The organism is Flavobacterium sp. PL02 (genome assembly GCF_035013205.1).
Classification (GTDB): Bacteria; Bacteroidota; Bacteroidia; order Flavobacteriales; family Flavobacteriaceae; genus Flavobacterium.
The window spans coordinates 115,343-173,013 of record NZ_JAYGJP010000009.1 but is presented as its reverse complement, the minus strand read 5'-3'; the positions used below and the strand labels follow the sequence as shown (position 1 = coordinate 173,013).

At 33.3% G+C, this 57,671-nt stretch carries 41 protein-coding genes (1 of these 41 cut by a window edge); 30 read left to right on the top strand and 11 right to left on the bottom strand.

Annotated elements, in window-relative coordinates; translation table 11 throughout:
• From SHI72_RS20170 to SHI72_RS20145, 6 genes are all read left to right on the top strand, one after another.
• Positions 1 to 1,133, top strand: partial view of a DUF4270 domain-containing protein gene (locus tag SHI72_RS20170; RefSeq protein ID WP_086894965.1) — the 3' portion only. Its footprint begins 463 nt before the window's first position; the window shows 1,133 of its 1,596 coding nt (coding positions 464-1,596); its start codon lies off the left edge, out of view; the stop codon is at positions 1,131 to 1,133.
• Positions 1,134 to 1,144: 11 nt separating this feature from the next.
• Positions 1,145 to 2,992: a glutamine--fructose-6-phosphate transaminase (isomerizing) gene (gene glmS, locus SHI72_RS20165; protein ID WP_039113239.1), complete on the top strand. Its 1,848-nt coding sequence runs from the start codon at positions 1,145 to 1,147 to the stop codon at positions 2,990 to 2,992.
• Positions 2,993 to 3,290: 298 nt separating this feature from the next.
• Positions 3,291 to 6,098 carry a TonB-dependent receptor domain-containing protein gene (locus SHI72_RS20160; RefSeq protein WP_323491187.1) on the top strand — a complete coding sequence of 936 codons (2,808 nt, stop codon included), beginning with the start codon at positions 3,291 to 3,293 and terminating at the stop codon, positions 6,096 to 6,098.
• A gap of 83 nt (positions 6,099 to 6,181) precedes the next feature.
• Positions 6,182 to 7,678 carry a G-D-S-L family lipolytic protein gene (locus tag SHI72_RS20155; protein ID WP_323491186.1) on the top strand — a complete coding sequence of 499 codons (1,497 nt, stop codon included), beginning with the start codon at positions 6,182 to 6,184 and terminating at the stop codon, positions 7,676 to 7,678.
• 234 nt (positions 7,679 to 7,912) lie between these two features.
• A complete protein-coding gene (gene atpD / locus SHI72_RS20150) occupies positions 7,913 to 9,424 on the top strand; it encodes a F0F1 ATP synthase subunit beta (RefSeq protein ID WP_039113236.1) in 1,512 nt (503 codons plus the stop codon).
• Positions 9,425 to 9,494: 70 nt separating this feature from the next.
• The gene (locus tag SHI72_RS20145) at positions 9,495 to 9,776 is read left to right on the top strand and encodes a F0F1 ATP synthase subunit epsilon (RefSeq protein WP_039113235.1); all 282 of its coding nucleotides are present in this window, start codon (positions 9,495 to 9,497) and stop codon (positions 9,774 to 9,776) included.
• A 74-nt stretch (positions 9,777 to 9,850) separates the two neighbouring features.
• On the opposite strand, the gene SHI72_RS20140 is transcribed toward SHI72_RS20145, so the two are convergent.
• Positions 9,851 to 10,654, bottom strand: a complete 804-nt coding sequence (locus SHI72_RS20140) for a DUF3667 domain-containing protein (RefSeq protein ID WP_323491185.1) — start codon at positions 10,652 to 10,654, stop codon at positions 9,851 to 9,853.
• A gap of 262 nt (positions 10,655 to 10,916) precedes the next feature.
• Here SHI72_RS20140 and SHI72_RS20135 point away from each other — a divergent pair, with 262 nt between their 5' ends.
• The 6 genes from SHI72_RS20135 to SHI72_RS20110 all read left to right on the top strand — a co-directional run bounded on the left by SHI72_RS20135 (position 10,917) and on the right by SHI72_RS20110 (position 16,634).
• Complete coding sequence (locus SHI72_RS20135; RefSeq protein ID WP_323491184.1) at positions 10,917 to 11,555, top strand: NAD(P)-dependent oxidoreductase; 639 nt, start codon at positions 10,917 to 10,919, stop codon at positions 11,553 to 11,555.
• Positions 11,556 to 11,633: 78 nt separating this feature from the next.
• The gene (locus tag SHI72_RS20130; protein WP_323491183.1) at positions 11,634 to 12,812 is read left to right on the top strand and encodes a pyridoxal phosphate-dependent aminotransferase family protein; all 1,179 of its coding nucleotides are present in this window, start codon (positions 11,634 to 11,636) and stop codon (positions 12,810 to 12,812) included.
• Positions 12,813 to 12,854: 42 nt separating this feature from the next.
• A complete protein-coding gene (locus tag SHI72_RS20125) occupies positions 12,855 to 13,265 on the top strand; it encodes a GxxExxY protein (protein ID WP_323491182.1) in 411 nt (136 codons plus the stop codon).
• 25 nt (positions 13,266 to 13,290) lie between these two features.
• Positions 13,291 to 13,908, top strand: a complete 618-nt coding sequence (bioD, locus tag SHI72_RS20120) for a dethiobiotin synthase (protein ID WP_323491181.1) — start codon at positions 13,291 to 13,293, stop codon at positions 13,906 to 13,908.
• A gap of 180 nt (positions 13,909 to 14,088) precedes the next feature.
• Entirely contained in the window at positions 14,089 to 15,360 is a 1,272-nt protein-coding gene (gene bioA / locus SHI72_RS20115) for an adenosylmethionine--8-amino-7-oxononanoate transaminase (RefSeq protein ID WP_323491180.1), read from the top strand.
• 104 nt (positions 15,361 to 15,464) lie between these two features.
• The gene (locus SHI72_RS20110; RefSeq protein WP_323491179.1) at positions 15,465 to 16,634 is read left to right on the top strand and encodes a beta-ketoacyl synthase N-terminal-like domain-containing protein; all 1,170 of its coding nucleotides are present in this window, start codon (positions 15,465 to 15,467) and stop codon (positions 16,632 to 16,634) included.
• 109 nt (positions 16,635 to 16,743) lie between these two features.
• Here the strand turns inward: SHI72_RS20110 and SHI72_RS20105 are convergent, their stop codons facing one another.
• Positions 16,744 to 17,220: a regulatory protein RecX gene (locus tag SHI72_RS20105; protein ID WP_323491178.1), complete on the bottom strand. Its 477-nt coding sequence runs from the start codon at positions 17,218 to 17,220 to the stop codon at positions 16,744 to 16,746.
• Positions 17,221 to 17,674: 454 nt separating this feature from the next.
• Between SHI72_RS20105 and SHI72_RS20100 the strand changes: the two genes are divergently transcribed.
• The 3 genes from SHI72_RS20100 (at position 17,675) to SHI72_RS20090 (ending at position 31,348) form a co-directional block, all read left to right on the top strand.
• A complete protein-coding gene (locus SHI72_RS20100; RefSeq protein ID WP_323491177.1) occupies positions 17,675 to 22,354 on the top strand; it encodes a T9SS sorting signal type C domain-containing protein in 4,680 nt (1,559 codons plus the stop codon).
• Between the two features lie 587 nt (positions 22,355 to 22,941).
• Entirely contained in the window at positions 22,942 to 27,288 is a 4,347-nt protein-coding gene (locus tag SHI72_RS20095) for a LamG-like jellyroll fold domain-containing protein (protein ID WP_323491176.1), read from the top strand.
• 205 nt (positions 27,289 to 27,493) lie between these two features.
• Positions 27,494 to 31,348: a T9SS sorting signal type C domain-containing protein gene (locus tag SHI72_RS20090; RefSeq protein WP_323491175.1), complete on the top strand. Its 3,855-nt coding sequence runs from the start codon at positions 27,494 to 27,496 to the stop codon at positions 31,346 to 31,348.
• A 60-nt stretch (positions 31,349 to 31,408) separates the two neighbouring features.
• Here SHI72_RS20090 and bioB read toward each other — a convergent pair whose 3' ends face one another.
• The 3 genes from bioB to SHI72_RS20075 form a co-directional block, all read right to left on the bottom strand.
• Positions 31,409 to 32,494: a biotin synthase BioB gene (gene bioB / locus SHI72_RS20085; RefSeq protein WP_039113228.1), complete on the bottom strand. Its 1,086-nt coding sequence runs from the start codon at positions 32,492 to 32,494 to the stop codon at positions 31,409 to 31,411.
• Between the two features lie 211 nt (positions 32,495 to 32,705).
• Positions 32,706 to 33,143 carry a hypothetical protein gene (locus SHI72_RS20080; RefSeq protein WP_039113227.1) on the bottom strand — a complete coding sequence of 146 codons (438 nt, stop codon included), beginning with the start codon at positions 33,141 to 33,143 and terminating at the stop codon, positions 32,706 to 32,708.
• 116 nt (positions 33,144 to 33,259) lie between these two features.
• A complete protein-coding gene (locus SHI72_RS20075) occupies positions 33,260 to 34,189 on the bottom strand; it encodes a bifunctional riboflavin kinase/FAD synthetase (protein WP_323491174.1) in 930 nt (309 codons plus the stop codon).
• A gap of 193 nt (positions 34,190 to 34,382) precedes the next feature.
• Between SHI72_RS20075 and SHI72_RS20070 the strand changes: the two genes are divergently transcribed.
• A complete protein-coding gene (locus SHI72_RS20070; protein WP_323491173.1) occupies positions 34,383 to 37,058 on the top strand; it encodes a reprolysin-like metallopeptidase in 2,676 nt (891 codons plus the stop codon).
• Positions 37,059 to 37,072: 14 nt separating this feature from the next.
• On the opposite strand, the gene SHI72_RS20065 is transcribed toward SHI72_RS20070, so the two are convergent.
• Positions 37,073 to 37,756, bottom strand: a complete 684-nt coding sequence (locus SHI72_RS20065) for a ComF family protein (RefSeq protein ID WP_039117939.1) — start codon at positions 37,754 to 37,756, stop codon at positions 37,073 to 37,075.
• A gap of 98 nt (positions 37,757 to 37,854) precedes the next feature.
• Between SHI72_RS20065 and SHI72_RS20060 the strand changes: the two genes are divergently transcribed.
• From SHI72_RS20060 to SHI72_RS20040, 5 genes are all read left to right on the top strand, one after another.
• A complete protein-coding gene (locus tag SHI72_RS20060; RefSeq protein ID WP_323491172.1) occupies positions 37,855 to 39,396 on the top strand; it encodes a glycine--tRNA ligase in 1,542 nt (513 codons plus the stop codon).
• A 360-nt stretch (positions 39,397 to 39,756) separates the two neighbouring features.
• Entirely contained in the window at positions 39,757 to 40,572 is an 816-nt protein-coding gene (locus tag SHI72_RS20055) for a LytTR family DNA-binding domain-containing protein (protein ID WP_323491171.1), read from the top strand.
• Positions 40,573 to 40,747: 175 nt separating this feature from the next.
• Positions 40,748 to 41,062, top strand: coding sequence for a 3-oxoacyl-ACP reductase (locus SHI72_RS20050; protein WP_323491170.1), 315 nt, complete (start codon positions 40,748 to 40,750; stop codon positions 41,060 to 41,062).
• 97 nt (positions 41,063 to 41,159) lie between these two features.
• A complete protein-coding gene (locus SHI72_RS20045) occupies positions 41,160 to 43,217 on the top strand; it encodes a tetratricopeptide repeat-containing sensor histidine kinase (RefSeq protein WP_039117940.1) in 2,058 nt (685 codons plus the stop codon).
• Positions 43,207 to 43,899, top strand: coding sequence for a response regulator (locus SHI72_RS20040; RefSeq protein WP_323491169.1), 693 nt, complete (start codon positions 43,207 to 43,209; stop codon positions 43,897 to 43,899). Before SHI72_RS20045 ends, SHI72_RS20040 begins: the two co-directional genes overlap by 11 nt.
• A 64-nt stretch (positions 43,900 to 43,963) precedes the next feature.
• Here SHI72_RS20040 and thiL read toward each other — a convergent pair whose 3' ends face one another.
• A complete protein-coding gene (thiL, locus tag SHI72_RS20035) occupies positions 43,964 to 45,010 on the bottom strand; it encodes a thiamine-phosphate kinase (protein ID WP_039113218.1) in 1,047 nt (348 codons plus the stop codon).
• Positions 45,011 to 45,317: 307 nt separating this feature from the next.
• Here thiL and SHI72_RS20030 point away from each other — a divergent pair, with 307 nt between their 5' ends.
• Both SHI72_RS20030 and SHI72_RS20025 read left to right on the top strand, forming a co-directional pair.
• Positions 45,318 to 45,797: a DinB family protein gene (locus SHI72_RS20030; RefSeq protein ID WP_039113217.1), complete on the top strand. Its 480-nt coding sequence runs from the start codon at positions 45,318 to 45,320 to the stop codon at positions 45,795 to 45,797.
• A gap of 83 nt (positions 45,798 to 45,880) precedes the next feature.
• Entirely contained in the window at positions 45,881 to 46,381 is a 501-nt protein-coding gene (locus SHI72_RS20025; protein WP_039113216.1) for a DinB family protein, read from the top strand.
• Positions 46,382 to 46,442: 61 nt separating this feature from the next.
• On the opposite strand, the gene SHI72_RS20020 is transcribed toward SHI72_RS20025, so the two are convergent.
• Entirely contained in the window at positions 46,443 to 47,402 is a 960-nt protein-coding gene (locus SHI72_RS20020; protein WP_086894952.1) for a helix-turn-helix transcriptional regulator, read from the bottom strand.
• Between the two features lie 368 nt (positions 47,403 to 47,770).
• Here SHI72_RS20020 and SHI72_RS20015 point away from each other — a divergent pair, with 368 nt between their 5' ends.
• Complete coding sequence (locus SHI72_RS20015) at positions 47,771 to 48,925, top strand: hypothetical protein (RefSeq protein ID WP_086894951.1); 1,155 nt, start codon at positions 47,771 to 47,773, stop codon at positions 48,923 to 48,925.
• 183 nt (positions 48,926 to 49,108) lie between these two features.
• Here SHI72_RS20015 and SHI72_RS20010 read toward each other — a convergent pair whose 3' ends face one another.
• The 3 genes from SHI72_RS20010 to SHI72_RS20000 all read right to left on the bottom strand — a co-directional run bounded on the left by SHI72_RS20010 (position 49,109) and on the right by SHI72_RS20000 (position 52,561).
• Positions 49,109 to 49,723: an outer membrane beta-barrel protein gene (locus SHI72_RS20010; protein WP_086894950.1), complete on the bottom strand. Its 615-nt coding sequence runs from the start codon at positions 49,721 to 49,723 to the stop codon at positions 49,109 to 49,111.
• A 253-nt stretch (positions 49,724 to 49,976) separates the two neighbouring features.
• Positions 49,977 to 51,773, bottom strand: a complete 1,797-nt coding sequence (lepA, locus tag SHI72_RS20005) for a translation elongation factor 4 (RefSeq protein ID WP_039117945.1) — start codon at positions 51,771 to 51,773, stop codon at positions 49,977 to 49,979.
• Positions 51,774 to 52,021: 248 nt separating this feature from the next.
• The gene (locus tag SHI72_RS20000; protein ID WP_086894949.1) at positions 52,022 to 52,561 is read right to left on the bottom strand and encodes a CvpA family protein; all 540 of its coding nucleotides are present in this window, start codon (positions 52,559 to 52,561) and stop codon (positions 52,022 to 52,024) included.
• Positions 52,562 to 52,848: 287 nt separating this feature from the next.
• Between SHI72_RS20000 and SHI72_RS19995 the strand changes: the two genes are divergently transcribed.
• From SHI72_RS19995 to SHI72_RS19970, 6 genes are all read left to right on the top strand, one after another.
• Positions 52,849 to 53,205, top strand: coding sequence for a hypothetical protein (locus SHI72_RS19995; RefSeq protein ID WP_039113210.1), 357 nt, complete (start codon positions 52,849 to 52,851; stop codon positions 53,203 to 53,205).
• 168 nt (positions 53,206 to 53,373) lie between these two features.
• Positions 53,374 to 53,823, top strand: a complete 450-nt coding sequence (locus SHI72_RS19990) for a hypothetical protein (protein ID WP_323491168.1) — start codon at positions 53,374 to 53,376, stop codon at positions 53,821 to 53,823.
• A gap of 182 nt (positions 53,824 to 54,005) precedes the next feature.
• Entirely contained in the window at positions 54,006 to 55,025 is a 1,020-nt protein-coding gene (gene pheS, locus SHI72_RS19985; RefSeq protein ID WP_039113263.1) for a phenylalanine--tRNA ligase subunit alpha, read from the top strand.
• Positions 55,026 to 55,104: 79 nt separating this feature from the next.
• Positions 55,105 to 55,512, top strand: coding sequence for a hypothetical protein (locus tag SHI72_RS19980; protein WP_039113207.1), 408 nt, complete (start codon positions 55,105 to 55,107; stop codon positions 55,510 to 55,512).
• A gap of 224 nt (positions 55,513 to 55,736) precedes the next feature.
• Complete coding sequence (locus SHI72_RS19975) at positions 55,737 to 56,510, top strand: isocitrate lyase/phosphoenolpyruvate mutase family protein (protein ID WP_323491167.1); 774 nt, start codon at positions 55,737 to 55,739, stop codon at positions 56,508 to 56,510.
• 10 nt (positions 56,511 to 56,520) lie between these two features.
• Positions 56,521 to 57,561: a trifunctional transcriptional activator/DNA repair protein Ada/methylated-DNA--[protein]-cysteine S-methyltransferase gene (locus SHI72_RS19970; RefSeq protein ID WP_323491166.1), complete on the top strand. Its 1,041-nt coding sequence runs from the start codon at positions 56,521 to 56,523 to the stop codon at positions 57,559 to 57,561.
• Positions 57,562 to 57,671: the final 110 nt, after the last annotated feature.

The following is a 57,671-nucleotide window of genomic DNA, read 5'->3' as shown; positions in this document are numbered from 1 at the left end:
CAAGTAATAATTTTCAGAATAAGCAGCTTTTTTATACGAATCAAAATTCTGATTTTTATAATGCTAAAGTTGCTAGTCGTTTGAATAATGCTTCAAATCCATTGAATAATGATGCATTTGTTTTTAGTTCAAGTGAAATTAGAGAAAGTACTAGTGATGCCACTGGAAAAGTGACTGTTACAAGGAGTGCTCCAGCAATGAGATTAAAATTAGATAAAACTTATTTTGAAGATAGAATTTTAAAAGCTTCAGCATCTAATTTAGCTACAAATGATGTTTTTAAAAATTATTTCAGAGGATTATATTTTAATATTGATAAATCTGGTAGTGATCCTGGAAATATGGCAATGATGGATTTTAAGAAAGGTAAAGTAACAATTTATTATAAAGCAAAGACTGTTATAACAACAGATCCAGAGGAAACAATGGAGTCAAAAACGCTTGTTCTTAATTTAACTGGTAATACTGTAAATCTTTTAAATCAAAGTAATGTAAATCCTGCTTACAATACTGCAATAACTACTCCTAAAGTTACAGGTGATGATAAGCTGTATTTAAAAGGAGGAGAAGGATCAATGGCAGTGTTAGAGCTTTTTGCGCCAGGAGAGTTAGATGAAATTAGAAGTAAAGGGTGGTTGATTAATGAAGCAAATTTAGTTTTTAATATTGATTCGGATGCTATGAAGAATAGCTCAGAACCAAACAGAATTTATTTGTACGATTTTAATAATAATCGACCTATTGTTGATTATTATAATGATGGAACTCCAAGTGCTTCTACTGATGTAAAAAAAGCAAAACAGATTTTTAGTGGTATTATAAATGTTGATCCAACAAGTAAAAGAGGTACCAGTTATAAAATCAGAATTACTAATCATGTTAGAAATTTGATAAAATATAAGGATTCAACTAATGTAAAGATGGGGATAGTAGTTACAGAGGATATAAATACAATCACTTCTAATAAATTAAGAGATTCAGATAAAAAATTAACTGCTAGGCCTGAAATTCCTTTTACTGCAGCTCCGAGAGCATCTGTTTTGAATCCGTTAGGGACAATTCTTTATGGAGGAACTCCTGCGGCAGCTGATAAGAGATTGAAACTTCAGATTTACTACACGAAACCAAATTAATTTAAATAGATATGTGTGGAATTGTTGGATATATAGGATATAGAGAGGCGTATCCTATTGTAATTAAAGGACTAAAACGACTCGAATACAGAGGATATGATAGTGCTGGCGTTATGTTATATGACGGAGAAGCAGTTAAACTTTGTAAAACAAAAGGTAAAGTTTCGGATCTTGAAGCTAAGGCTAAAGATAATTTTACGACAAACGGAACTATAGGAATAGGACATACGCGTTGGGCAACACATGGTGTTCCTAACGATGTGAATTCGCATCCTCATTTGTCAAACTCAGGAGACTTGGCGATAATACATAATGGTATTATTGAAAACTATGCTCCGCTTAAAGAAGAGTTGAAAAAAAGAGGATACATTTTTCATTCTGATACTGATACTGAAGTATTGGTGAATTTGATTGAAGATGTTCAAAAACAAGAAAATCTTAAACTAGGTAAAGCAGTTCAGGTTGCATTAAATCAAGTTGTAGGTGCTTATGCTATTGCAGTATTTGATAGAAAAAATCCAAATGAAATTGTTGCTGCCAGATTAGGTAGTCCGTTAGCAATTGGTGTTGGAGAAGGTGAATATTTTATTGCATCTGACGCTTCTCCTTTTATCGAATATACTACAAATGCAGTTTATCTGGAAGATGGTGAAATGGCCAATATCAGATTGCATAAGCCTATTAAAATCAGAAAAATTAAAGATGATTCTTTGGTTGATCCTTATATTCAAGAACTTCAAATGAATTTGGAGCAAATTGAAAAAGGAGGTTATGACCATTTCATGCTTAAAGAAATATACGAACAACCAAGCGTTATAAAAGACACGTATAGAGGAAGACTTCATGCAAATGAAGGAATTGTTCAGCTAGCAGGTGTTGAAGATAATTTGGAAAAATTTCTTAATGCTGACAGAATTATTATTGTTGCTTGTGGTACTTCATGGCATGCAGGTTTAGTTGCAGAATATATCTTTGAGGAATTTGCCCGAATTCCAGTAGAGGTTGAATATGCTTCGGAATTTAGATACCGTAATCCTATCATCAATAAAACAGATGTTGTTATTGCAATCTCTCAATCGGGAGAAACTGCAGATACAATGGCTGCTATTAAATTAGCAAAAGAACATGGAGCATTTGTATTTGGTGTTTGTAATGTTGTTGGTTCATCTATTTCTAGAGAAACTCACGCAGGAGCTTATACTCATGCAGGTCCAGAGATTGGAGTTGCGTCTACAAAAGCATTTACAACTCAAATTACTGTGTTAACAATGATTGCTTTGCGTTTAGCAAAAGCAAAAGGAACATTATCTAATCCTGATTTCCATAGATATTTACAAGAATTAGAGCTTATACCAGACAAGGTAAAAGAAGTTTTAGAAACTAATGATGTTGCTAAAGAAATTGCAGCTGTTTTTAAAGATTCTCCAAATTGTTTGTACTTAGGAAGAGGTTATAACTTTCCTGTGGCGCTAGAAGGAGCTTTAAAGCTAAAAGAAATCTCGTATATCCATGCTGAGGGTTATCCTGCGGCAGAAATGAAGCACGGACCAATTGCTTTAATAGATGAGCAAATGCCAGTAATTGTAATTGCGCCTAAGCAAGGACATTACGATAAAATTGTAAGTAATATTCAAGAGATAAAATCCAGAAGTGGAAAAATCATCGCTGTAGTTACTAAGGGAGATACACAAGTACGTGAATTAGCGGATTATGTGATTGAAATTCCTGAAACATCAGATGCTTTATCGCCATTAATTACTACAATTCCGTTGCAACTTTTATCTTATCACATAGCAGTTATGAGGGGTTGTAATGTTGATCAACCAAGAAACTTGGCTAAGTCAGTTACTGTAGAGTAAAACAAAAAATAAAACATAAGTGTTTGAAAAAGCGAGATTTATATCTCGCTTTTTTTTATATCAAAAAATTAAGAATTCATTTTTGTAGAATATTCAATTTTTTGTTAAAAATAATATGTATGCATAGTATATTTCAATGAGTTAGGGCTTTATAGTTGTCAAAAGTTTAAAAAACAGCAATGTGAAAAATGTATTTTTGTTGCTAAAAAAATAAAGAAAATTAATTCTTTTTAACAAATTTTTAGTAATATCAAAAATATTTGTACTTTGGCAATATAAACCAACTAAATCTAACCAAATGAGAATGTATTTACTTATTCTATCATTGTTCTTCTGCGGCGTTTCTTTTGCGCAGAGTACAATTTCAGGTTCCGTTACCGATAATAAAAATCAATCGATTCCAGGGGCTAATATTAACGTTGTTGGAGAGTCCAGTAGTACCTCTACTGATTTTGACGGATCATTTACTTTAAAGTCCTCAAAAAATTTTCCTTTTACAATTAAGGTTACGGCAGTAGGCTATGAAACGAAAACGGTTAATGTTACTTCGGCTTCGCAAAAAGTTATTGTGTCGTTAGCAGAAGAAAGAACAATGTTAAACGAGATTGTAGTTTCGGCTTCGAGAACTCCAGAAAGAATTATTGAGTCGCCTGTTACAATTGAGAGAATGGGGCTTCAGGAAATAAGAAATACAACGGCTCCGTCTTTTTACGAAGGATTGGAGAATATGAAAGAGGTTATTTTTAATACTAGTAGTATTTCGTTTAAATCGGTAAATACGAGAGGTTTTGCAACTGTTGCTAATACTCGTTTTATGCAATTGGTTGATGGTATGGATAATTCATCTCCTGCGTTGAACTTTGTATTAGGAAACTTAATTGGTCTAAATGATTTAGATGTTGCAAGTGTAGAGCTTTTGCCTGGAGCATCGTCTGCACTTTATGGAGCTAATGCTTTTAATGGTATTTTGTTTATGAATAGTAAAAGCCCTTTTACAAATCAAGGGATTAGTACTTATTTTAAATATGGTCAAACATCTCAGGATGTTGCAGGAACAAATGATTATGTTGATTTTGGGTTTAGAGCGGCTACTGCATTTACTAAACATTTTGCATTAAAAGCAAACTTTAATTATATAAGCGCTACTGAGTGGATTGCTGATGATCAAAGAAGTATGACTGGAGGTTCTATTGGTCATGCAAATAATCAAAATTATGATGGATTAAATATTTATGGAGATGAGGTAACTACCTTTCTTTCTAATGTAGGGCAGGTAAGTAGAACGGGATATCATGAAAAAGATTTAAATGATAATAAATCTAAAAGTATAAAGGCAGATTTTGCTATGCATCTTAAACCATGGGAAAGTGAAACTGAGATTATACTTCAGTATAAGGTAGGTGTAGGAAGTACTATTTATCAAGGAGCAAATAGATATTCTTTGAAAAATTTCTTTATGGATCAAACCAAATTAGAAATTAAAGGAAAGAATTTCTTTGCGAGAGTTTATATGACTACAGAAGATGCTGGAGATTCGTATGATATGCGTTTTGCTGGTTGGAATGTAAATAGAGCAGCTAAATCAGATACAAACTGGTTTACAGATTATGCTAAATCATTTCAATTATCATCGGCAGTATTAGGACTTAATGCAAATGATGCTGCAAATTATGCTAGAAATTTTGCAGATTATAACGTTTCGCCAGGTTTAGGTCTATCACCAAATATTGATCCTAATAATCCAAGTGCTCCAAGATCTGCAAGATTTGAACCAGGTTCTCCTCAGTTTAAAAGTGCATTTGCTAATGTGGTAAGTAATCCAGATTTAACACAAGGAGCTAAATTTATTGATCACTCTAAATTATATCATTCAGATGTGAATTATAATTTTAAAGACCTTATCAAATTTGCTGAAATTCAAGTTGGGGGCTCTTGGAGAGAGTATTTAATGAATTCTGAAGGAACAATTTTTACAGATTATGACGGACCTTTAAATTATAAAGAATACGGTGCTTATACGCAATTGGCAAAAAAATGGATGGATGATAGATTGAAATTTACTGGATCTGTTCGTTATGACAAAAGTCAGAATTTTAAAGGGAATATATCTCCAAGGGTAGCATTTGTATATTCAGCAGGAGCAACAAGAGTTCATAATTTTAGAGTTTCTTATCAAACAGGTTTTAGAAATCCAACAACTCAAGATCAATATATTGGTCTGGATTTAGGGCCATTTGCATTAATTGGTTCTGCTGCAGAAAATCTTGATCGTTTTACAGAAATTAGAGATGTGAGTCCTGCTGGTCAAGCTGCAGGTAATCCTGCTCAGATAGAAATGAGTGGGCAAAATGCTTATCATAATGCATATACTGTAGCTTCTGTACAAGCATTTGCAGCTTCGGGAAATCCTAAAGATTTACAAGTAGCTAATATTGGTTTGGTAAAACCAGAAGAAGTGCAAGCTTTTGAGGTTGGGTATCGCTCAGTAGTAAGAGATTTTTCAATTGATCTTAATGCATATTATAATATCTATGATAATTTCATGAATACAGCTCGAGTAATTAGTCCGTATTATGGAACGGTGGGAACGGATATGACTAATCCAGCGGTATTACAAAGTTACCAAGCGTTGGCATTTGGAGATAGAAGAGTTTATCAGGTTTATACAAATACAAGTGCGCAAATTACCTCTTTTGGTGTTGGTGTTGGTTTATCTAAAAAAGTATATAAAGACTTTGAGGTTGGTGTTAACTACAACTATTCACAATTTAATTTTGATCAGTCGAAAGATCCTGGATTTGTTGCAGGTTTTAATACTCCAAAACATAGAATTAAAGGTTCGTTAGGAAATTCGAAATTATTTAAAAATTTTGGGTTTAACATGAATATAAGATGGAATACAGAGTATTTATGGGAGGCATCTTTCGCAGATGGAATGGTTCCGGAGAATACGGTATTTGATGCTCAGGTAAATTACGGAATTCCTAAGTTGAAATCAGTTATCAAGGTTGGAGCAACAAATATTTTTGGAAAAGATTATATTCAGGTTGTAGGAGCAGGTTTAATAGGGCAACAATGGTTTGCTTCATGGACAATTAACCCATAAAATTATAGATATATAATTAAGTACTTCTTGTTGAATTAAGAAGTTTTGGGAAAATGAATATTAATGTATTAAAATAACAAATCATGATAAAAAATTTTAAATGGCTACTATTGGTTTCATTAGCCTTTGTAGCATGTAATAACGATGATGAAGATACAACACCAGCAGAAGTTCCAGTAACACCAGGTTCGGCAGTTTTTACAAAGTATGTAGCTTTGGGGGATTCATTTGCAGCAGGATATAGTGATGGAGCTTTATTTGTAAAAGGACAGGGAGGTTCTTATGCTAATATATTGTCTCAGCAGTTTATTGCTGCTGGGGGTGGGGATTTTAAAACGCCGTTGACTTCGGATAATGTTGGAGGGTTGTTATTTGGGGGTGTTCCAAATCCAAAATTTCCGCCAAGATTTGCAATATTAGGATTTAATCCAGATGGTACGCCAAAGATTGCGCCCGTACCATTTGCTTCCACAACTGAAGTTATGGCACACATAACAGGACCTTTTAATAATCTGGGTGTTCCTGGGGCAAAAAGCTTTCATTTAATAGCGCCAGGATATGGTAATCCTGCAGGGTTATCTTTAGGTGCCGCAAATCCATATTTTGTTCGGTTCGCTACTGTACCGGGAACTACTATTTTGAAGGATGCTACAGATCAAAAGCCTACTTTTTTCTCTTTATTTATAGGAGGAAACGACGTTTTAAGTTATGCAACATCAGGCGGAGCAGGAAAAGATCAAAAAGGGAATCCTAATCCAGCTACTTATGGTAGTGATGATATTACGGATCCTACTGTATTTGCAAATGTGTATACAGCTTTAGTTGGAGGTTTAACGGCAGGGGGAGCTAAAGGGGTAGTAGCAAATTTACCTTACGTAAATGCATTGCCTTATTTTACAACTGTTCCTTATAATCCAGCTGCGCTAACAGCTCCTTTGGTAGCACTATTAAATTCTGGATATGCTACTTATAATGCAGGTTTGTTAACTATGGTTAAAAATGGATTACTGACTGAAGCCGAAGCGGTTCGTCGTACGGTAAAATTTGCTGCTGGAAATGGTAATGCAGTTGTTATTGTAGATAGTTATTTAACAGATCTTAGCGCATACGGGCTTCCATCTTACAGGCAAGCTACGAAAGAAGATTTCATGGTCTTGACTTCCAGAGCATTTATAGGTACTACAGTTGGTGGAGATCCAACAAAAGTAAATGGTTTGTCGGTACCGTTGGCAGATAATTGGGTGTTGTCAAAAGATGAAGTAAAAGAAGTTAGTACAGCAACAGATGCTTATAATATAACAATTGAAGCAATCGCTAAGGAAAAAGGGTTAGCTTTTGTCGATACAAGAACTGTTATGGCAAAATTATCTAATGGAGGTCTTAATTTCGGAAATTTTAATATGACATCCGCTTATGTAACCGGAGGGGCATTTTCGCTTGACGGAATTCATCCAAGTGCACGAGGGTACGGGTTAATTGCTAATATTTTTATAGATGCCATTAATGCAAAGTATGGTTCCACATTGCGACATGTTGATTTGTCTACTTATCCAATTCAATATCCAGCAATATTACAATAAAGCCAATTTTTTTTAGTAGGAAAGCCACCCATTTTAACAATGTGGTGGTTTTTTTATCTCCTTGTAAAGATGGACTTTTATGCAATCGATGTACTTATTTTTGTAAACTGATAAAAATATAGTATTTTTCTAAAAAAAAGTTATTGATTTTATATTTTAAAAATTATCTTTGCGCTCTGAAAAAAGAGGTATTTTCGTTAAACCTAAATAGCTATTTAATAAACACATACAGTAATGTCAAAAGTAATAGGAAAAGTTGCCCAAATCATTGGACCAGTAGTTGATGTTGTTTTCAACGGTAAAGATGTTGAACTTCCAAAAATTTATGATTCATTAGAAATCACTAAAAAAGACGGAACATTGTTAGTTCTTGAAGTACAATCTCACATCGGAGAAAATACAGTTCGTACAATATCAATGGACTCAACAGATGGTTTGAGTCGTGGATATGAAGTAGTTGGAACAGGAAACCCAATCCAAATGCCAATCGGTCCAGACGTATATGGTCGATTATTTAATGTAATCGGAGATGCAATTGATGGTTTAGGGGACTTGCCAAAAACAGGAGAAAATGGTTTGTCTATTCACAGACCAGCACCAAGATTCGAAGATCTATCAACTTCATCTGAAGTATTGTTCACAGGTATTAAAGTAATCGATTTGATTGAGCCTTACTCAAAAGGAGGAAAAATTGGATTGTTTGGTGGTGCAGGTGTTGGAAAAACAGTATTGATTCAGGAGTTGATTAACAATATCGCAAAAGGTCACGGTGGACTTTCTGTATTCGCAGGAGTAGGAGAAAGAACACGTGAAGGAAATGACTTACTTCGTGAGATGTTAGAGTCAGGTATTATTAAATACGGAGATGATTTCATGCACTCTATGGAAAATGGAGGATGGGATTTATCTAAAGTAGATATGCCAGGAATGAGAGAGTCTAAAGCTACTTTCGTTTTCGGACAAATGAATGAGCCACCTGGAGCTCGTGCACGTGTAGCACTTTCAGGATTATCTATCGCTGAGTATTTCCGTGATGGAGCAGGAACTGATCAAGGTAAAGACGTATTGTTTTTCGTTGATAACATCTTCCGTTTTACACAAGCAGGATCTGAGGTATCGGCACTTTTAGGTCGTATGCCATCTGCGGTAGGATACCAACCAACATTAGCAACAGAAATGGGTGCAATGCAGGAACGTATTACATCTACAAACAAAGGATCTATTACATCTGTACAAGCGGTTTACGTACCTGCGGATGATTTAACTGACCCGGCTCCGGCAACTACTTTTGCTCACTTAGATGCAACAACTGTATTGTCTCGTAAAATTGCTGAGTTAGGTATTTATCCAGCGGTAGATCCATTGGATTCTACTTCTAGAATCTTGACTCCACAAATTTTAGGTGATGAACACTATGATTGTGCACAAAGAGTAAAAGAAATTCTTCAAAAATACAAACAATTACAAGATATCATCGCGATTCTAGGTATGGAAGAGTTATCTGAAGAAGATAAATTATCTGTATCAAGAGCACGTCGTGTACAACGTTTCTTGTCTCAACCTTTCCACGTAGCGGAACAATTTACAGGTATTCCTGGAGTTTTGGTTGACATTAAAGATACTATCAAAGGATTTAATATGATTATTGATGGTGAGCTAGATCACCTTCCAGAAGCAGCATTTAACCTTAAAGGTTCTATTCAAGATGCTATCGAAGCTGGAGAGAAAATGTTGGCAGAAGCTTAATCTAGTTTTCAGTATTCAGTCACAGTATTCAGTACTGAGACTATTAACTGAGACTGTAAACTAAAAAAAGATGATTTTAGAAATAGTATCACCAGAAGCAAAATTATTTTCAGGAGAAGTTACTTCGGTTACACTACCAGGAGTAGATGGAAGTTTTCAAATCTTAAATAATCACGCGCCGATTGTTTCTTTGTTACAAAAAGGGACTGTGAAAATTGTAGGAACAAGTTTCAATTTCTCTAAAGAAGCAGCAGATAAATTCACGAAAGTAAATGATAAGACCTATACATTGGAAATCGTATCAGGAACAATCGAGATGAAAGACAATAAAATAATTGTTTTAGCAGACTAAGACAATTCAGAATAAAGTTGAAAAAGCCAGACATAATTTGTCTGGCTTTTTTGTTTTAGATTGATATTCATTTCTTATACGATTCCCCAAAAACCGCTAGAGATATAGGCGTTAACAGTAAATCCTGAAACAATTCCCCAAAAAATAATTCCTAAAGCACTTACAGTAAAAGCTTTTGCGAATTGAAGTTTTGTGTTTTTATTTAAAAACTTATAATAGAAAACAGTAAAATAGAGAAGCTGAAAAAGAAGAAAAAGTACTGTGGAGTAATTAGATGAAAGGTGGAATAATAAGGATATTGGTAGTATTAACAATGTGTTGATTAAAATACAAAAACCTAACATATACATTCCGGCGACTAGGTGTTCTGTGTAGTTGTAGTTTTCTTTTCTGTAAAAAAGCCAAAAGAAAAAGGCAGTAAGTGGTAAGGCCATCATCGCCATTAGATTGGAATATTTTTTTATGAAATGAAGCATTTTTTCTTTTCGTTCGTAAAGATGTATCATTTTTTCTTTCTGAGCAGGGTTGGAGATGCTATTCAGTTCCTGATTTTCTTTCTGAATATCTATGGGAGGTACTTCTTTTGGGATATTAGAAATAAAAACAAATATTGCCGCAATCAGGAGGAAAAAATTAAGCGGAGGGAAATATTTTTTTCTTTTTCCGTTTATGTATTCCTTCGCTACAATTCCACTTTTTAGTGTCAAATCTCTAATTAGTTGAAAAATCCCTTTATCGGCATGTGTAAAATAATGAACGGCTTCATGAAAAACTTCATGTGGATTTATGCGATGTAAATTGGCTTTTTGGCTACATTGTGGACAATAATTAAAACTAGAATTGTGGGGTGTTTCACAGTTTTTACAAATGGCTTTCATTTTTTTATTTTTAATGCAATATACAAATTACTGTGAATCAGTATGTAATTTAAGAATAAGGAAATGATTACTTTGTTTTGTTTAAGAATGTTTGTTATGTGCTGTGATTGTTTTTCTTTAAAACTTTCTATCTTTGGAGTATTAACATCTCTTTATAAAATATCGATTTTATTACAAAAGCGCAGTGATGCTTTTGTTTCATTCGCTTTATCAGCCTGATAAAAGCGAACATTATCTATGTCAAATTTTATAAAGAAAACAAATGAAAAATATAATAAAAGTTGCTGTTTTAGGCGGTGGCGGACGAACTGGTAAATATGTTGTTGACCAGTTGTTAAATAAAGGATTCGGTGTAAAGCTACTTCTTAGAAATCCTGAAAATCTCCAAAATACAAATCCATTAGTAGAAGTTGTTAAAGGCGATGCTATCGATGCTCATTCTATTCAAGTATTACTTAAAGGATGTCAAGCAGTGATAAGCACAATTGGGCAACGACAAGGAGAGCCTCTTGTGGCAAGTGAGGCTACAATTAATGTTCTTAAGGCAATGAATGAGTTTGGTATTCAGCGGTATGTTTTACTTGCAGGACTTAATATTGACACACCTTTTGATAAAAAAGGAGAAAAAACGATTCAGGCTACAGAATGGATGAAAGCTAATTTTCCTGTGATTCAGGAAGACAGACAAAAAACATATAATCTCTTGGTTGAAAGTAATGCTAATTGGACCCTTGTAAGAGTTCCGTTTATTGAATTTACAGATGCAAGTGCAGAAATTGCCGTAAGTCTTGAAGATTGTTTGGGTGATAAAATAAATGCTACTGATATAGCAGGTTTTATGGTCGATCAGATTTTTGATGATAAATTCATTAAACAATCACCTTTCATAGCAAATATCTAAAAATCTAATTATAAACAGCGAGTTAGATATGACTCGCTGTTTATTTAATAATGATAATCAATTTCATAACTTTGCTCTATGAAATTACCAGAAAATCTTATTCAAAAATTAGTTGTACGAAAGCAAAATAATGCACTTAGGCAATTGCCATATACGAGTGCATCAATTGATTTTACTTCCAATGACTATATTGGGTTTTCAAATTCTGCAGCAATTTTTAATAAAACACACCAATATTTGCTTGATATCAATTGTACTAAAAACGGAGCAACTGGTTCAAGATTAATTTCTGGTAATCATTCTCTCTATAAAATCACAGAAACGTTTATAGCTCAATTTCACGAGTCAGAATCGGCTTTAATCTTTAATTCGGGTTATGATGCCAATGTTGGTTTTTTTAGTGCTGTACCACAGCGTAATGATGTTATTTTGTGTGATGAATTAAGTCATGCTTCTATTCGGGATGGGATTTTGATGTCGAATGCTAAATCTTATAAATTTAATCATAATGATTTTGAAGATTTAGAAAGACTTATATTAAAACACCAAAACATTGCCATTCCGAGTGAAGAAAAGGAAAAGAAGACAGTTTTAAATACGATTTATATTGTAACCGAAAGTGTTTTTTCTATGGATGGCGATTGTCCAAATCTAGAGGAATTAGTAGTATTGTCTGAAAAATATAATTGTTACCTGGTTATTGATGAAGCTCATGCTTTAGGAGTTTTTGGCGAAAAGGGCGAGGGATTAGTACAATTTTTAGGATTACATAATCGGGTTTTTGCCAGAGTAATGACTTTTGGTAAAGGTTTAGGCTGTCATGGAGCAGCAGTTCTTGGTTCAGGAGAACTAAAAGAATACCTCGTTAACTTTGCAAGAAGTTTTATTTATACCACAGGATTATCTCCACATTCCGTAGCAACTATTTTTATTGCCTATCAGCAATTGGAAATAGAAAAAGAAACCATCGAAAAACTACGCCAAAACATCGTTTACTTCAACCAACAAAAAAAACTTCTAGGATTACAACCGATGTTTGTTCGAAGCAAATCGGCTATTCAATCAGCAATTATTCCTGGTAACGAAAATGTAAAAGAAGTTGCTAAAAAAATGCTGGATAAAGGGTTTGATGTAAAAGCTATTCTATCGCCAACAGTTCCAGAGGGACAAGAAAGATTACGTTTTTGTATTCATAGTTATAATACTTATGAAGAAATTTCGGAAGTGTTGCTTTTGCTAAGTAACGTCGTATATTAGCCCACGGATAATACAGATTCTACAGACTAACACGGATTGATTATGGCTGGCTTACTTCATAAAAAAATTACAGATTCAATTTTAAAAGCATATTATGCAGTTTACAATCAACTTGGTTATGGTTTTCTTGAGAAAGTGTATCAAAACGCAATGTACTTTGAACTAAAATCGTTGGGGTACAAAGTTGAAGCTCAAAAGCAAATTAAAGTTTATTTTAAGAGTCAATTAGTTGGAGAATATTATGCAGATTTATTAGTTGAGGACAAAGTTATAGTTGAACTCAAAGCTTGTGAGTTACTCATGAATGTACACATAGCACAGCTAATGAATTATTTGAAAGCAACCGAAATAGAAGTTGGATTACTCTTGAATTTTGGAGAAGACCCAGAATTCAAGCGAATTATATATACAAACGATAAAAAACAAACTAAAAAATCTGTGATAATCAGTTAAATCTGTGTTATCCGTGTGCCAATCTATGAAATTATTTATAACAGGAATATCCACTGATGTTGGTAAAACAATTGCTTCGGCTATAATTGTAGAAGCGCTGGAAGCTGATTATTGGAAACCAATTCAAGCAGGGGATTTAGAGAATTCGGATACGGCAAAAGTTCAATTAAGAATTTCAAATAATAAGTCTCAGTTTCATAAAAATGCTTATGCTTTAAATACGCCAGCAAGTCCACATCTGGCAGCAGAAATTGATAGAGTTACTATTGATTTAAAAGAAATAATTGAGCCAATAAGCGATAATCATTTGGTTATAGAAGGGGCAGGAGGACTTTTTGTTCCATTAAATAATAAAGAATTTGTTCTCGATTTAATTCAGCCAGATTATAAAGTAATTGTGGTTTCCAGACATTATTTAGGAAGTATCAATCATACATTGCTGACTATTGAAGCATTGAAGAATCGAAAATTAAATATTGCAGGAATTATTTTTAGCGGAAGCGAAAACAAATCTTCTGAAACAATTATTCTTAATAGTACCGGAATAAAATGTATTGGTCGAATTGATGAAGAGCCTTATTTTGATCAAAACGTTATTAAGGAATATGCCGATTTATTTAGAGAGAATTTGCTTGGTTTATAGAAGGAGAAATTAGAGACAAGAGAGCAGAAGCAAGAGGATTGAGAAAAGATTGTAGATGAAAGTGGATGGAATGTAGAGGCGAGATTATGGAATAAAGAAAATAGACTTTCCTATCTTTGCTAAAATCTATAGATGTTTAGTCTTTTCTTTCTAAACTCTATTTTCTATATTCTAAATAAAATGACATTATCCGAAAAAGACAGCCAATACCTTTGGCATCCTTATACCCAACATAAAACCGCAGCAGTTCCTATCGCCATTTCTAGAGGAGAAGGCGCATTACTTTGGGACGAAAACAATAAAGAATATATAGATGCGATTGCCTCTTGGTGGGTTAACCCCTTTGGGCATAGTAATCGTTTTATTGCCGATGCGATTTACAAACAATTAACTACTCTGGAACACGTTTTGTTTGGCGGTTTTACACATGAACCAGCAATTGTTCTTGCCGAAAGACTCATCGAAATTTTACCAAAGAACCAACAGAAAATATTTTTTTCAGACAATGGTTCTACAGCGGTAGAAGTTGCGATAAAAGTAGCTTTGCAATATTTTTTTAATAAAGGAGAAAAACGTACTACTATTATTGCTTTTGAAAATGCTTTTCATGGAGATACATTTGCTGCAATGGCTGCAAGCGGAATTTCATTTTATACACAAGCTTTTCAGGGGATGTTTATAGATGTTGTTCGAATTCCTGTTCCTGTAAAAGGACAAGAGCAAGTAAGTTTTGATGCTTTAAAAGAAGTAATAAAAGATAAGAATTGTGCAGGATTTATTTTTGAACCTTTGGTGCAAGGAGCAGCTGGAATGGTAATGTATGAGCCGGATGCATTGGCAACTTTAATCCAGATTTGTGCAGCAAATAATGTTCTTACTATTGCCGATGAAGTTATGACGGGCTTTGGTAAAACAGGAAAAACATTTGCGATGGATTATCTGGATGAAAACCCAGATATGATATGTCTTTCGAAAGCATTAACAGGAGGAACTATCCCGATGGCTATTACGACTTTTACCCAAGAAGTTTTTGATGCGTTTTACGATGATGATATTAATAAAGCATTGTTTCATGGGCATACCTTTACGGCTAATCCTACAGGATGCGCAGCAGCTCTGGCAAGTATCGATTTATTGCAAACAGAGGAAATGCAAGCTAATATTGTACGTATAAATAAAAGCCATTTACATTTTCAGGATAAAATAAAAAATCACTCAAAAGTTATTACAACCAGAGTTTTAGGAGTTATTTTTGCATTGGAAATAAAATCTGATTCTGAAGAAAGTTATTACGGTTCGATGAGAACGAAGCTTTATAATTTCTTTATTGATAAAGGAGTTGTTCTAAGACCAGTTGGGAATATAGTTTACATTTTGCCGCCATACATTATTAGTGATGAGCAGCTTGAAAAAGTATATTCGATTATTGAAGAAGCTCTAGAAATGGTTTGATAAATTTAGACTTCTTAGATTTTTAGACTATTAGATTAGTTAGACTTTTGGATTTAATTAATTATTAAAACCTTGCGAATTTTCGGTTAAATAAAATATTGACATTGAATAAAAAAATTGCCATAACAGCCTTTTCTTCTATTTCACCTTTAGGAAATAATCCAAAAGATATTTGGGAGAATTACTTAAATAACAAACATTGTTTTACTGTACAGCAACTAGATAAACAAGAAACTCCTGTTGCTGCACTTACTCCAGATTCTAAGCAAATTGTGGAACAAGTGCGTAATTCGGATATTAAATATAAATTTCTTGATAATAGTGTTTTGTTTGCTTTGGTAGCATCTCGAGAAGCAATAAAAAATTCAGGTTGGGATTCTGATGCTGTTTTTGGGATTAATATAGGTTCTTCTCGTGGAGCTACCGATTTATTCGAAAAACATTTTCAGGAATATTTAGAAACCGGAAAAGCACAAACATTAGCATCTCCAACAACTACATTAGGCAATATCTCTTCTTGGATAGCACACGATTTACAAAGTTCGGGTCCAGAAATTTCGCATTCAATAACTTGTTCAACTGCTTTACACGCTTTACTAAATGGGGTGGCATGGTTAAGAGCAGAAATGGTTGATAAATTTTTGGTTGGAGGAAGCGAAGCTCCATTAACAGATTTTACGATTGCACAAATGCGAGCTTTAAAAATTTATTCTCGGGCAGATTTGATTGCCGATAAATGGCCAAATCTAGCATTCGATTTAAATAAAACTCAAAATACTATGGTTCTGGGAGAAGGAGCTGCAGTATGTTGTCTTGAAGCTGGAGAAAAAGAAAACGCCATTGCTTATGTTATAGGTGTGGGATATGCTACAGAAGTTTTAGAACACAATATATCGATCTCTGCTGAAGCTACTTGTTTTCAAAAATCAATGAAAATGGCTCTGGAAGGAATTAATCCAGAAGATGTAGATGTGATTGTTATGCATGCTCCAGGAACTATAAAAGGAGATTTAACAGAATATAAAGCAATCCAAAAGATATTTGCCGAGACTAAACTTCCTCTGCTTACCACTAATAAATGGAAGATTGGGCATACTTTTGGGGCTTCGGGAATATTGAGTGTAGAAATGGCAATCTTAATGATGCAACACAATACATTTATAGGAGTTCCTTTTGCGGAAGCACAACAACAAATGAAACCTATAAAAAAGGTATTGATAAATGCAGTTGGTTTTGGAGGAAATGCGGTGAGTATTTTACTCGAAAAAGCCTAATAAATATTTAGACTCTGTTAGACAAATTTTACAGATTTGATGTAAGTAATTTGATGCAGATTGTCTGTTTGAACGGAGTCGAAGATTTATCTATACTTAAATATAAAAACTACTTGACATTGGTTTCAAGTTCCTTTACTTTTTCATAAACCATATTGCTTTCAAAACCTCGGCGCAATACATAATCACAAAATTTTTTACGCTTTTTGAGTTGATTGTTTTCGTGTAAATTATCCCAACATTTTTGCGTTAATTTTTCAAATGTTTCTAGATATTCATCATTACTAATTCCTGCAAGTGCAAGGTTGATATTGGTTGATGTAATATGACGTGCCTTAAGTTCGTTTATAATTCTTATTTTTCCCCATTGCTTTATGCGATGCTTTCCTTGTGCAAAACTACAAGCAAAACGAGTTTCATTTAGGAAGTTATCTGTAATAAGTTGTACCACAATAGAGTCTATTTCGTCTGGTGTCATTTTTAGACTATATAGCTTAGATACCACCTCGTCATGACAACGTTCCTGATAAGCACAAAAATGTTCTAGTTTTTGTAATGCTTCTTTGGGAGTACAATCCGTTTTCATATAGTCTATTGTAGTTTTAGTATTGAATAAAGAACAAATGTAAAGCTTTAATTTTTTTTCAAAAACTTGTTTTGCCTCGAAAGTCTATTTCGAAATAATCTTACTTAAAAAGACTTATGTAAATCATCTAGTAGAGATAGAGATTTTTATATCAAATTGTGATAATTGAGAGGTATTGCCTTGTAATTTGTTAAATATATGATAAAACCTCAATCTTAAACGTTGTAATACATGATAATATGAACAATATATGAACTTCTTTTAGGAATTTTTAGTTAAATTTAAGAATGTATTGCATAAGTATCTTTGCCCTAATAAGTTACGTTGTATGATTTTTTTTTGAGAAAAGAATATGATTCTGATAAATCTTCAATCAGTATCGACATCTTTTCAATACCACTCATAAATATTACAAAGAGTTAATCGATTTTTTTTATCATTAAAACCTACTATTATGAGACTAAAATTATCTTTGTTTTTCGTTTTTATTATTACTTATTCGTGGTCTCAGACTACGACTCCGTTTACAACAAGTGGTACATTTAATGTGCCTGCAGGAATTACAAGTATTACTACTCAAGCCTGGGGTGGAGGTGGATCTGGAGGAGGAGCCGGTGGTGCAGGGTTACTTGCAGGAAGAGGTGCTGCGGGAGGAGGAGGAGGAGCTTACGTAAGTTCTCTACTTACAGTTACTCCAGGAGCAGCTTTGAATGTAGTTGTAGCAGGCCAGACAGCAGGAACAACAGGCAATGGAACAGCAGGCGGTAGTTCTACTATTACAGGTTTTGAAGCTTTATTTTTTGCGGTTGGAGGATCGGGAGGAGGATCTAATAATACTGGAACAGCTCCAGGAGCAGCTGCAGGAGGTACAGTTGCAGCTTCGGCGGGAGGTACAAGGATTGCAGGAGGTGCAGGAGGTGCAGGAGATTCAGCAGGATTATCTTTAGGTCTTTTTTCAGGAGTAGGTGGTACTGGTGGAAATTCTGGTGGGGCAGGAGGAGCAGCTAATTCAAGTTTAATTTTGGGAACTGCCCCTGGGAAAATAGGTACTGCCCCTGGTGGAGGTGGAAGTGGAGCAATAAACTCTGCGTTAGGAAGTCCTCAAATAGGAGGTATAGGAGGTGCTGGAGAAGTATTGATTACTTATACCTGTCCTACTTATAACATTACAGGCGCTAGCGCAACAAATGTATGTATATCTGTAGGTACAACATCTACAGTAACAGTAACGGCGAGTGCTGCATTATTGCCTGTTGGTAATTATGTAGTTACCTACAATAGGAGTAATCCAAGTGCTGGTGGTACAGGATTAACTGCAAATATGACTGTTAGTACGGCTGGAACTGGATTTTTTACAGCTACGGGACTAACTACAGCAGGATCTAGTACTATAACAGTTACTGCGCTTACGTCAGGATCTTGTTCATCAACGGTTAATTTTGGGGCTACATTAAGTGTAAGCGCTTTGCCTACGATAACATTAGCAGCCACTGCAGCGAGTGTTTGTTCTAGTGCTAGCGTACAAAATACCACATTAAGTTATAGCGCTACAACAAATACTCCCACAACATATAGTATTACTTGGAACGCATCACCTACAAATACTTTTGCAGCAGTGACTGATGCAGCATTATCAGCAAGTCCTATTACGATTGTTGTTCCTGCAGGTACAGTTGCGGGTACTTATACAGGCACATTAACCGTAAAAACTGCAGCAGGTTGTGTTAGTAGTCCCGCTTCAACTTTTACAGTAACGGTAAATCCGACGCCAACAATAACATTAGCAGCAGCTACAACAAGTGTATGTCCTAGTGCAAGTGCTCAGAATACTACATTAAGTTATAGTGCTACATCAGGTACTCCCACAACATATAGCATTACTTGGAATGCATCTCCCACAAATACTTTTGCAGCAGTTACGGATGCTTCTTTACCAGCAAGTCCTATTACGATAGTTGTTCCAGCGGGTACAATTGCAGGTACTTATACAGGCACACTAACCGTAAAAACCGCAGCGGGTTGTGTTAGTAGCCCTGCCTCAACTTTTACAGTAACGGTAAATCCGACTCCAACAATAACATTAGCGGGATCGGCAGTAACAGTTTGTTCAAGCGCTAGTGCTCAAAATACCACATTGAGTTATAGCGCAACATCAGGCACTCCCACAACATATAGTATTACTTGGAATGCATCGCCAACAAATACTTTTGCAGCAGTGACTGATGCAGCATTACCAGCAAGTCCTATTACGATTGTTGTTCCTGCAGGTACAGTTGCGGGTACTTATACAGGCACATTAACCGTAAAAACTGCAGCAGGTTGTGTTAGTAGTCCCGCTTCAACTTTTACAGTAACGGTAAATCCGACTCCAACAATAACATTAGCAGCATCAGCAGCTAGTGTCTGCTCAAGTGTAAGCGCCCAAAATACTACATTAAGTTATAGCGGAATAACAAATACTCCCACAACATATAGTATTGTTTGGAATGGATCTCCCACAAATACTTTTGCAGCAGTTACAGATGCTTCTTTACCAGCGAGCCCTATTACGATTGTTGTTCCGGGAGGTACAATTGCAGGTACTTATACAGGCACACTAACCGTAAAAACTGCAGCAGGTTGTGTTAGTAGTTCCGCATCAACTTTTACAGTGACAGTAAATCCGACTCCAACAATAACATTAGCAGCATCAGCAGCTAGTGTCTGCTCAAGTGTAAGCGCCCAAAATACTACATTAAGTTATAGCGGAATAACAAATACTCCCACAACATATAGTATTGTTTGGAATGGATCTCCCACAAATACTTTTGCAGCAGTTACAGATGCTTCTTTACCAGCGAGCCCTATTACGATTGTTGTTCCGGGAGGTACAATTGCAGGTACTTATACAGGCACACTAACCGTAAAAACTGCAGCAGGTTGTGTTAGTAGTTCCGCATCAACTTTTACAGTGACAGTAAATCCGACTCCAACAATAACATTAGCAGCATCAGCAGCTAGCGTTTGCTCAAGTGTAAGCGCCCAAAATACTACATTAAGTTATAGCGGAATAACAAATACTCCCACAACATATAGTATTGTTTGGAATGGATCTCCCACAAATACTTTTGCAGCAGTTACAGATGCTTCTTTACCAGCGAGCCCTATTACGATTGTTGTTCCAGGAGGTACAATTGCAGGTACTTATACAGGCACATTAACCGTAAAAACTGCAGCAGGTTGTGTTAGTAGTTCCGCTTCAACTTTTACAGTAACGGTAAATGCAACACCAACAGCTCCAGTTATTGGAGTTATTACACCACCAACATGTGCGGTTTCTACAGGAAGTGTTGCTTTAAGTGGGTTACCTTCTGGCAGTTGGTCGATAGTAACAAATCCAGCCACTATTACTACCACAGGTTCAGGAACAAGTACTGTTATTAGTAATCTTGCACCAAATACATATACTTTTATAGTAAGTAACTTAACAACAAGTTGTACTTCTGCAGCATCTCTTCCCGCTATAGTTCCTACTTTGGTTACTAATAGTTGGAGCGGTTCCGGATGGTCTAGTGGTACACCAACGGCAAATCAAAATATTATTTTCTCAGCAGATTATACTTCTGCAACAGGACAAGCAGGTGATTTAACTGCTTGTTCTTGCCAGGTGAATTTGACAGCTAAAGTTACAATTAAGGCGGGAGCAACTTTAGCTATTACTAATTCGGTTACAGTAGCTTCTACGGCTAGTTTAAAATTTGAGGATAAAGCGAGTTTATTTCAGGTAAATGATAATGCAGTTAATAGCGGTAAAATTATCTATGAACGTATTTCTGCACAGATGAAAGATCAGGATTACGTTTATTGGTCATCACCAGTATTTGGACAAAAATTTAGTACACTGTCATTAGGAACTAAATCATGTTTTGCTTTTAATATTGCGACAAATAGTTGGATATATGCAGATGATAATATGGAAATTGGTAGGGGATACACTATAAAAGCACGTAATTCTGGTCCATTTCCTTATGATCAAAAAGTAGCTTTTGAAGGGACTCCTAATAATGGGTTACTTACTCTTGGTACACCAACTAAATTTGATGAGTATATTTTGGTAGGGAATCCATATCCTTCGGCTTTATTTGCAGATGATTTTTTAAGAGGGAATTCTACTATTTTAGAAGGGACTTTATATTTCTGGACGCATGTTACCCCACTTGGACTTCAAGGTGGTAAATTGAATTATGCATCTGAAGATTATGCAACATATAATTTTACAGGTGGGGTTACTCCTGGTGAGGGAACTGGTTCAGGTTCAGGAAGTGCTCCACCATTAGGATATATTGCGGCAGGACAGTCTTTTTTTGTTAATGCAAAAATTGGAGGTGCACAAGTAACTTTCAATAATAGTATGCGTGCTTCTGGGCAAAACGGACAATTTTACAGACCTGGCAAAACTAGAAAAGCAACTGCTATAGAAAAAAATCGAGTGTGGTTAAATCTTACGAATAAAGAAGGTGCATTTAAACAAATATTGGTAGGTTATATCGAAGGAGCAACAGATGATTATGAAAGTATGTTTGACGGAATTTCTCTAAACGGAAATACTTTTATTAATTTTTACAGTGTTCTTAAAGATAAAAAACTCAGTATTCAGGGACGTGCCATACCATTTAAAGAAACCGATTTGGTGTACTTAGGATATAGTTCAGAAATAGCTGGAGATTTTACAATTGAGATAGATGATGCAGATGGTTTATTAGCAGATCATACTATTTATCTTGAGGATAAAGTTACAGGTACTATACAGGATTTGCGTCAAAAAGGATATACGTTTACCACAGCCAAAACTGATGGTGTCGATAATCGATTTGTATTGCGATATACTAATAAAACTTTAGGTACAGGAGAGTTTGAAGCAACAGAAGATATAGTCAGAATAGCTGTTGAAAATAAAGAGATTCAAATCAATACACTTAATCAAACTATAGATGCCGTATATGTTTACGATACATCGGGCAAACTACTTTATCAGAAAGATAAAATAGGAAATCCTAAATTGACAATAGAAAACTTAAAATTAAGTAATCAGGTTTTAATCGTAAAAGTTATTCTTGATAATAAACATACCGAAACCAAGAAAGTGATTTACTAAATAAAACTTAGATTAAACTTTAAAAAACCATTCCGCAAAACGGAATGGTTTTTTGTTTTTTAACAAATTTATTTAGGATGAAGAGAAAAATCAAATGGATTTAGTTTCTAGTTTAATTCTTAAATATCATCAAGTTAATAAAAAGTAAGTATTTACGTCATTAATATGTATTTTATCTTAAAAAAGATGCATTTCAACGGGTATTTAAGTAAAATAGCGAAAACGTATTTTCCAAAAAAAAAAATCTTGTGAGAGGTTTTTTTTTGTGCTTTATTTGGTGCGAATTAGCGAAAAACAAATATTTTTTAATTTTAAATATTTGGTATTCAGTGTTTTATTGTTGTTTTGAAATGTGTAAATAGGTACGGTTTTATTTAATTAAAATCATTTTATCCATAAAACCTTACAATATGTTAAAATTATTTTTTTAAACGATACAAAAGTTGAAAGTAAAAAAATAATAAATACTGATTTTCTGAATGTTATCGAAAAACTATTAAGTAATGCATTGTTAAAATTACAAAAACGCAAAATATCAAATAAATAATATACCCAAAAAAAACAATTTATAATTCTAAATCCTACTTATGAATAAAAAATTACTATTAAATGTTGATTTCTTTCTTTCTCAACATTCTTCTAAATCAATAAATAAATTGGGCAGCCATACAAAATGGTTGTGTTTGATTTTATTGTTTGTTGTTAGTTTTGGATATGGGCAAAAAACGTGGACTGGTTCTTCAAGTACAAACTGGCATACTAATGGAAACTGGAGCCCAAATGGAGTTCCTCAGGCTACGGATAATGTATTAATACCAAATACAACAAGAAAACCAATAATTAGTAGTACTGCTGCAGTTTGTAATAATCTTACAATTGACTCAGGTGCGACTTTAACTGTTAATCAAGCCTTGACGGTTAATGGAGTAACAACAGTAGATGGTACATTAATCCATAATTCTACTACTGGAACTAAAAGATATACAGGGTTGGTAACGATAAATCCTGGAGGAATATGGAATAATTCTGGAAATTCAGCTATAACTTTTAGTGGTGGGATTACTAATAATGGTGTATTTAATTCTGGTACAGGAACTCAATTGTTTGATACAACTAATAGAATCATTAGTGGAACAGAGGAAATAAGTATTCCTAATTTAACAATAAGCAACCCAACGATTAATAGTGGAGTGCTTACAGTCTCGACTTCACTAGGTGGAACAACGAATTTTACTAATAGAGGGATTTTAAATTTTGGGGGAAATTCAATTACACCAACTCTTACAGCCACAGCAGGAAATAATACAGTAAATTATATTGGGGTTAATCAGTCGATAAAAGCAACAACATATATTAATCTTATTCTTTCGGGTTCAGGAACTAAAAGTTTTGGTACAAATACTTATTCTGATAATTTGTCGATTGCTTCGGGAGTAATAGCCAATTTAGGAAGTTATACTTCACATACGACTAAAGTCATGACATTAGGAGGTTTAACTTCTTCTTCAGGAGTTTGGGGAAGTACGAATTCAACTGCCACTTATAAGAATGATACTTTTTTTACTACTACTAATGGTAAAATAACAGTGGGCAATGGTTGTACCTTGCCTGCACCTTACACTATGACAGGAACAGGTGGAGCCATTTGTAGTAATGCCACTGGTTCTAATATAGGATTAACAGGGTCTCAAATAGGTGTTAATTATCAGTTATATAGAGGTAACGTGACAGTTGGCTCGGTAGTGCCAGGAACTGGAAATATTATAAGTTTAGGACTGCATAATACCACAGGAATTTATACGATTGTCGCTATAAATCAGTCTACTCTATGTGCTAGAGCAATGACAGGAAGCGTAACTATTCTTAGTTATAGTTCACCACCGTTACCTACGGCAACAGTAACCAATACAACTTGTCCAACAAGTAATACAGGAGCGATCAAGATTACAAATTTAGCAGCTCCGGCATCTTTAGCATTTGAAGGAACAAAAAAACAGTATGTTGATTTTGGAACTCCTATGCTTTCTAATTTGGGGAGTTTTACTGTAGAAGGTTGGATGAAATTTGATCCTGCTAAATATGATGATAGGATGTCATTATTTGGACAAAATGATGTTATTGAGTTTGGTTTTGAAGGAGACAATTTAAGATGTTGGACTCGAAACGGAGGAAGTATCGATTTGCCTAAAACATCTTATCCTACAGATAATGCGTGGCATCATATCGCAGCAGTAGGAACTGGATCTCGTCTTACACTTTATTTGGATGGAAAAGAAATAGCTACACGAACAAATTCGTCGATATCTAGTTACGGATCAAGTAGTTATCCAGCTAGAATAGGTTATGGTGTAATGGATGATATTGGTGTAGGTACTGCTTATACTGGAGAAGTTTTTAAATTAGGATTTTGGAGTAGAGCATTATCAGCAACAGAAATTTCAGATATGTCCAAAGGGTTTGTGATATATGATGCTTCTCAAAATGGTTTATTGGCGGGGTATAGTTTTAGTGAAGGTACAGGAACTACAGTTTCTGGTGTAGGTAGTGTTGCGAATCAAGGAACATTTGAAGGAGCTACTGGTACTCCAACTTGGACAGATCCATATACATATAAATGGACATCTGCATCGGGGTATACTTCTAGTTCAAAAGATATTTCTAATTTATTACCAGGAACTTATAATCTAACAACTTCATTAAAGACTTGTACAAGTACAGGTTCTTGGGAAGTAAAGGCTGCTGCCGCTCAGACTATTACTACAACGGGTGTTATTAACGCTGTCTGTTTTGGGACACAAACAGTAACATTACCTTATTCTAAAACTACTGGTAACCCAACAAGTTATATGATTGATTGGGATGTTGCGGCAAATGGAAAAGGACCACAAGATCAAACTAGTACTGCTTTTACTTTTGCAGCAGGAGGAGGTGATTTAAATACAATTGCTATTCCAGCTAATTTAGTTGCGGGTACTTATACAGGTACAATGACAATTACTAATGGTACTTGTTCTCAAACTCAGGCGGTATCTTTAACAATAAAAGCATTACCGACGCCACCAACCCAAGGAACAATTACGGCAGCAACTTGTGGAGTTCCTACAGGAAGTGTTGTTTTAAATAATCTTCCAACAGGAACATGGACAATTGTAAGTAATCCTGCTACAGTATCAACAACAGGTACAGGAACAACTACAACAATTTCAGGGCTTGCTCCTAATACGTATACATTTACAGTTAGTAGCACGGCCTCAACATGTACATCGGCAGCATCGGCAAATGTTGTGATTCCAGGTTTAGTTACTAATACTTGGAATGGTACAGCATGGTCTTATGGCTCAGAACCAACAATTGATCAGAATGTTATTTTTACAGGAAGTTATCCTGCTCCAACTACTCCTAATGTGGATATAAATAGCTGTTCTTGTGAAATAAAACCGAATGCGAATGTTGTGATTAAATCAGGCCGTACATTAACGGTTATTAATTCGCTTACTGTTGCTCCTACTAATAATACTACTAGTTTAGTATTCGAAGACCAAGCAAGTTTGTATCAGAAAAATGATAATGCTGTAGCTAATATCGGAGATATCACTTATGAACGTCTTTCTAAAAGTATGAAAGATCAAGATTATGTGTATTGGTCATCGCCTGTAGTTGATCAAAAATTTAGTGCGATGTCATTAGGAACTAAATCTTGTTTTGCTTTTGATATTGCAACAAATAATTGGATTTATGCAGCTGATAATATGGAAACAGGTAGAGGATATATCATTAAATCACGTAATTGGGGTCCTTATCCTTATGATCATAAAGTTGTGTTTAAAGGAGTTCCTAATAATGGCGTTCTTACTCTTGCTACCAAAACAAAAGCAGATGAATATATCTTGGTAGGAAATCCATATCCTTCGGCACTTTCAGCTGATGATTTCTTACTAGCCAATAAAGATATTTTAGATGGGACGTTATATTTCTGGTCACGCATTACAGCACTAAATTATGATGGGACTAAATGGAAATACGCCTCTAATGATTATGCAACATATAATCTTACTGGTGGAGTTGTGGGAAGTCCAGCTGGCGGAAAAGCTTCGGGATCAGGAAGTGAAAAACCATCAGGAAATATAGGAGCGGGCCAATCTTTCTTTGTTAATGCTAAAACAGGTGGAGCTTATGTTACATTCAAGAACAGTATGCGTGTAGCGGGCAAAAACACTCAGTTTTTTAGATCTAGCCAAACTAACAAAACAACAGCTTTAGAGAAAAATAGAGTATGGTTAAATCTTACCAACAAAACAGGAGCTTTTAAACAAATGTTAGTTGGTTATATCGAAGGAGCAACAAATGATTACGAAAGTATTTATGACGGTCTTACATATAATGCTAATGCTTTTGTTAATTTTTATAGTATTGATAAAGGACAAGAGTTTGCAATTCAAGGGCGTGCGTTACCATTTAAAGAAACCGATTTAGTGCCTTTAGGATATAGTTCAACAATAGCAGATAGTTTTACTATAGGCATTGATAATGTCGATGGTTCATTTACAAGTCAGGGTATTTATTTAGAAGATAAAGTTGCTGGTATAATACATAATCTACGCGAAACAGATTATACATTTACAACTGCAAAAGGTACTTTTAATGATCGTTTCGTGTTGCGATATACCAATAAAACATTAGGTACAGGAGAATTCGAATTAGCAGAAAATGCAGTTTTAGTAGCTGTTGCAAACAAAGAAATTAAAATCAATGCTTTTAGTCAAACTATAGATAAGGTATTTATTTATGATGTATCAGGTAAATTAATTTACAAGAAAGAGAAGGTAGGAAATCCTACATTGACTATCGAAAACTTAAAATCTGCCAATCAGGTTTTAGTGGTAAAAGTTGTCCTTGATAACAAACATATCGAAACCAAGAAGGTGATTTTTTAAATACAATTTAAGTTAATTTTTAAAAACCATTCCGCAAAACGGAATGGTTTTTTTATTTTAAGAAGTTTTTTAGAATTTAATATTGTAGCGTAATTTTTACAAAATAATTAAGTTTTAATATTGTGTTTTGTTTTTTAAAGATTAGTTTAGCGATAAATTCCTACTAATTAATCATTTTAGAAATAACTTTTAAAAGAAGATTATCTTGAAAACAAAACAATATTATCTGCTGGTTTTGATAAATTTTATATTTATTACTATTTGTAATGGGCAACAAGGGAATGTGGATGCTACGTTTAATACCTATGACGATGGGCATTCTGGGGATGGTTTTGATAATATGGTGCGAACAATGGCCTTACAACCAAATGGAGATTTAATTGTTGGTGGAGATTATTTTAATTTTAATGGAACTTCAGCACGTTACTTATGTAGGTTAAAGCCAGATGGGAGTATAGATGAGGACTTTAATAGTAGTGGATTTAATGGAAAAGTATATGCTTCACTTATACAAAAAGATGAAAAAATAATTATCGGAGGGGCATTTACAACCTATTCTGGAATAACTTCTAATCGGTTGATTCGCTTAAATCCTGATGGGTCTAGAGATAATAGTTTTAATACAAATGGAGCAGGAAGCGGAATCATATATGATATTGCGCAACAACCAGATGGTAAGATTATCATAGTAGGGAGTTTTACTCAATATAATGGAGTTGTAGTTAATAGAGTGGCTCGAATATTAGAAGACGGAAGTTTAGATACTTCATTTACAACAGGCACAGGATCTTCAAAAAATATTACAAATATTCAAATTCAATCTGACGGAAAAATCATTCTATCTGGGAATTTTACCGCTTTTAACGGAACAGATTTAAATCATATTGTCCGCTTAAATCCTGATGGTACTATCGATACTACTTTTAATATAGGTTCAGGTTTTAACAGCGATGTTGCAGCATTGACATTACAGACAAATGGAAAAATTTTAGTAGGAGGGAAATTCACAAGTTATAATGAAACACCTGCAAATAGAATAATTCGGCTGAATAATGATGGATCTGTAGATTCTGATTTCTTGTCTGGAACAGCATTTAGTAATGATGGTGTTACAGTTATCAGGACAGATGCAGCAAATAATATAATGGTTGGAGGTTCTTTTACAGGAAAGTATGATGGAGTATCGGTAAATCGGTTGGTTTTTTTAAATTCTGACGGAACAATGAAGCCTGATTTTGATATTGGTTCAGGACCTGCATCAGCATCAGTACTTGATTTAGCAAATAATACAGATGGTTCTTGGTTTGTTGGCGGTTCATTTGCCGTTTTTGATTCCCAGAATCAAGGAAGATTGGCTAAGATAGATTCAGAAGGAGCATTAGATATAGGATATCTTGCGGCAGGAGTTGGATTTGATAATTCGGTTTCGAAGATAATTTCTTTGGCAGATAATAAATCAATAGCCTTTGGTAATTTTACAAAATTCAATGGAGAATCAATCCTAAGAATTGCAGGATTGCTCGAAGATGGAGCTTCGGATGTTACATTTAATCTAAATGGAATTGGAGCAAATAATGCAATTAAAGCTGCTGTTTTACAATCGGATAATAAAATAGTTTTTGCAGGAGCTTTTACAAATTATAATGGAAAAGTTTGTAACCGAATTACCAGAATTTTACCAAGTGGTAGTATTGATGAAAGTTTTACAATGGGAACAGGATTCAATAATCAAGTTTATGCATTGGCAGTACATTCAGATTCCAAAATTATTGTTGGAGGGAATTTCACGAGTTATAATGGAATGTTATCTGTAGGCAGAATTGTAAGATTAAATCCTGATGGAACTATAGATACAGGTTTTGTAACAGGTTCAGGAGCCAATGCAATAATCGAAACATTGTTTGTGCAACCAGATGGAAAAATCTTGGTAGGAGGTAGGTTTGATACATTTAATGGACACTTATCTCCAGGTTTAGTTCGTTTAAACTCAAACGGAAGTATAGATACTAGTTTTAACGTAGGTGATGGTTTTGATAAATATGTTTATGCAATTGCATTACAATCTGATGGTAAAATAATCTTAGGAGGTACTTTTTTAACATACAACGGAGTTGCCCAAAAAAGAATTACAAGATTAAATCCCGACGGAAGTTTAGATACTGGTTTTACAATTGGTTCAGGATTTAGTAATGGAGATGTTCGTAGTATTTTGGTTCAAAAGGACAACCGTATTTTGGTTGGAGGAGCATTTTCGGGAACATATAATGGAGTGCCTTCAATGCGAATGCTTCGATTGCAAAAAGATGGTTTATATGACACATCTTTTGCCGTAAACTTAAATAGTACATTATTCAGTATGAGTTTTACACCCGATAATAAACTTCTTATATGTGGTAATTTTAATTCAGTATCAGGAGAAACTAAACATAGGATTGCACGGTTAAAATTATGTACAGATAGTTCCAGTTGGGATGGTTCAAACTGGACAAATGGTCCTCCATCCGAAGGTAAAGAATTAATTTTTCATGATAATTATACTTTTTCAGGACAGGTTAATGCATGTAATTGTAGTATTGATTCAGGAAAAAAAGTCACGATTTCTAGAGGGAATACTTTAGAATTAAGTTTAAATTATTCAGGATTGGGAACCTTGGTTCTAGATGATACTGCTGCTTTATATCAATTGGATGATGAGGTGGTAAATACAGGATTTGTTGAGGTAAAAAGAAAGACGACTCCTATCCTAAAACATGATTATACGTATTGGTCATCGCCAGTAGAAAGCCAAAACCTATTTGATGTATCGCCAAATACAGCATCCAGCAATTATTTTTCATACAATGCAACCAAAATAGCTTGGAACAAAGAAAATTCATCAACCAATATGATAATTGGTAAAGGCTATATTATAGAAGCTCCTGGAGATTTTTCAAAAAGTACTGCAACAGTTTACGAAGCTGTTTTTAAAGGAATACCGACTAATGGTAAAATTTCGGTTTTATTAGATAATCAAAATGGTTATGATTTAATAGGCAATCCATACCCTTCGGCGATAGATGCAGATGTTTTTATATCAAAAAACAGAGAGAATGTAGACGGAACGCTTTATTTCTGGACACATAATACCCCACTTATTAATAATGATTATAATTCTGATGATTATGCAGTGTATAATTTATTAGGAGGAGTTGCGACAAGACCCGCTTTGTCATCTGGAATTAATGAAACTGAACCCAACGGGATTATTGCTTCCGGACAAGCATTTTTCTTAGGTAGCAAAGGAACAGGAGAAGTTAATTTTGATAATAGTATGCGAATAATTGGTAGTAATTCGAAATTTTTTAAACCAAGTAAAGTTCAAAAACAGAATAGAGGAAGTTTAGTCGAAAGACATCGTATTTGGTTGAATCTAACGAATAAAGAAGGAGCTTTTAAACAAATTTTATTGGGATATATAAAAGGAGCAACCAATTCGTATGACTCTTTTTTTGATGGAGAAAATTTTAACGGAAACAAATTTGTGAATTTTTATAGTATCAAAGAGGGTAAAAATTTAGTGATACAAAGTAAAGGATTACCATTTGATGAAGCTGATTCTGTACCATTAGGTTATAGTTCAGAAATAGCAGGGAAATTTACTATAGGCATCGATAAGTCCGATGGATTATTAGCAAACCAAATGGTCTATTTAGAAGATAAATTAACCAATGAGATACACGATTTGTATAAAACAGATTATACTTTTTCTACAGAAGTTGGAACTTTTAATGATCGTTTTGCATTGCGATATACTAATGAAACATTGAAATCTGGAGAGTTTGAAACAATAGAAAATACAATTTTTGTTTCGGTTGTAAACAAAGAGATTAGAATTAATGCTTTTAACGAAACTATCGATAAAGTATTTGTTTATGATGTATCGGGTAAGAAAATTTACGAAAAGAATAAAGTAAATTCAAATCAGTTAGAAATAGCAAAAATTAATGTCGCATCACAAATGGTAGTAGTTAAGATACTATTGCAAAATAAAACTACTGTTGTAAAAAAGATAATGCTTTAGCAAAGGAAAAAATCCCTATTAAAACTAATTAATAGGGATTTTTATATGTCTAAATTCAGATTATTTTGCTTTAACCGAAGCTTCTAAGTTTCTTTCGATAGAGTGTCCAGGTCTTGACCATTTTGGTTTTTCACCAAGAGGTGCAAATTGAGAATCTTCTGCTTCTACAGTTTCTGGTTGAGAAACTTTAGTAAAAGGCTTTTGAGGAATCAAACCTAATAAATCAAACATTTTCATGTCTTCGTGTACATCCGGATTTGGAGTAGTAAGTAATTTATCGCCGGCAAAGATAGAATTTGCTCCGGCAAAAAAGCACATTGCCTGACCTTCGCGACTCATATTAGTTCTTCCTGCCGATAAACGTACTTGAGTTTCTGGCATTATGATTCTAGTTGTTGCAACCATACGAATCATTTCCCAAATCTCAACTGGTTTTTCTTCTTCCATAGGAGTTCCTTCTACAGCAACCAATGCATTAATTGGCACCGATTCAGGTTGAGGATTCAAAGTAGAAAGAGCAACTAACATTCCAGCACGGTCTTCGATACTTTCTCCCATTCCTATAATTCCTCCGCTACAAACAGTAACATTGGTTTTACGAACATTCTCTATAGTTTGCAAACGATCTTCAAAACCACGAGTTGATATAACTTCTTTATAATATTCCTCAGATGTATCTAAGTTATGGTTGTAAGCATATAAACCAGCTTCGGCCAAACGTTGCGCTTGGTTTTCGGTAATCATACCAAGAGTACAACATACTTCCATATCTAGTTTATTAATGGTACGTACCATTTCCAGAACCTGGTCAAACTCTGGTCCGTCCTTTACATTTCTCCAGGCAGCTCCCATGCAGACACGAGATGAACCACTAGATTTTGCTCGTAAAGCTTGAGCTTTTACTTGACTAACTGACATTAAATCATTTCCTTCTACTCCAGTATGGTAACGAGCAGCTTGAGGACAATAGCCACAATCTTCAGGACAACCACCTGTTTTAATAGATAACAAAGTAGATACCTGAACTACATTTGGGTCATGATTTACTCTGTGAATTGATGCTGCTTCATAAAGCAAATCCATCATTGGTTTATTATAGATAGCGATAATCTCGTCTTTCGTCCAATTGTGTTTTGTACTGTTCATCTATGCGATTTTTTGATGCTCAAAAGTAATTAAATTGTTCTAATGAATCAATGCAGTATTTTAATTTCAGTCTATTAAAAGTTTTTGCGGTTGTATTTTAAGACACAATTTACGAATGTAGGTTCGCAAGGACACCCAAAAAACAGTAATTTATCCTTTTGGAATTCTCAGATTTATTAAAAAAATAATTTAAAAAAAGAGCTAAAACAAATTAGTCAGCAGCATATTTATTGTTCCAATACAACATTAATAGCATGGTTACAACTACAGATGAAGCGATACCTTCAAACAATAAACAAATACAGTAAGTTGGAACAGATGGGTTACCGCCAAACATAAAAGTAGCAGATAAGGTTTTTACATACGCATCTCCACCGCGGGCATAACTGTAAATAAGTAATCCGAGAATACTAAGTGCGACTCCAATTACAGATGTTGTCATGGCCGAAACAGCATTAGAAACAGCATTGGTTTCGCCTTCAGCAAGATTCATTTTTATAGTTCTGTTTACCCCATAAACAACAAAAGCTACGTTCAGTGCACGTAAGTAAAGTATATGAGAAAGACCTAAAACATTCATTAATAAAAAATAAACACCAATACCTAGGAATATAAGAATCCCATTGTATAATTCTTTTGAAAGTTTCATAACGATTATTTTTAAGAAGTTAATAGTATTTGGTTGATATACAGTATAATGCTTATCAAATTTACTAAAAAAATCACTATGTTGTCATTATGAATGGCAGAAATAAATTAAAGGAATTATAATTTATTTGTGAAGGCTATAGTTGTTTCTTTATCTTTTTTTAATTGTTCTTTTAAAAGGTCGAAAGAGCCGAATTTTTGTTCCTCACGAACATATTGCAATAAAGAAACGGAAATTTCTAAATTGTAAATATCTTCATCAAAATCTAAGAAATGAATTTCGATAGACTGAGCCTGACCACCCACAGTTGGGTTAAAGCCAATATTCATCATACCATAAACCACTTTTTTATTGATGATAGATTTTACAATATAGACTCCATTTTTAGGAATTAATTTGTATTCCTCCTCAATTTTTAGGTTAGCAGTAGGAAAACCAATAGTTCTGCCTAGTTGTTTTCCTTTTACAACAGTACCAGTTAAGAAATAATCATAACCTAAATATTCATTGGCAAGATTCATATCGCCATCGGTTAATGCTTTTCTTATTTTGGTTGAACTTACAGATACATCTTTTATTTCTTGTGCCGAAATTTGCTCTACTTCAAAACCATATTGCTCCCCAAATGCAATTAAATCATTAATATCAGCCGTTCTGTTTCTTCCAAAACGATGATCGTGACCAATGATTATTTTCTGGATATGAAACTGATTTACCAAAATTGAACTCACAAAATCCTCGGCAGTTAATCTAGAAAAACTTTCGTTAAAAGGATGAATGACAAGGTTTTCTATGCCTGTGTTTTCTAGGAGTTTTGTTTTTTCGGCAATTGTATTCAGTAATTTTATTTCTGATTTTTCCTGTAATACCATTCTAGGATGAGGGAAGAAAGTAAGAACCAAACTCTCATATTTTCCGTCCTGAGTATTTTGGGTAATCTTTTCAAGTATTTTTTTATGACCAATATGTACACCATCAAAGGTGCCAAGAGTTAGTATTGTTTTCTTGGTAGATCGAAAATCGGTTATAGAATGAAAGAGCTTCAAAGCAAATAGTTTAAGATGTTGCAAATTTATACTATCTATTTTAAATCTAATAGTAAGGAGAATTGATTTTTTATAAAGTTGGGGATGATTTTGCTAAAAAAGCTTTATTTGACGATTTTATATAATTACTTGACGATTAAATCTTTTTATTCACATTAATTGAATTAATTTTGAACTTTAAATATTTCTCAACATGAAAAAAACTATACTTCTTTTATTAATTATCTTTAGTTCTGTCCAAATTCAGGCACAAAGTAACGAAATGTGGAAAAAAGTTAGTCAAAGTACCACTTCGATTACCGAGAGAGGAAATGTAAAGTCAGACGATAGAGAAAAGATTGTTTATAAACTAAACGAAGTTTTTTTGAAAGAAAAACTTGCTAGTGCACAACTTAAAACTGATAAAAGAACTACAGCTGAAATCACGATTCCTAATATGGATGGTGCTTTCGAAAAATATACTGTGTGGGAATCTTCAAATTTTGATCCTCAATTACAAGCAAAATACCCAGATATTAGAGCTTACGAAGGAATAAGTAGTAAAGATAAAACAGCAAAAATTCATTTTAGTGTTTCTCCAGAAGGAATCCAGACGATGGTTTTAAGAGCTGATAACGCTTCTGAATTTATCGAACCTGTTACAGCAAATAGTGGAGAGTATTTTTTGTTTACTGCCAAAAGCAGAGATAAAGGAAGTTTGCCATTAACATGTAAGACAAAAGATATTGTATTAAATAAAGAATTAAAAGCTAAGACAGCTAAAATAGCAGCAAACAATAAAGTATTTAAAACTCTACGATTGGCATTGTCTTGTACAGGCGAATATGCGGCTTATTTTGGAGGTACAAAAGCTAACGCATTAGCAGCAATGAATGCTACGATGACAAGAGTTAATGGAGTTTTTAATAAAGACTTGGCTTTAAGATTAATTTTAATTGCTAATACTGATGCAGTTATTTATACAAATGCAGTGACAGACCCTTATTCTGATGCAGCCACAGGAGCTAAAGGAGCTTGGAATCAAGAAGTTCAAACTACTTTAACAAATGTTATTGGCGAAAATGCGTATGATATTGGTCATTTATTTGGAGCATCAGGAGGTGGCGGTGATGCTGGTTGTATTGGTTGCGTATGTGTAGATAATTCTAAAGGAAGTGGGTTTACATCTCCATCTGATAGAAAACCACAAGGAGATACCTTTGATATTGATTTTGTGTCACATGAATTTGGGCATCAATTAGGAGCAACCCATACTTTTTCTTATGCTATAGAAGGAGCAGGCGTAAATGTAGAACCGGGAAGTGGTTCTACAATCATGGGATATGCAGGAGTTATACCCGAGGATCAGTATAATATACAAGATCACTCCGATGATTATTTTACGTATGCTAGTATTTTACAAATTCAAGAAAATCTAGCGACAAAAACATGCCCAGTTAGTACACCTTTAGTAAATAACCCTCCAGTGATTAATGCGGGTGCCAATTACAGCATTCCGGTTAGTACTGCTTTTGTTTTAAAAGGGACGGGGTCTGGTAATGGTGCAGATTCGATTACTTATTGCTGGGAAGAAAACGATTCGGCAACATCAACATCAGGAGGTGCTAGCGTTGCTACCCCAAATAAATCAGATGGTCCTTTGTTTAGATCATTTCCGCCTTCGAGTTCACCTATACGTTATATGCCAAATTTAGACCTTGTTCTTTCAGGTAAAGTAACGAGTACTTGGGAGTCGGCTCCGTCAATCCCCAGAACTTTACATTTTACATTAACAGGTCGTGATAATGCTGCTGCGGGAACAGCACAAACCAATACAGCTACAATGATTGTAAATGTAATAAAAGATATTGGACCATTTACAGTAACATCACAAAGCACAGATGCTATTGGGTGGCTTCATGGAACGAGTCAGATTATTACTTGGGATGTAAAAAGCACGAATACTTTGCCAGGATCGACTAATGTAAATATAAAACTTTCTACAGATGGAGGTTTAACCTTTCCGATTGTCTTAGCTGCAAATACACCTAATGATGGTTCTCAAACAGTGGATGTTCCAGAGGATGTAACAGCAACAAATTGCAGAATTTTAATTGAACCTACAGCCAATATCTATTATGCAGTAAACAGTAGATCATTTGCAATTGGTTATAAAGTTGATGCAACATGTACTTCGTATCCACTTGGAGCAGCTTTTGCAATACCTAATGCATTAGCATATACAACAAGAAATATAAATGTTCCAGCCGATGCAGGGATAGTTTCAGATGTAAATGTTTCCGTAGGATTGACACATACAAGATTGTCGGATGTAGAGATGCAACTAGTAAATCCTCAAGGAACAATTGTACGATTGTTTAATAGAAATTGTGGAGATGTAAACGCCAGTTTGTTATTAAAGTATGATGATTGGGGAACAGCTTTAGATTGCTCAATACCTACTTTACAAACTGTAACTCCTACTGATTTGCTTAACAGTTTTAATAATAAAGATGCTGCAGGAACTTGGGCATTCAAGGTAAGAGATGCTTACGTAGGGAGAGATGGTACAATAGATTCAGGCTCAATTGAGATTTGTACAAAAAAATACACTTTGCAAACAGAAGTTATTGTTATGCCAAAGGAGCTTATAGCTTATCCTAATCCTACTAAAGGAGATCTTGAAATTGCTTTTAGATGTGAATCAACAGATGGAGTTAGAGTCTTTATATACAATGATGCGGGTAAAGAAGTTTACCGTAATACATTTGAAAGTATGGCAAATTTCAAGCAAAAAATTATACTGAATAATCGTTTAGATACAGGGATTTATTTCTTGGTTGTATATGATGGGGATAGAAAAACAGTAAAAAAGATTGGTTTCGAATAAATACTAAAGCTAATTTAAGAGTGTGCCATTGCCATGCAAACAATGCTGATTTTGGCACCTGGAATTTTTAGTAATGCACGAGAACAAGCTTCAAGTGTTGCTCCAGTTGTGATTACATCATCGATAAGTAAAAAATGCTTATCGTGTTTGTCTTCGGTAAACGAGACATCAAATATTTCTTTAAGACCTTCTGATCTTCCTAAAAGATTTTTTTTAGATTGGGTTTTAGAGTATCTGGTTCTAATCAATAAAGTATCGTTGTAATCTATTTGTAAACCTTGAGAAAGAGCGCGGCCAAATGTAGTTACTTGGTTGTAGCCTCTTTCATGAAATTTCTTTCGATGCAAAGGAACTGGAATAATCATATCAAAAGGTATATCTAGTACTAATTCTTTTAAATCCTCGACATGCCATTGGCCAAGCATAGTGCCAATATTTTCATGCCCTTTGTATTTTAAGTTATGGATGAGTTCCTGCACAATTCCTTTCTTATTAAAATAAAGAAAAGCTGAAACATGTTCGACTTCAATTTTCCCGTAAAATTTTTTAAAAGCTTCGTTTTTTGGATTTAAATAATATTGGGTTAGAGGCATTTCATGTCTGCAAATGGTACAAATTATAGTTTCATTTGCCATCAAAAAAGAGTGACATCCAGCACACGCTTTTGGGAAAAACAGGTTAATAATGTAATTAAACACAAATAGAAAGAATTTAGTTACAAAAATAAAGAAATTCAGGCTTCAATCTTTGCAATTTTTCTTTTTTTTACAAGGACTTTTTATATTTTTGCATTACTATGGCAAAACAAGACGATTTATTTAAGAATGTAGTTTCGCACGCAAAAGAGTACGGATTTATTTTTCCGTCGAGCGAAATATACGATGGTTTAAGTGCAGTATATGATTACGCGCAAAACGGAGTAGAGTTAAAGAAAAACATCCGTGAATATTGGTGGAAATCAATGGTTCAGATGAATGAGAATATTGTAGGCTTAGATGCCGCAATATTAATGCATCCAACGACCTGGAAAGCTTCAGGCCACGTTGATGCCTTTAATGATCCGTTAATTGATAATAAAGATTCTAAAAAAAGATATAGAGCTGACGTTCTAGTAGAAGATTATGCTGAAAAGCTAAATCTAAAAGCTAAAAAAGAAATCGAAAAAGCGAGTGCTCGTTTTGGAGATGCTTTCAACGAACAGGAATTTGTAAATACAAATGCCAGAGTAATTGAATACTTAGCTAAAGAAAAAGAAATCAGAGAACGTTTAGGACGCTCTTTAGGTAATGGAGATTTAGAAGATGTTAAAGCTTTAATCGAAGAACTAGAAATTGCAGATCCAGAAACTGGATCTAGAAACTGGACAGATGTAAAGCAATTCAACTTAATGTTTGGTACTAAGTTAGGAGCATCTGCAGAGTCTGCAATGGACTTGTATTTACGTCCAGAAACAGCTCAGGGTATCTTTGTGAATTTCTTGAATGTACAAAAATCAGGAAGAATGAAAGTTCCTTTTGGAATTGCACAAACAGGAAAAGCGTTTAGAAATGAAATCGTTGCAAGACAATTTATTTTCCGTATGCGTGAATTCGAACAAATGGAAATGCAATTTTTTGTACGTCCAGGAGATGAAATGCAATGGTACGAGCACTGGAAAACGACACGTTTAAACTGGCATTTATCTTTAGGTTTAGGAAAAGAAAATTACCGTTTTCATGATCACGAAAAATTAGCACATTATGCTAATGCAGCTGCGGATATCGAGTTTAATTTCCCTTTTGGATTTAAAGAATTAGAAGGAATTCACTCGCGTACAGATTTTGACTTAAAAGCGCATGAAGAATTCTCTGGTAGAAAACTACAGTATTTTGATGCTGAATTAAATCAAAATTATGTTCCTTATGTGGTAGAAACTTCAGTAGGATTAGATAGAATGTTCTTGGCAGTTTTTGCAACTTCATTAAAAGAAGAAACATTAGAAGATGGTTCTACAAGAACAGTCTTGAAACTACCAGCAGTTTTAGCACCTACAAAAGCAGCAGTTTTACCATTGGTAAAGAAAGATGGCTTGCCTGAAATTTCTAAAAAAATCATCGAAGATTTAAAATGGGATTTCAATGTTTCTTATGATGAAAAAGATGCAGTAGGAAGACGTTATAGAAGACAAGATGCATTAGGAACTCCTTTTTGTATTACAGTTGATCACCAAACTATCGAGGATCAAACAGTTACAATCCGTCATAGAGATACAATGAAACAAGATCGTGTAGCTATTGCCGATTTAAGATCAATTATCGAAAATGAAGTTTCGATGAAAAATTGGTTAATGAAAATGTAAAATAAGAATCGATTATTAGTATAATCGATAATTAAAAATAAGAAAAAAGCTTCTCATTTGAGAAGCTTTTTTTGTTTAGAAAAGGTATGTTTTAAACATGCAAAAAATAGAGATAATATATTAAAGAAGACTTTATTTTGTGCATTTCATCGGATATATTTGCACTTCGTCTTAATGTGTTAACATTTGTTTAAAATATATTAACAATAAAATCTTTAAAAAAAGGAAATATGTAAATTTAATTGCTTTATTAAAGCTAAAAATAAGATTTTATTGTTGAAATTCCAATGAAGGAGATAAATTTGCATATAATTATCAGTTCGGTTCTTGTAAAATAATACCACTAAATCTACAAAAGCATTGAAAAATTATTCATACATTATTATTGATGATAATCAAGAAAGTGTTCTAAAAACCAAGGAATTAGCAGATGGTTTTTCAGAGCTAATTTTTGTTGCTATTGCAAATACATATCAGCAAGGATTAAATTTAGTTTTGGAGCATAATCCAAATATTATATTTCTTGAGATAGATCCAAAAGATAATACAAGTAATCTTTCGTTATCATTTATAAATGAGCTTTATCATTATTTGCGGATAGTTCCTAAAGTTATTATTACAACCACCAAAAAAGATTTTGCTTTTGATGCGATTAAGTATGGCGTAATGGATTATTTGCTAAAACCACTTAAACGGGCAGATTTACTCAAAACGATTTTAAAACTAGATTGGCCTAGTTATGAGGTAAATTTAATTAGCAATCAAACCGTTCAGGATTTTAAAACCTCGCTTAAAGGAGATGCTATCGAGGTACAAAAAATTAATCAATCTTTAGTGTTATGTGTTAAATCGTATGGAGATTATCGATACATTCAAGCAAAAGATATTACCTATATTCAGGCAGATAATAATTCGACAGATATTTATTTGAATACTGGAGAAATGATAACAGCTTTTAAAACTTTAAAGTATTTTGAGGCTATTTTATTACATCCATTTATACGCATACACAACAGTTATATCATCAACAGAAACCATATTGCGAGGATACATACTGGGAACTCAGTTTGTTACATAAAAAACTCTACAAAAAAACTACCATTTTCTAAGACTTATAAAAGAAATGTAGAGATAATAATTGCCGAGTTTGCTAACGGAAACTATATAGAGGTCTAGCAACTAAGTATTTACACGTATTTGACCTACGTACACTACCATTTGGCAGCATTCCACCATATATGCCTTTTTACAGAGTTGAAAAGGGGATTACAGTACTAATTTTACACCATGATTTAGCAATAAGCGATCATTTAAAACGTAAAAAAATACTAACAATAAAAATCCCCAGATTATGAAAACTTCAATCACAACAATCGCATTATTTTCTTTAGCATTAGTAGCAACTTCTTTTACTACTCCAGAAACAACTAAAAATATTTCATTAAATGCAAAAAGTGAGATAATACCACCTATTGATGGCGGTGGATCAGCAGGAGGAGGAAGAAAACAAGATATTTACATTGATTTATCTATTGATGGTGGTGGGTCAGCAGGAGGAGGTAGAAAACAAGATAATGGTTATATGTTAGATTTGTCAGCAACTAACAGTTATAGACAGCCTATTGACGGTGGTGGATCAGCAGGAGGAGGAAGAAAACAAGACTAGAACAAAGAGTTTATATGTAAAAAAAGGCTGTCAATTTTTTGACAGCCTTTTTTTGTGTCTATAGTTTTAGTATTTTTGATAAAAGCCAAATGTACTATTGAAAAAAATCTACCCTATATTATTGTTATTAGTTTTTGTTTTTTTGGGCTGTACCAAGAAAAGCATTGTCGATAACAATGTGACTTCCTCTGTAGATAGTTTGTCTCTTTATTTGTCATTGGCAAATGATATCAACGTGCCATTTAAGTCCAAACAAGAGTATAATAAAAAAGCATTCGATATAATTATCAATCAAAAAGATGATTCGGTTAATAGAGTAAATTTATTTAAAGTAGCCAATCGGTATTACAATATGAATGATTGGAATGCCTATCGAGAAACAACAAAACTCATACTAGAACGATCAAAAAGTAACCTTGATACGGTTAGTATGGCTAAGGCTTATGCTTATTTAGGAGATTACTATAGTTTTAAAACAGTTCCTGATAGTGCTTTTAGGAACTACTATAAGGCAGAGAAATTGTATATCCGGATTAATGATGACTATAATCTTGCCAGAACTTTTTTGAGTAAGGCAACTCTACAATATAACATAAGCGATTTTTTTGAGAGTGAAATAATGGTTTTTAAAGCCTTGCGGCTTTTGAAGCGTCAGAAAAAAGTAAGTTATTTATTGCATGAATCCTATAATCTTTTAGGGATTTTATACAAGGAGCGAGAAGAATATGATAAGGCTTTGGAATTTAATAATAAGGCTTTAGTTATTCTTGAAGATAAATCAATCCCATTAGATCTTCAGCTAAAAGCGACTTCGCTAAATAATATTGGCTTTGTTTATTTAAGTATGAATGATTATAAAAAAGCAAAAATATATTTTCAAAAAGGATTAGAACAAAAAAACTTATTTAAGGAAAAACTTATATTATATGCTATGTTATATGATAATTTGGCTTATTCTAAATTTAAGTTGCATGAGTCTGAAGGACTTCCAGATCTATTTTATAAATCTTTGAAAATTAGAGACAGTCTAGATCTTAAGTCAGGGGTCATATCTAGTAAAATACATTTATCTGAGTATTTTGCCTATAAAAAAGATACTTCAAAAGCAATGCAATATTGTAAAGATGCACTTAAGTTATCCCGAAATTCGAATAGATTAAGAAATACACTTGAGGCACTTAAGCAAATGGCTCTTGTAGATCCAACAAATGCATCGGTTTATTCGAAAGAATATATACAGATAAATGAAAAAGCACAAAAAGCAGAAAGAAAGATGGGAGAAAAATTTTCCCGAATAGAATATGAAACTAATGAAATAAAAGATGAAAATACGAGTTTAAATGTTCAGAACCGAACATTGATATATGTTTTTAGTATCTGTGGTTTATTAGGACTCTTTTTTTATGTTTATTTGGCACAAAAAGCGAAAAATAGAGAGCTGCTTTTTAAACAGCAGCAACAGATAGCCAATGAAGATATTTACAACCTGATGATTTCGCAACAAAATACAATTGAAGCTATTCGAATTAAAGAGAAGAAAAAGGTAGCCCAAGATTTACATGATGGTGTTTTAGGGCGAATGTTTGGGGTTAGGATAAGTTTAGACAGCTTAGATAAAGTAGATGATGCAGCAGCAGCTGTAAAGCGCAAAAAATATTTATCAGATTTAAAAGAAATTGAGCAAGATATTCGGGAAATTTCGCATGATTTAAATAAAGAGAAATCAGAATTGATTAATAATTTTGTAATGATTCTTGATAAGTTATTGGAAAATCAAAGAGTTACTTTTAAATCAAAATTAATCTCGAGTATTGATTCAAGTATAAGATGGGATTTGGTAAGTAACTCCATTAAAATAAATCTGTACAGAATTATTCAGGAAGCATTGCAAAATTGTAATAAATATGCACAAGCAGAAACAATAAAAATAGAGCTTAAAAATGAAGTAAATCATTTGGCGTTGTTGATAAGTGATGATGGAGTAGGATTTAATGTAAATAGAACCAAAAAAGGAATTGGTTTGCAAAATATTTTCTATCGAGTAAAAGAATGCGATGGAACCGTTGATATAAAATCTAATAAAGCGGATGGAACAGTTATAGTAATTAAAATTCCAATTGATCAAAAAATAAACCTTCAGCATAATGACAACTGATAAACCTCCAGTAGAAATAATTAAGAATAACATATTTATAGTAGATGATCATCCTTTTATAATTGAAGGGTACAAAAATGCGATTACGAGATATAATCCTAAAGAATATGAATTTTTAATTACTCAGGCCAAAGATTGTAAATCGGGTTACGAGGTAATTATGGATCCTGTAACAACAAGTTTTGATATTGCATTTCTAGACATTAGTATGCCTGCTTATGAAGAAATGGAAATATATTCGGGAGAAGATTTAGCAAAGCTGATTATGGAACATATGCCAAATTGTAAAATAATTTTGCTAACAATGTACACCGAATTACTTAAGATAAAAACAATCATTAGAACAATAAATCCTAGAGGATTAATCATAAAAAATGATTTAACATTTGATGAGTTGTTATTTGCTTTTGATAAAGTGATGAAAAAAAAGACTTACTACAGCCAGTCGGTTGTTGAAATGTTAGAAAAATCACCAAAAGACTCCATCGAAATTGATCAGATTGACGAACAAATTCTGTTTCATTTATCCAAAGGAACTAAAACAGACGAAATGCCACATTACATTCCCATTTCTTTGAAAGCTACAATAAGAAGAATAGAAAATTTAAAAGAATTGCTAAAAGTAACAGACGGTACAGATGATGATTTAGTACACGAAGCCAGGAACAAAGGACTTTTATAAACAGCGCTTCTATAAAATAAAAAAAGACATCTGATAAGATGTCTTTTTTTATGGATATATGTAATTATTCGCTTAAAGCATCCCATCCGCGGGCTTTTAAAGCAATTTTTGTATTAGCACGAGTTACTAAATGAATCCCTTCGCTTTCTTGCGTCATATGACCAATAATTGAGAAGTTTGGATTTGCTTTTATCTTTTCAAAATCTTCCATTGCAATAGTAAAAAGTAATTCGTAATCTTCTCCACCATTAATTGCTACAGTTGTACTATCGATATTAAATTCTTCGCAAACATTTATAAATTGAGGATCTAGCGGTAATTTATCTTCATATAAGTTACAACCTACTTTAGATTGTTTGCACAAATGAATAATCTCCGATGATAATCCGTCTGAAATATCAATCATAGATGTTGGTTTAATCTCCAAGGCATGTAACAAAGTACGAACGTCTTTGCGAGCTTCAGGTTTTAATTGGCGTTCTATTAAATAAGTATAGGCATCTAAATCAGGTTGCGAATTAGGATTTACCTGAAAAACTTGTTTCTCTCTTTCTAGAACCTGTAATCCCATATATGCGGCTCCAATATCGCCAGTTACAACCAATAAATCAGTTTGTTTAGCGCCATTACGATATACGATTTCATTTTCATCGGCTTCACCAATAGCAGTAATACTAATGATTAATCCTTTTTGAGATGAGGTAGTATCACCACCAATTACATCTACATTATATTCTTTGGCAGCATGCGTGATTCCTGCAAATAATTCTTCTAGAGCTTCTAATGGAAAACGATTAGAAACAGCTACAGAAACAGTTATTTGTGTTGGTTTAGCATTCATGGCACAAATGTCTGAAATGTTTACCACCACAGCTTTGTAACCTAAATGTTTTAAAGGCATATAAGCCAAATCAAAATGCACACCTTCGATTAATAAATCGGTAGAAACGACTACTTTTTTGTCTTTAAAATCTAATACAGCAGCATCATCGCCAATACTTTTTAAAGTAGATTCTTGTGTAACATCAAAGTTTCGTGTTAAGTGCTCAATTAGTCCAAATTCGCCTAATTGCGCTATGCTGGTACGTTGTGGGTTTTTATCTTCAATCATTTTGTTACGGTACTAAATTTCTTAGGTGCAAAGGTACAAAGATGCAAAGGTTTTGACTAATTAAAAAGAAGGCCATTTACTAGAGGTATTTGTTTTAAGTAAAATTTGTTTAGCCTTTTGTGTTTTTATGTCAATATAAAGATTTTTTAAAGAAAAATTATACATAAATTTTTTATTTATATGTTTGATTATTAGTTGTTTATGTTTTATTTTTGAAATAATTTTAAAAAATAAAATCACTACTGACAAACTGTTGTCACCGACTCGATTTACTTTTGAAGTAATAAAAAATCAAAACTTTAAAATTATGAAAACACTAGCAGCACAAGTTATTACTCCAGAAGATTTATTAAAACATTGGCAAGGTCATCGCGCATTGACACGTCATGTAATTGAAGCTTTTCCTGAAAAAGATTTCTTTGAATTTTCTATTGGCGGAATGCGTCCTTTTTCAAAATTGACAGATGAACTTTTGGCGATTGCGGCACCAGCCTTAAAAAGTATCGTAAATCGAGACAGTCAGCCTTTTAAAGAAGGAGAAGAGAAATTAATTTTTAAAGCGCAATACCTTGAAAAATGGGATGAATCTACCGATGAGATTAATAAATATTGGGAGCAATTAAAGATAGAAGATTTTAGTGAAAATTTTAATTTGTTTGGACAATATGAATTTCCGATCGTTCAGAATATCTTATATTTTATCGATAATGAAGTGCACCACCGCGGACAAGGGTATGTTTATCTAAGAGCATTAGGTATTGAGCCTCCTTTTTTCTGGGAAAGATAATTAGAATTAAATAATCCTTTCAATCATCAATCAAATTATATTTTCAAATCAATTCTTATTCAGAAAAACTAAAATAAATTATCATGAGCTTAAAAAAAATAATGACAAATTATGCAGACTATAATTTATGGGTAAATCAGCAATTTGTTAATTGGCTTTCTGTAAAATCAGACGAACTGCTTCATAAAGAAGTAGCTTCGAGTTATTCTAGTATTATTAAAACACTCAATCATATTTGGGCAACCGAAGAATATTGGTATTCGATAATAGCAGAGACTTCTGAATTTGATAAAAGAGAAAACACAGAATTGATAACTAAGGAAATATTTGAAGGATTAGTAAATAGATCAGCTCGTTTGTCTGAATATATCAAATCACTTTCAGAAGAAGAATTATCCAGAAAAATTAAAATTGAAAGTCCTTGGTTTCAATGTGAGTTGCCAATATGTGATTATTTATTGCAGGTTGTAAACCATGGTACGTATCATCGAGGGCAGATAGTTACAATTGGTCGTAATATTGGTATTACAGATGCATCAAATACAGATTATAATTTTTATAATGTTGTTCATGCTCAGCAATAAAAATTACGAATATTTGATATAGAAAAAACTCCTAAAATGAAATCTCATTTTAGGAGTTTTTTTATAAAAGTCTTTGTCTGTTAATTTCTAATAACTCTAAAGTTCGTGTTTTTAATCGCTCAGGTTCCAGAATTGTAGCGTAATCTCCAAACATTAAGAACCAACGCGGAAAGCCACTTTCAATATCTCGGCTCATAAAAGTCATCTCGATATTCCCATCGATTTCTTTTTCGGAGATGAAACCATGGTATTTTCGTTCGTGCGATAAATATCTTGCTATCTTTTTATCAATCAGAATGCGCACTTTGGTAGTTGGGATAGTTTCATTTTTATTCAAATAAGTTTCAAGAGAATCATGTTCTAATGTAAAATCTTTTTCTGTTTTTTTTATGCTATGTACACGGTCTGTTCTAAACTGGCGATAATCGGTGCGCAAATGGCAATATCCTATAACATACCAATTATTGTGATCATGAAAAATGCCAACTGGTTCAATATTTCTTTCTGTAATTCCGTCTGAAGTAAAAGCTTGATAAGAAAGAATAACTTGTTTCTTTTCGGCAATACTTTCAAAAAGTAAAGTGAGTGTATTTGGAGATTTATCGTTAAAAAGTTTCTCGGTAGATTGCATTAAAACACTCGATTCAATTGTAGAAACCCAATCTTTATCGTCGCTTTTAAGCACAGATTTTAATTTATACATTGCCGAAGCATAATGATTTCCCAAAGTAGTATCAGTAAATTTTTGCATCAATTTTTCAGCAGCAATAAAACTACTAGCTTCTTCTCGGGTAAACATAACTGGCGGTAATCGATAACCATCCATCAAAGCATAACCAACACCAGCTTCGCTATAAATAGGAACGCCAGATGCTTCTAGAGTGCGAATGTCACGGTAAATTGTTCTTAAACTTACTTCGAAACGATTGGCTAGTTCTTGTGCTTTTACAATCTTTTTAGATTGTAGCTGAATAAGAATTGCAACAATTCGGTCAAATCGTTTTGGGGATTCATCGAGCATTTTTCTTTTGAGTTTTTATAGGTACAGAGGTTCAAAGATACAAAGGTTTCGTTTTTATTGCTTTAAATTATAAAACTGTTAAACTAAAAAACCCAATAACGAAAGTTATTGGGCTTTTCTATATGCTGTACTTTATTTTCTAAAACCTAGAGTAGATTTCTAAACTAGTATTAAAATTTATAAAGTAATCCAAATTTAGGTTGTGCAAAAATATTATTAAATAGGTTGATGTTTAGCTCAAAACTACTAGATGAAGATCCGTTTTCAGGATTTGTATTATTGTACGTTAAGGTGTTTTTTTTTGTTAATTTTTTAACATGTGTAAATATTTACTTATATTTATACTTAATTTTAAAAATTAAATTATTATGAAAAAGTATCTTATCTTATTGTTTTTGGCAATATTAGTTTCCTGCAATAGTGAATCTTTAGAATCATTTTCAAATGATGAACTAGGAATAACTCCTTTTAGATCTTGTACAACAATAGAACCTGATTTTGATGTAAGTCCCACAGGAAGAGTTTCCTATAAAGGCTCTTACTGGATGCCAGGGCAGACTATAAGAATCAAGTTTTTGAATGGAGATACTTATTTACAGAATAAAGTGAAGCAATATGCTAGTGTATGGCTACAACATGCAAACCTAAAGTATGAATGGGTGACATTTGGTGATGCTGCAATTAAAATTAGTTTCAAATGGAATGGTGATCAGGGATCTTGGTCTAGCATTGGCGTTGGATGTTATAACACCGCACAGAATTCACCATCAATGAACTTTGGATGGTTTGATAATAGTACTTCTGAAGAGGAATTTAGTCGTGTTATCATTCATGAATTTGGACATGCCTTAGGATTTGCGCATGAGCATCAAAATCCTACAGCACCAATCCAATGGAATGCAGCTGCAGCATATAATTATTATGCGTTGGCAGGTTGGGATAAGGCAGAAGTTGACCATAATATTCTAAATAAATTTTCAACTTCTACAGTAGACTATACTAATTTTGATGAGAAATCGATTATGCTTTACTCTTTTCCAAGCTTTTTGACCTTTAATGGATATTCTTCTTCTTGGAATAATGTTTTATCGAATGAAGATAAAGTATCAGCGGCAACATTATATCCCGCCCCGACTTCTATTATTACTGACAGATTGGCCTCAGGCCAAAGTTTAAAAGCGGGAGAGTTTCTTATTTCTAATAATTATTGGTATACATTAACATTAAAGAAAAATGGAAATCTTGTGCTTGAAGAGAGAGGGATAATAATTTGGCAAACAAATAGAATTGGAACAGGGGGTATAGGGGATATTGCACATGTTGATATGCAGACTGACGGTAATTTCGCAACTTATTTTGGTGGAACGAAGGCATTATGGAGTACAGAAACAACAGGTAAAACGGGGTCTGTAGGTTCTTATATAACTCTGACTAATCTAGGAGGCTTAGAAGTAAGAGATCGTCGTGGATGGACCGTATGGTCAATAAGAGACGGTAAGGTAAATTCACCATTTATTTATTGAAATTTGAATAGTTGAGCAGTAAGCTTCTGTGCAGTTTATTTAAAAAAAAAATCAAGTTATTCAATTTTATAACAACATAACTGCCCTTTGAAGATTGTGGGATTAAAAAAAAAAATCAGAAATGATAAAATAATAAAGGCAACCTTATAAGGTTGCCTTTATTTCGTTAATCGGATTATTTATTTAAAATTTATAAAGTAATCCAAATTGAGGTTGGTCGAAAACATTCTCAAATAAGTTAATGTTTAACTGGAATGTGTTTGAAGAAGGTCCGTTTTCAGGTGAAACACTGTTGTAAGATAGAACATTTGCTAATGTAAAAGTTACAGCTATGTTTCTTGTAACAAAATAGTTTAGTCCTACATTAATATCTGCAGTAATACTATTGCTTGTATCATCAATTAAAGGAGTCTCTACTCTGTTACGACCATATCCAAGTCCAGCTTCACCATATGCTTTGAAACGTTTAGAATCTAATTGTAAAAAATAGTATCTGGCAAAAGCACCAATTCCAAAGACAGTAGTTTTTGATTCGGGTGTTTTAATCTTGTTGTCAGAATAATTTAATTTAGCTCCAATAGCTATTTTGTCATCTAAGAAGTACCCGAATTTTGGACTGAAACCGTAAAAATCGGCTTGACCTCCAGTGTTGATTTTAATTGAACCCTCAATAAACATGTTTCCTTTTTCGAACTGAACTCCTTTTGCTGTTTTTACTTCTTCTTCTACTTCTTTCTGTTGTGCGTTTGCAAAACAAAATGTAAATAACGCTACAAGTGTTGTGATTTTTGTTTTCATAATCATTGCTTTTAAATTGTTTAAATAAAATCTGATTAATTCATATATGTAAAAATAATTAAAAACTTACAAATAAATACTTAATAAAGTGAGATTTTATCCATTATTTAATTAACAATGCGTTGATATGTAGTGGTTTATTTAGGTTTTGTGGGCCGTAGGGATTTAAAAGAGCATAAAAAAACCCAATAACGTTAGTTATTGGGTTCATCTATATTCTATTCTCTTTCTTCTTTTATCTAAAATAAAAAAACTAGTCGTTCAATTTTAAAACAGCCATAAATGCTTCTTGAGGAATCTCAACGTTTCCTACCTGACGCATACGTTTTTTACCTTTTTTCTGTTTTTCAAGTAATTTACGCTTACGCGAAATATCTCCACCATAACATTTTGCAGTAACGTCTTTACGTAATGCTTTTATAGTTTCACGAGAAATCACTTTTACTCCAATTGCTGCCTGAATCGGAATATCAAACTGCTGACGTGGAATTAATTCTTTTAGTTTTTCACACATTTTTTTACCAATGTGGTAAGCATTATCTACGTGAATTAAAGAAGATAAAGCATCGACAATTGTAGCATTTAATAAAATATCAACTTTTACTAAGCTTGAAGTTCGCATTCCAATTGGTGCGTAATCAAACGAAGCATATCCTTTTGAAACCGTTTTAAGACGATCATAAAAATCAAATACAATTTCGGCAAGAGGCATATCAAAAGTCAACTCAACTCTTTCGGTAGTTAAATATGTTTGGTTGGTAATTAAACCACGTTTTTCTATACACAAAGACATAACATTACCTACGAAATCAGATTTGGTGATAATTGTTGCTTTGATATAAGGTTCTTCTACGTGATCTAATTTTGATGGTTCTGGTAAATCAGAAGGATTGTTTACCACAAATCCTACAGTAGGTTCTTTTTTGGTATAAGCCAAGTAAGAAACGTTAGGAACTGTAGTAATTACAGTCATATTAAACTCACGTTCTAATCTTTCCTGAATAATCTCCATGTGTAACATTCCTAAGAATCCACAACGGAAACCGAATCCTAAAGCCGCAGAACTTTCAGGTAAAAATACTAATGAAGCATCGTTCAATTGTAGTTTTTCCATCGAGTTACGTAACTCCTCGTAATCTTCTGTATCTACAGGATAAATCCCAGCAAATACCATTGGTTTTACATCCTCAAAACCAGTAATCATATTAGTTGTTGGGTTTTTCGCATCCGTTAAGGTATCCCCAACTTTTACTTCTTTAGCTTCTTTAATACCAGAAATTAAATAACCAACATCACCTGCGGAAATAACACTTTTTGGAACTTGATTTAATTTTAAAGTTCCAATTTCATCAGCAAAATATTCATTACCTGTGGCCATGAATTTAATTTTTTGCCCTTTTTTAATTTGTCCGTTTTTTACACGGAAAATAACTTCAATTCCTCTAAATGGATTGTAGTGAGAGTCAAAAATCAAAGCTTGTAAAGGCTCATCGATTTCTCCTTTTGGAGGAGGAATTCTTTCGATAATTGCTGCTAATATATTTTCGACACCTAAACCTGTTTTACCAGAGGCATGAATAATTTCTTCTAGTTTACATCCTAATAAATCTACGATATCATCGCTAACTTCTTCAGGATTTGCACTTGGTAAATCGACTTTGTTTAAGATTGGAATAATTTCCAAATCGTTTTCCAGAGCCAAATATAAATTTGAAATTGTTTGAGCTTGTATACTTTGTGCAGCATCAACAATTAAAAGTGCCCCTTCGCAGGCAGCAATTGATCGTGAAACTTCGTATGAAAAGTCAACGTGTCCGGGAGTATCAATTAAATTCAGGATATATTCCTCTCCTTTATAAGTATATTCCATCTGGATGGCGTGACTCTTTATGGTAATTCCGCGTTCACGTTCCAAGTCCATATTATCAAGCAATTGCGCTTTTTCTTCACGTGCAGTAACGGTTTGTGTTGCGCCTAGTAAGCGATCGGCAAGTGTACTTTTTCCGTGATCAATGTGTGCAATAATGCAAAAGTTACGTATATTTTTCATTTTCTTTTATATCAATTCTCTATACGAGTTTAAGTATTTTTTGTTGTGATTTTATAGTATGGCTGTGCCATACAGGCGCGTCATTAATCGGCAAAGATAATGCAAACTTTTGGATTGTAGAATCTTGATGTATTATTGTTGAATCTTTAAGAAATAAAAGATGGATTCGGCTGTTTTTTACACTCTTGAATGCTTATTCTAAAATTTAAGTTTAAAGCAAAACAAGTGTTTTTATAATCTAAGAATAATTATGATTCTTTAGTTGCTGAAGACTCTTTTTCGGCCTCGCTTTTCTTTAACGTATCATACCAGTTTTCTATAGATGGATAAATAAAACCAGCTATTTTTTGTATCGGATTATAAAATATCGATTTGTCTAATGTTTCTTTTTTTGCAAAAGTATGATTGAAATTTATTTTTTCGAAAAGACTAAAAACAATACTCAAAATAAGAATCGTTTTTAGAATTCTAAAAAGACCTCCGCCTAATTTGTTTAACCATCCCAGTTGAGCAAAATCAGCAATTCCGGTTAAAAATTTAGCTAATAAATATACTGCGATAACTACTAGAATAAAGGTTAGGATAAAAGCTGTAATCTGGATTGTATTTGGGTTCCATGAAACATGTTTCATGATAATTTCTTTCATTAAAGACGAAAATTTTATTGCTAGGTAAATCCCAAGTAATAAAGAGATAAAAGAAGCAACTTCTACAAAAAGCCCGTTTTTAATACCTTGGTATAAACCGTATGCCAATAAAACACCCAAAATCATATCGAAAAAACTCATATTCCTGTTTTTGTTTAATAAAGGCGCAAATATAGAAGAATTATCTGTTTTTTAGGTTCGGAGGTTCAGAGATGCAAAGGTTCAGAGGTTTTAAATGTTGATGTTTTTGATTTTTCGGGATCAATAGACAAAAGCATTGTCTTAAATGATCCTTTTTAGAGCGTTAAATCTATGGATCTATACGTTTAATTTTTTAAGGTGTTTGGATTTGAAGTCCGTATCTTTGCAAACTAAATTTTATGACTTTTGAATTTATAATTCATAATTCATAATTCACACCTATAAAAATGTCAAGAGACGCACAACTTAAAGAACGCTGGGAACAGCTTGTAAATATACTTTCCGATCAATTTTCACAAGGAGAAAACCTAGATTTAGATTCCATAATTTATTTAATTGGGGTACAAGAATTAGGGAAATTACACCGTGAATTTAAAAAAGATGAAAAATTAAACCTCATGCATATTGCTATTTGTAGGTTATTAGAGCCTTATGGTTTTTATGAATTTGAGTTTTTTGATGAGGAAGGTTGGCCACATTATAAGGTAAAAGAAGAATTACCACCATTAAAAGCGGGAGAACAATCGGTTTTAATGAAAGAAGCAATTGTGAGTTACTTTTTAGAAAGAAAACTTATAGAGTAGTTTTATTAGTGTTCAGTCTCAGTTTTCAGCGTGTGCTAAACTGTAAACCGCGACTGAACACTGAACACTGCTATTGAAAACTAGAAAGAAATGTGTAGATACGCAATGGTTTCCTATAAGCCACATTACGCTTGTTTTGATTGTCGTAAGACATTTAAAAGAAGATTGATGTCTGATATAGAAAGAGGAGAGAAATCTGTTCAGGAAGCAAAGTGTCCAGAATGTGGAGAATTAATGGCTAATATGGGACTTGATTTTGAATCACCTAAAAAAGATGATGTAAAAAAATGGGAGCATATTAAAAGTCTGTATTCAGTTGGAATTGCATTTCATTCCTGTGGTTGCAGCGGACCAGGTTATATTCCTAATTCTAAAGAAAAATTAATCGAGTATTTTGAAAACCTAAGAGATACTTATCTTAAGAATATTAATTTTTGGCGTTCAAGAACAGAGCCTACCAATAAACAGGAAAGAGAGAAAGATTATCAAAAAAATTGGCATGAATTAGGTAAGGTTTCATCTAATTCTAAAAAAGAAATTGTTAAGAATCAGGAAGGAATAACTTTTTGGTTAAATAGAGTACAGGAAATTGAAAGTAAAATAAGTTTGATAAAATAGTTATAGATTAAACTTGTTTTTGCAATAGAAAATGGATTACTACTTTAATCAAGTTTATATTTTCATCAGGCTTACTCGTTTTATTTGTTAATATTATTACGATTTGCAAAGGAAACTTTAAACTTTAGACTTTAAACTTGAAACAAATTATGTAAATTTGTATTCTCAATTACGGAATGAAAATGATAGATAAGATAAAAGAATATATTGGGGAAGCTCAAGCTTTTTCAACTGAAAATAAGGAAGAGTTAGAAGCATTCCGCATTAAATTTCTTGGAAAAAAAGGTGTTTTAAACGATTTTTTTGCTGAATTTAAAACGGTACCAAATGACCAGAAAAAGGAATTTGGACAGGTTATAAACGCTTTAAAAACAGCTGCGGAAGATAAAGTAAAAACAATAGTTGAAGCTTTAGAAAGCAAAGAAGAAATTAAAGGTATTTACGGAGATTTAACTCGTGCTGCCGAGCCAGTAATTATTGGTTCTCGTCACCCGATATCAATCGTGAAAAACCAGATTATAGATATTTTTGCAAACATTGGTTTTAACGTTTCCGAAGGTCCGGAAATCGAAGACGATTGGCATAACTTTACAGCATTAAACCTTCCGGAATATCATCCGGCACGTGATATGCAGGATACATTTTTTATACAAACAAACCCAGATGTTTTGTTGCGTACGCATACATCATCAGTTCAGGTGCGTTATATGGAAAATCATAAACCGCCTATTCGTACTATTTCTCCAGGACGTGTTTTCCGTAACGAAGCAATTTCGTCAAGATCACACTGTATCTTCCATCAGGTAGAAGGATTGTATATTGATAAAGATGTTTCGTTTGCCGATTTAAAACAAACATTGCTTTATTTTACTAAAGAAATGTTCGGAAAATCAAAAATCCGTTTGCGTCCGTCATACTTTCCGTTTACAGAGCCTAGTGCCGAAATTGATATTTATTGGGGACTAAAAACAGAAACTGATTATCGTATTACCAAAGGAACAGGTTGGTTAGAAATTGGAGGATGTGGAATGGTAGATCCAAACGTATTGAAAAATTGTGATATCAACCCAGAAGAATATAATGGTTTTGCATTTGGTATGGGAGTAGAGCGTATCGCAATGTTGTTATACCAAATTGGTGATATTCGTATGTTTTACGAAAACGACGTTAGATTCTTAGAGCAATTTAAATCAAACATATAATTTAAGTCCAAAATTTGTAAAGTCGAAAGTTTCAAAACATGAAGCTTTCGACTTTATGACTTTATAACTTTTTACAACTATGAAAAAAGATATAATTATTCCAGAAGTAGAGAATATTTTTATGGCCGTTGTTCAGGAATGGAGCGACGATTTTATGGAGAAAGTATGGTATGCTTATCTTGTAAATGACAGTGATTTTAATATTGAAAGTGTAATGGTCGTTTCAAAAGCTTTTGGAACAATTGATGGCGAAATGAAAAAAACGTCACTTTTGCGTCATGCTTTTGTTGAGGTTCCATCAGTTTCGGTAGTAAAAATCGAAATGGTAGAAAAAAGTGTATTAGCTTTAAACAATGAGTTTATGGTTACTTTTTTTATCGGAAACACATTATACGACAAGAAATATATTTTTAAAGCACATTCTATACATGAAGATTTCTCTGAAGAAGTGCCTATCTTGTTTGTAGATGGCGTTATAGTGAAGTAGCAGTTTTTAGTTCTCAGTTGCAGTTTCAGTATAAAAACAGTCTCAGTTTACAGTTACAGTAAAAACAGTAAATTGGTTAGAGAATAAAATATAAGAAAAGAGTTAAGACGAAATATAAGTCTTGACTCTTTTTTTTTATGCCTAAAAAAAAATAGTTGTTAATTTTTCGGTTGCTGGAGGTATAACTCCTAAAGTATTTTTGTGATAAATAATTGCGATATACTATGACAACAAAATTTGAAGAATTTAGAAAATTACATTCTGGAGAAACGCCATTATTAATCGGAAATGTATGGAATGTGCAGACAGCTTTACAATATGAAAAATTAGGATTTAAGGCTATTGGTACTTCGAGTGCAGCAATTGCAAATGACTTAGGTTATGAAGATGGAGAAGATATGCCATTTGAAGATTATTTTTTTATGATTAAAAGAATTGCATTTTCGACAAAGCTTCCTCTAACAGTCGATTTGGAAGCCGGATACGGAAGCACAGCCGAAGCAATAATTACTAACATTATAAGATTGCATGAAGTAGGAGTTGTCGGAATCAATATTGAAGATTCAGAAGTAAAAAAATCTGAACGTAAAATAGAAGATACAGAACATTTTACAATCAAACTAAAAGCGATTGTTGGTGGTCTCAAAAAAAGAAATATCCCAATGTTTATAAACGTTCGTTGTGATGCTTTTCTTTTAGATTTATCAAATGCATTAAATGAAAGTATACACAGAATAAAACAATATAAGACGGCTAATATAGATGGTATTTTTCTCCCTTGTATTACAAATGCGAATGATATAAAAATGATTGCAGAGACAATAGATGTTCCGCTTAATGTTATGTGTATGCCTAATCTTCCTAATTTTGAAGCATTAAAAACATTAGGAGTAAAACGTATTAGTATGGGGAACTTTATGCACGCATTTTTTAACAAACAGTTGGAAGTAGTTACAAAAGAGATAATTGAAAAAAATAGCTTCAGCCCAATTTTCTAAAAATACGATTATGAAACTCACAGATGATATAATGTATCAGGCAGCAGTAAATAAAGATACTTCATTTGAAGGTGTTTTTTTTACTGCAGTAAAAACTACAGGGATTTTCTGTAGACCTACGTGTACTGCAAGAAAGCCAAAGAGAGAAAATGTAGAATTTTTTACTTCTTCAAAAGAAGCTATTTTAAAAGGATACAGACCATGTAAAGTTTGTTTTCCATTAGAAAAATATAATGAAACACCCGATTTTATAAAAGATATTCTTAGAGAATTATCCGAAAACCCATCTCTTAAATTTAAAGATTATGATTTGGTTAAACGAGGAATTGAACCCAGTAAAATGAGACGATGGTTTTTAAAAAATCACGGAATTACATTTCAGGCATATCAAAGAATGTTTCGTATTAATAGTGCTTTCAAAAAAATAAAAGAAGGAGAAAGTGTTACAGCCACAGCCTTTGACGCAGGATATGAATCGCTGAGTGGGTTTAATGATACTTTTAAATCTGTATTTGGAGTTTCTCCTAAGAATAGTAAAACACAGAATTTAATTGATATCAAAAGGATAGAAACTCCTCTGGGTACAATGTATGCTTGTGCTGTAAAGCTAGGAATTTGCCTGCTTGAATTTACGGATAGAAAAATGCTTGAAACTGAATTAAAAGCTTTAGCAAAAACTCTAAATGCAACTATTATTCAAGGGGAGAATGAGCATTTTAATGCATTAGAAAGCCAACTAAAAGAATACTTTGATGGAGAAAGAAAAGATTTTACAGTTCCAATTTTTTCGCCAGGTTCTGATTTTCAAAATCGAGTATGGACTGCTTTAAAAGGAATTCCTTACGGAGCCGTAAAGTCGTATAAAGAGCAATCTATAATAATTAATAAGCCAGAAGCGGTTAGGGCTGTCGCCAATGCAAATGGGATGAATAGAATATCTATACTTATTCCTTGTCATCGAGTTATAGGCTCGAATGGTGAACTGACTGGTTATGGTGGAGGTTTATGGAGAAAAAAATGGCTCCTTGAAATGGAGGAGAATAATAAATAGTTTTCAGTTTTTAGTCTCAGTTTTCAGTTGCAGTAAAACAGTAAAGAGGTTCAAATAAATAAAAAGAGAGTCAAGACGAAATAAATCGCTTTGACTCTCTTTCATTCTTA

Bases quoted from the DNA above. Each gene is read 5' to 3' on its own strand.
- atpD (WP_039113236.1), top strand. From the start codon at position 7,913: ATGTCAAAAGTAATAGGAAAAGTTGCCCAAATCATTGGACCAGTAGTT.
- SHI72_RS20135 (WP_323491184.1), top strand. From the start codon at position 10,917: ATGAAAAATATAATAAAAGTTGCTGTTTTAGGCGGTGGCGGACGAACT.
- glmS (WP_039113239.1), top strand. From the start codon at position 1,145: ATGTGTGGAATTGTTGGATATATAGGATATAGAGAGGCGTATCCTATT.
- SHI72_RS20125 (WP_323491182.1), top strand. From the start codon at position 12,855: ATGGCTGGCTTACTTCATAAAAAAATTACAGATTCAATTTTAAAAGCA.
- thiL (WP_039113218.1), bottom strand. From the start codon at position 45,010: ATGATTGAAGATAAAAACCCACAACGTACCAGCATAGCGCAATTAGGC.
- pheS (WP_039113263.1), top strand. From the start codon at position 54,006: ATGATAGATAAGATAAAAGAATATATTGGGGAAGCTCAAGCTTTTTCA.
- SHI72_RS20160 (WP_323491187.1), top strand. From the start codon at position 3,291: ATGAGAATGTATTTACTTATTCTATCATTGTTCTTCTGCGGCGTTTCT.
- SHI72_RS20095 (WP_323491176.1), top strand. From the start codon at position 22,942: ATGAATAAAAAATTACTATTAAATGTTGATTTCTTTCTTTCTCAACAT.
- SHI72_RS20040 (WP_323491169.1), top strand. From the start codon at position 43,207: ATGACAACTGATAAACCTCCAGTAGAAATAATTAAGAATAACATATTT.
- bioB (WP_039113228.1), bottom strand. From the start codon at position 32,494: ATGAACAGTACAAAACACAATTGGACGAAAGACGAGATTATCGCTATC.
- SHI72_RS20000 (WP_086894949.1), bottom strand. From the start codon at position 52,561: ATGAGTTTTTTCGATATGATTTTGGGTGTTTTATTGGCATACGGTTTA.
- SHI72_RS20080 (WP_039113227.1), bottom strand. From the start codon at position 33,143: ATGAAACTTTCAAAAGAATTATACAATGGGATTCTTATATTCCTAGGT.
- bioA (WP_323491180.1), top strand. From the start codon at position 14,089: ATGACATTATCCGAAAAAGACAGCCAATACCTTTGGCATCCTTATACC.
- lepA (WP_039117945.1), bottom strand. From the start codon at position 51,773: ATGAAAAATATACGTAACTTTTGCATTATTGCACACATTGATCACGGA.
- SHI72_RS20100 (WP_323491177.1), top strand. From the start codon at position 17,675: ATGAGACTAAAATTATCTTTGTTTTTCGTTTTTATTATTACTTATTCG.
- SHI72_RS19980 (WP_039113207.1), top strand. From the start codon at position 55,105: ATGAAAAAAGATATAATTATTCCAGAAGTAGAGAATATTTTTATGGCC.
- SHI72_RS19990 (WP_323491168.1), top strand. From the start codon at position 53,374: ATGTCTGATATAGAAAGAGGAGAGAAATCTGTTCAGGAAGCAAAGTGT.
- SHI72_RS20015 (WP_086894951.1), top strand. From the start codon at position 47,771: ATGAAAAAGTATCTTATCTTATTGTTTTTGGCAATATTAGTTTCCTGC.
- SHI72_RS19970 (WP_323491166.1), top strand. From the start codon at position 56,521: ATGAAACTCACAGATGATATAATGTATCAGGCAGCAGTAAATAAAGAT.
- SHI72_RS20105 (WP_323491178.1), bottom strand. From the start codon at position 17,220: ATGAAAACGGATTGTACTCCCAAAGAAGCATTACAAAAACTAGAACAT.
- SHI72_RS20140 (WP_323491185.1), bottom strand. From the start codon at position 10,654: ATGAAAGCCATTTGTAAAAACTGTGAAACACCCCACAATTCTAGTTTT.
- SHI72_RS20130 (WP_323491183.1), top strand. From the start codon at position 11,634: ATGAAATTACCAGAAAATCTTATTCAAAAATTAGTTGTACGAAAGCAA.
- SHI72_RS20060 (WP_323491172.1), top strand. From the start codon at position 37,855: ATGGCAAAACAAGACGATTTATTTAAGAATGTAGTTTCGCACGCAAAA.
- bioD (WP_323491181.1), top strand. From the start codon at position 13,291: ATGAAATTATTTATAACAGGAATATCCACTGATGTTGGTAAAACAATT.
- SHI72_RS19975 (WP_323491167.1), top strand. From the start codon at position 55,737: ATGACAACAAAATTTGAAGAATTTAGAAAATTACATTCTGGAGAAACG.
- SHI72_RS20030 (WP_039113217.1), top strand. From the start codon at position 45,318: ATGAAAACACTAGCAGCACAAGTTATTACTCCAGAAGATTTATTAAAA.
- SHI72_RS19995 (WP_039113210.1), top strand. From the start codon at position 52,849: ATGTCAAGAGACGCACAACTTAAAGAACGCTGGGAACAGCTTGTAAAT.
- SHI72_RS20010 (WP_086894950.1), bottom strand. From the start codon at position 49,723: ATGAAAACAAAAATCACAACACTTGTAGCGTTATTTACATTTTGTTTT.
- SHI72_RS20070 (WP_323491173.1), top strand. From the start codon at position 34,383: ATGAAAAAAACTATACTTCTTTTATTAATTATCTTTAGTTCTGTCCAA.
- SHI72_RS20050 (WP_323491170.1), top strand. From the start codon at position 40,748: ATGAAAACTTCAATCACAACAATCGCATTATTTTCTTTAGCATTAGTA.
- SHI72_RS20025 (WP_039113216.1), top strand. From the start codon at position 45,881: ATGAGCTTAAAAAAAATAATGACAAATTATGCAGACTATAATTTATGG.
- SHI72_RS20020 (WP_086894952.1), bottom strand. From the start codon at position 47,402: ATGCTCGATGAATCCCCAAAACGATTTGACCGAATTGTTGCAATTCTT.
- SHI72_RS20145 (WP_039113235.1), top strand. From the start codon at position 9,495: ATGATTTTAGAAATAGTATCACCAGAAGCAAAATTATTTTCAGGAGAA.
- SHI72_RS20155 (WP_323491186.1), top strand. From the start codon at position 6,182: ATGATAAAAAATTTTAAATGGCTACTATTGGTTTCATTAGCCTTTGTA.